54 protein-coding genes, 6 tRNA genes and 1 other RNA gene (1 of these 61 cut by a window edge) are annotated in these 56508 nt (G+C 56.1%); 32 read left to right on the forward strand and 29 right to left on the reverse strand.

What is annotated here, in order from left to right:
• Positions 1 to 204 precede the first annotated feature (204 nt).
• The 3 genes from WFK59_RS09760 to WFK59_RS09770 are packed head-to-tail and all read right to left on the reverse strand — an operon-like array spanning position 205 to position 2263.
• Positions 205 to 1008: a hypothetical protein gene (locus tag WFK59_RS09760; RefSeq protein ID WP_336755692.1), complete on the reverse strand. Its 804-nt coding sequence runs from the start codon at positions 1006 to 1008 to the stop codon at positions 205 to 207.
• Positions 1009 to 1017: 9 nt separating this feature from the next.
• A complete protein-coding gene (locus WFK59_RS09765; protein ID WP_233987471.1) occupies positions 1018 to 1470 on the reverse strand; it encodes a universal stress protein in 453 nt (150 codons plus the stop codon).
• A 7-nt stretch (positions 1471 to 1477) separates the two neighbouring features.
• Positions 1478 to 2263 (reverse strand): IclR family transcriptional regulator, encoded by a 786-nt coding sequence (locus WFK59_RS09770; protein WP_233987470.1) that lies wholly within the window; start codon positions 2261 to 2263, stop codon positions 1478 to 1480.
• A gap of 152 nt (positions 2264 to 2415) precedes the next feature.
• Here WFK59_RS09770 and WFK59_RS09775 point away from each other — a divergent pair, with 152 nt between their 5' ends.
• The 3 genes from WFK59_RS09775 (at position 2416) to ypdK (ending at position 5322) form a co-directional block, all read left to right on the forward strand.
• The gene (locus WFK59_RS09775) at positions 2416 to 4014 is read left to right on the forward strand and encodes an MFS transporter (protein WP_233987469.1); all 1599 of its coding nucleotides are present in this window, start codon (positions 2416 to 2418) and stop codon (positions 4012 to 4014) included.
• 2 nt (positions 4015 to 4016) lie between these two features.
• Complete coding sequence (locus WFK59_RS09780; protein WP_336755693.1) at positions 4017 to 5045, forward strand: HlyD family secretion protein; 1029 nt, start codon at positions 4017 to 4019, stop codon at positions 5043 to 5045.
• A 202-nt stretch (positions 5046 to 5247) separates the two neighbouring features.
• Complete coding sequence (gene ypdK / locus WFK59_RS09785) at positions 5248 to 5322, forward strand: membrane protein YpdK (protein WP_099257831.1); 75 nt, start codon at positions 5248 to 5250, stop codon at positions 5320 to 5322.
• A gap of 51 nt (positions 5323 to 5373) precedes the next feature.
• Here the strand turns inward: ypdK and alaC are convergent, their stop codons facing one another.
• Together alaC and WFK59_RS09795 are read right to left on the reverse strand one after the other, a co-directional pair.
• Entirely contained in the window at positions 5374 to 6609 is a 1236-nt protein-coding gene (alaC, locus tag WFK59_RS09790) for an alanine transaminase (protein WP_233987467.1), read from the reverse strand.
• Between the two features lie 117 nt (positions 6610 to 6726).
• On the reverse strand, positions 6727 to 7251 hold the full coding sequence (locus WFK59_RS09795) for a GNAT family N-acetyltransferase (RefSeq protein ID WP_336755694.1): 525 nt from the start codon (positions 7249 to 7251) through the stop codon (positions 6727 to 6729).
• Positions 7252 to 7529: 278 nt separating this feature from the next.
• On the opposite strand from WFK59_RS09795, the gene WFK59_RS09800 reads away from it, so the two are divergent.
• On the forward strand, positions 7530 to 9200 hold the full coding sequence (locus tag WFK59_RS09800) for a sensor histidine kinase (protein WP_293003178.1): 1671 nt from the start codon (positions 7530 to 7532) through the stop codon (positions 9198 to 9200).
• Positions 9197 to 9925, forward strand: coding sequence for a LytR/AlgR family response regulator transcription factor (locus WFK59_RS09805; RefSeq protein WP_233987464.1), 729 nt, complete (start codon positions 9197 to 9199; stop codon positions 9923 to 9925). The genes WFK59_RS09800 and WFK59_RS09805 overlap by 4 nt, the downstream gene beginning before the upstream one ends.
• 74 nt (positions 9926 to 9999) lie before the next feature.
• Here the strand turns inward: WFK59_RS09805 and glk are convergent, their stop codons facing one another.
• Positions 10000 to 10965: a glucokinase gene (gene glk, locus WFK59_RS09810; RefSeq protein ID WP_336755695.1), complete on the reverse strand. Its 966-nt coding sequence runs from the start codon at positions 10963 to 10965 to the stop codon at positions 10000 to 10002.
• Positions 10966 to 11125: 160 nt separating this feature from the next.
• The gene (gene ipdC / locus WFK59_RS09815; RefSeq protein ID WP_336755696.1) at positions 11126 to 12778 is read right to left on the reverse strand and encodes an indolepyruvate decarboxylase; all 1653 of its coding nucleotides are present in this window, start codon (positions 12776 to 12778) and stop codon (positions 11126 to 11128) included.
• 219 nt (positions 12779 to 12997) lie between these two features.
• Between ipdC and mgrA the strand changes: the two genes are divergently transcribed.
• Both mgrA and WFK59_RS09825 read left to right on the forward strand, forming a co-directional pair.
• Positions 12998 to 13987, forward strand: a complete 990-nt coding sequence (gene mgrA, locus WFK59_RS09820; protein ID WP_336755697.1) for an L-glyceraldehyde 3-phosphate reductase — start codon at positions 12998 to 13000, stop codon at positions 13985 to 13987.
• A 169-nt stretch (positions 13988 to 14156) separates the two neighbouring features.
• A complete protein-coding gene (locus tag WFK59_RS09825; protein WP_233987460.1) occupies positions 14157 to 14522 on the forward strand; it encodes a DUF2502 domain-containing protein in 366 nt (121 codons plus the stop codon).
• 60 nt (positions 14523 to 14582) lie between these two features.
• Here WFK59_RS09825 and WFK59_RS09830 read toward each other — a convergent pair whose 3' ends face one another.
• Positions 14583 to 15824 carry an Nramp family divalent metal transporter gene (locus WFK59_RS09830; protein ID WP_089561698.1) on the reverse strand — a complete coding sequence of 414 codons (1242 nt, stop codon included), beginning with the start codon at positions 15822 to 15824 and terminating at the stop codon, positions 14583 to 14585.
• A gap of 370 nt (positions 15825 to 16194) precedes the next feature.
• Between WFK59_RS09830 and WFK59_RS09835 the strand changes: the two genes are divergently transcribed.
• The gene (locus WFK59_RS09835; protein ID WP_336755698.1) at positions 16195 to 17385 is read left to right on the forward strand and encodes a NupC/NupG family nucleoside CNT transporter; all 1191 of its coding nucleotides are present in this window, start codon (positions 16195 to 16197) and stop codon (positions 17383 to 17385) included.
• A 311-nt stretch (positions 17386 to 17696) separates the two neighbouring features.
• Here WFK59_RS09835 and WFK59_RS09840 read toward each other — a convergent pair.
• Both WFK59_RS09840 and WFK59_RS09845 read right to left on the reverse strand, forming a co-directional pair.
• Positions 17697 to 17772 (reverse strand) — tRNA-Ala (locus WFK59_RS09840).
• Between the two features lie 44 nt (positions 17773 to 17816).
• A tRNA-Ala gene (locus WFK59_RS09845) sits at positions 17817 to 17892 on the reverse strand.
• Between the two features lie 358 nt (positions 17893 to 18250).
• On the opposite strand from WFK59_RS09845, the gene WFK59_RS09850 reads away from it, so the two are divergent.
• From WFK59_RS09850 to WFK59_RS09860, 3 genes are all read left to right on the forward strand, one after another.
• Positions 18251 to 19039, forward strand: a complete 789-nt coding sequence (locus WFK59_RS09850; RefSeq protein ID WP_233987458.1) for a formate/nitrite transporter family protein — start codon at positions 18251 to 18253, stop codon at positions 19037 to 19039.
• A gap of 112 nt (positions 19040 to 19151) precedes the next feature.
• Positions 19152 to 19505, forward strand: a complete 354-nt coding sequence (locus WFK59_RS09855; protein WP_233987457.1) for a YfeC-like transcriptional regulator — start codon at positions 19152 to 19154, stop codon at positions 19503 to 19505.
• 24 nt (positions 19506 to 19529) lie between these two features.
• Positions 19530 to 19880 (forward strand): YfeC-like transcriptional regulator, encoded by a 351-nt coding sequence (locus tag WFK59_RS09860; RefSeq protein WP_336755699.1) that lies wholly within the window; start codon positions 19530 to 19532, stop codon positions 19878 to 19880.
• Between the two features lie 36 nt (positions 19881 to 19916).
• Here WFK59_RS09860 and gltX read toward each other — a convergent pair whose 3' ends face one another.
• Positions 19917 to 21332, reverse strand: coding sequence for a glutamate--tRNA ligase (gltX, locus tag WFK59_RS09865; protein ID WP_336755700.1), 1416 nt, complete (start codon positions 21330 to 21332; stop codon positions 19917 to 19919).
• 269 nt (positions 21333 to 21601) lie between these two features.
• On the opposite strand from gltX, the gene WFK59_RS09870 reads away from it, so the two are divergent.
• The 6 genes from WFK59_RS09870 to WFK59_RS09895 all read left to right on the forward strand — a co-directional run bounded on the left by WFK59_RS09870 (position 21602) and on the right by WFK59_RS09895 (position 22762).
• Positions 21602 to 21677: transfer RNA gene (locus WFK59_RS09870), tRNA-Val, on the forward strand.
• A gap of 40 nt (positions 21678 to 21717) precedes the next feature.
• Positions 21718 to 21793 (forward strand) — tRNA-Val (locus WFK59_RS09875).
• A gap of 39 nt (positions 21794 to 21832) precedes the next feature.
• Positions 21833 to 21908, forward strand: a tRNA-Val gene (locus WFK59_RS09880).
• 4 nt (positions 21909 to 21912) lie between these two features.
• Positions 21913 to 21988, forward strand: a tRNA-Lys gene (locus tag WFK59_RS09885).
• A gap of 43 nt (positions 21989 to 22031) precedes the next feature.
• A non-coding RNA gene (locus WFK59_RS09890) (RtT sRNA) lies at positions 22032 to 22168 on the forward strand.
• A 249-nt stretch (positions 22169 to 22417) separates the two neighbouring features.
• Positions 22418 to 22762 (forward strand): FlxA-like family protein, encoded by a 345-nt coding sequence (locus tag WFK59_RS09895; protein WP_336755701.1) that lies wholly within the window; start codon positions 22418 to 22420, stop codon positions 22760 to 22762.
• Here WFK59_RS09895 and WFK59_RS09900 read toward each other — a convergent pair.
• The gene (locus WFK59_RS09900) at positions 22759 to 23679 is read right to left on the reverse strand and encodes a LysR family transcriptional regulator (protein ID WP_336755702.1); all 921 of its coding nucleotides are present in this window, start codon (positions 23677 to 23679) and stop codon (positions 22759 to 22761) included. The two genes, WFK59_RS09895 and WFK59_RS09900, sit on opposite strands and share 4 nt — an antisense overlap.
• Before the next feature lie 96 nt (positions 23680 to 23775).
• Between WFK59_RS09900 and WFK59_RS09905 the strand changes: the two genes are divergently transcribed.
• On the forward strand, positions 23776 to 24786 hold the full coding sequence (locus WFK59_RS09905) for a bile acid:sodium symporter family protein (protein WP_233987453.1): 1011 nt from the start codon (positions 23776 to 23778) through the stop codon (positions 24784 to 24786).
• Positions 24787 to 24813: 27 nt separating this feature from the next.
• On the opposite strand, the gene WFK59_RS09910 is transcribed toward WFK59_RS09905, so the two are convergent.
• The 3 genes from WFK59_RS09910 to zipA form a co-directional block, all read right to left on the reverse strand.
• Entirely contained in the window at positions 24814 to 25032 is a 219-nt protein-coding gene (locus tag WFK59_RS09910; RefSeq protein ID WP_233987452.1) for a DUF3820 family protein, read from the reverse strand.
• Between the two features lies 1 nt (position 25033).
• Positions 25034 to 27052: an NAD-dependent DNA ligase LigA gene (ligA, locus tag WFK59_RS09915; RefSeq protein ID WP_336755703.1), complete on the reverse strand. Its 2019-nt coding sequence runs from the start codon at positions 27050 to 27052 to the stop codon at positions 25034 to 25036.
• Between the two features lie 75 nt (positions 27053 to 27127).
• Complete coding sequence (zipA, locus tag WFK59_RS09920; RefSeq protein ID WP_336755704.1) at positions 27128 to 28120, reverse strand: cell division protein ZipA; 993 nt, start codon at positions 28118 to 28120, stop codon at positions 27128 to 27130.
• Positions 28121 to 28339: 219 nt separating this feature from the next.
• Between zipA and cysZ the strand changes: the two genes are divergently transcribed.
• The 6 genes from cysZ (at position 28340) to crr (ending at position 33295) form a co-directional block, all read left to right on the forward strand.
• On the forward strand, positions 28340 to 29107 hold the full coding sequence (gene cysZ, locus WFK59_RS09925) for a sulfate transporter CysZ (protein ID WP_233987449.1): 768 nt from the start codon (positions 28340 to 28342) through the stop codon (positions 29105 to 29107).
• 141 nt (positions 29108 to 29248) lie between these two features.
• Entirely contained in the window at positions 29249 to 30220 is a 972-nt protein-coding gene (gene cysK / locus WFK59_RS09930) for a cysteine synthase A (RefSeq protein ID WP_233987448.1), read from the forward strand.
• Positions 30221 to 30237: 17 nt separating this feature from the next.
• Positions 30238 to 30432 (forward strand): hypothetical protein, encoded by a 195-nt coding sequence (locus WFK59_RS09935; protein WP_233987447.1) that lies wholly within the window; start codon positions 30238 to 30240, stop codon positions 30430 to 30432.
• Between the two features lie 173 nt (positions 30433 to 30605).
• Positions 30606 to 30863, forward strand: a complete 258-nt coding sequence (ptsH, locus tag WFK59_RS09940) for a phosphocarrier protein Hpr (RefSeq protein ID WP_003848868.1) — start codon at positions 30606 to 30608, stop codon at positions 30861 to 30863.
• 161 nt (positions 30864 to 31024) lie between these two features.
• On the forward strand, positions 31025 to 32752 hold the full coding sequence (ptsI, locus tag WFK59_RS09945) for a phosphoenolpyruvate-protein phosphotransferase PtsI (RefSeq protein WP_233987446.1): 1728 nt from the start codon (positions 31025 to 31027) through the stop codon (positions 32750 to 32752).
• Positions 32753 to 32794: 42 nt separating this feature from the next.
• Positions 32795 to 33295, forward strand: coding sequence for a PTS glucose transporter subunit IIA (crr, locus tag WFK59_RS09950; protein WP_008926530.1), 501 nt, complete (start codon positions 32795 to 32797; stop codon positions 33293 to 33295).
• Positions 33296 to 33359: 64 nt separating this feature from the next.
• Here crr and WFK59_RS09955 read toward each other — a convergent pair whose 3' ends face one another.
• From WFK59_RS09955 to WFK59_RS10000, 10 genes are all read right to left on the reverse strand, one after another.
• Positions 33360 to 34712: an ATP-binding protein gene (locus WFK59_RS09955; RefSeq protein ID WP_233987445.1), complete on the reverse strand. Its 1353-nt coding sequence runs from the start codon at positions 34710 to 34712 to the stop codon at positions 33360 to 33362.
• Positions 34709 to 35389, reverse strand: a complete 681-nt coding sequence (locus WFK59_RS09960; protein ID WP_233987444.1) for a response regulator transcription factor — start codon at positions 35387 to 35389, stop codon at positions 34709 to 34711. The genes WFK59_RS09955 and WFK59_RS09960 overlap by 4 nt, the downstream gene beginning before the upstream one ends.
• Positions 35390 to 35558: 169 nt before the next feature.
• A complete protein-coding gene (gene cysM, locus WFK59_RS09965) occupies positions 35559 to 36440 on the reverse strand; it encodes a cysteine synthase CysM (protein ID WP_233987443.1) in 882 nt (293 codons plus the stop codon).
• Between the two features lie 80 nt (positions 36441 to 36520).
• Positions 36521 to 37609 (reverse strand): sulfate/thiosulfate ABC transporter ATP-binding protein CysA, encoded by a 1089-nt coding sequence (cysA, locus tag WFK59_RS09970; protein WP_233987442.1) that lies wholly within the window; start codon positions 37607 to 37609, stop codon positions 36521 to 36523.
• On the reverse strand, positions 37599 to 38474 hold the full coding sequence (gene cysW / locus WFK59_RS09975; RefSeq protein WP_336755705.1) for a sulfate/thiosulfate ABC transporter permease CysW: 876 nt from the start codon (positions 38472 to 38474) through the stop codon (positions 37599 to 37601). The genes cysA and cysW overlap by 11 nt, the downstream gene beginning before the upstream one ends.
• Positions 38474 to 39307, reverse strand: coding sequence for a sulfate/thiosulfate ABC transporter permease CysT (gene cysT / locus WFK59_RS09980; RefSeq protein ID WP_336755706.1), 834 nt, complete (start codon positions 39305 to 39307; stop codon positions 38474 to 38476). The genes cysW and cysT overlap by 1 nt, the downstream gene beginning before the upstream one ends.
• Positions 39307 to 40323 carry a sulfate ABC transporter substrate-binding protein gene (locus WFK59_RS09985; RefSeq protein ID WP_293003029.1) on the reverse strand — a complete coding sequence of 339 codons (1017 nt, stop codon included), beginning with the start codon at positions 40321 to 40323 and terminating at the stop codon, positions 39307 to 39309. Before WFK59_RS09985 ends, cysT begins: the two co-directional genes overlap by 1 nt.
• A 246-nt stretch (positions 40324 to 40569) precedes the next feature.
• Positions 40570 to 41187 (reverse strand): RpoE-regulated lipoprotein, encoded by a 618-nt coding sequence (locus WFK59_RS09990; RefSeq protein WP_233987438.1) that lies wholly within the window; start codon positions 41185 to 41187, stop codon positions 40570 to 40572.
• Between the two features lie 65 nt (positions 41188 to 41252).
• Positions 41253 to 41720: a DUF2919 family protein gene (locus WFK59_RS09995; protein ID WP_233987437.1), complete on the reverse strand. Its 468-nt coding sequence runs from the start codon at positions 41718 to 41720 to the stop codon at positions 41253 to 41255.
• Positions 41710 to 42135, reverse strand: coding sequence for a GNAT family acetyltransferase (locus WFK59_RS10000; RefSeq protein WP_233987436.1), 426 nt, complete (start codon positions 42133 to 42135; stop codon positions 41710 to 41712). Before WFK59_RS10000 ends, WFK59_RS09995 begins: the two co-directional genes overlap by 11 nt.
• 207 nt (positions 42136 to 42342) lie before the next feature.
• Between WFK59_RS10000 and amiA the strand changes: the two genes are divergently transcribed.
• The 5 genes from amiA to ampH all read left to right on the forward strand — a co-directional run bounded on the left by amiA (position 42343) and on the right by ampH (position 48986).
• A complete protein-coding gene (gene amiA, locus WFK59_RS10005; protein WP_233987435.1) occupies positions 42343 to 43194 on the forward strand; it encodes an N-acetylmuramoyl-L-alanine amidase AmiA in 852 nt (283 codons plus the stop codon).
• A 100-nt stretch (positions 43195 to 43294) separates the two neighbouring features.
• The gene (hemF, locus tag WFK59_RS10010; RefSeq protein ID WP_233987434.1) at positions 43295 to 44209 is read left to right on the forward strand and encodes an oxygen-dependent coproporphyrinogen oxidase; all 915 of its coding nucleotides are present in this window, start codon (positions 43295 to 43297) and stop codon (positions 44207 to 44209) included.
• 345 nt (positions 44210 to 44554) lie between these two features.
• Positions 44555 to 45505 carry a transaldolase gene (tal, locus tag WFK59_RS10015; RefSeq protein ID WP_031375846.1) on the forward strand — a complete coding sequence of 317 codons (951 nt, stop codon included), beginning with the start codon at positions 44555 to 44557 and terminating at the stop codon, positions 45503 to 45505.
• Between the two features lie 58 nt (positions 45506 to 45563).
• A complete protein-coding gene (gene tkt, locus WFK59_RS10020; protein ID WP_233987433.1) occupies positions 45564 to 47564 on the forward strand; it encodes a transketolase in 2001 nt (666 codons plus the stop codon).
• A 258-nt stretch (positions 47565 to 47822) separates the two neighbouring features.
• A complete protein-coding gene (ampH, locus tag WFK59_RS10025) occupies positions 47823 to 48986 on the forward strand; it encodes a D-alanyl-D-alanine-carboxypeptidase/endopeptidase AmpH (protein ID WP_233987432.1) in 1164 nt (387 codons plus the stop codon).
• Here the strand turns inward: ampH and WFK59_RS10030 are convergent.
• The 4 genes from WFK59_RS10030 to WFK59_RS10045 form a co-directional block, all read right to left on the reverse strand.
• A complete protein-coding gene (locus tag WFK59_RS10030) occupies positions 48983 to 50056 on the reverse strand; it encodes a DUF1176 domain-containing protein (RefSeq protein WP_336755707.1) in 1074 nt (357 codons plus the stop codon). The two genes, ampH and WFK59_RS10030, sit on opposite strands and share 4 nt — an antisense overlap.
• 187 nt (positions 50057 to 50243) lie before the next feature.
• A complete protein-coding gene (nudK, locus tag WFK59_RS10035) occupies positions 50244 to 50822 on the reverse strand; it encodes a GDP-mannose pyrophosphatase NudK (protein ID WP_233987430.1) in 579 nt (192 codons plus the stop codon).
• 144 nt (positions 50823 to 50966) lie between these two features.
• Positions 50967 to 52463 (reverse strand): L-asparagine permease, encoded by a 1497-nt coding sequence (gene ansP / locus WFK59_RS10040; RefSeq protein ID WP_233987429.1) that lies wholly within the window; start codon positions 52461 to 52463, stop codon positions 50967 to 50969.
• Positions 52464 to 52743: 280 nt separating this feature from the next.
• Positions 52744 to 53016 (reverse strand): YdgH/BhsA/McbA-like domain containing protein, encoded by a 273-nt coding sequence (locus WFK59_RS10045; RefSeq protein ID WP_233987428.1) that lies wholly within the window; start codon positions 53014 to 53016, stop codon positions 52744 to 52746.
• Positions 53017 to 53269: 253 nt separating this feature from the next.
• Here WFK59_RS10045 and narQ point away from each other — a divergent pair, with 253 nt between their 5' ends.
• The 3 genes from narQ to acrD all read left to right on the forward strand — a co-directional run.
• A complete protein-coding gene (gene narQ / locus WFK59_RS10050) occupies positions 53270 to 54958 on the forward strand; it encodes a nitrate/nitrite two-component system sensor histidine kinase NarQ (RefSeq protein WP_336755708.1) in 1689 nt (562 codons plus the stop codon).
• Positions 54959 to 55105: 147 nt separating this feature from the next.
• Positions 55106 to 55738 carry a response regulator gene (locus tag WFK59_RS10055; RefSeq protein WP_233987426.1) on the forward strand — a complete coding sequence of 211 codons (633 nt, stop codon included), beginning with the start codon at positions 55106 to 55108 and terminating at the stop codon, positions 55736 to 55738.
• Between the two features lie 173 nt (positions 55739 to 55911).
• Positions 55912 to 56508, forward strand: the 5' end (the start) of a protein-coding gene (gene acrD, locus WFK59_RS10060) for a multidrug efflux RND transporter permease AcrD (protein ID WP_233987425.1). 2520 nt of this gene lie beyond the right edge of the window; the window shows 597 of its 3117 coding nt (coding positions 1-597); the start codon lies at positions 55912 to 55914; its stop codon lies beyond the right edge, outside the window.

Consider the following 56508-nt stretch of genomic DNA (forward strand, 5'->3'; position numbering starts at 1 on the left):
CCATAGGATTAATGCGCGAAAAACGGAAACTTGATAAGTTTTAGCCGATTAATGCGATACGATTAAACGGCTATCACTATCAGAAAGGGTATGACAAGATGCCTTCAGACAAAACGAAGTCTGTACCACACCAGGTAAAAGCCAGAACAATAAAATCATCCTGACCTTTCGGCCCGCGCTAAGCGGGCTTTTTTATGCCCGTCGCTAACCGGAAACAGCAATCATTTTACGTAACAGGTTGGCCGCGCGCTTGTCAGGTAATGCGAGAATAGCGCTGTAGAGATCGATTGACATGGCACACATCGATGAACGATCCACCGCGGTGTCGGCTGGCACGTTCAGCTGTTGCAGCTTATCGCCCCAGCGCTGATAAAGCTGTGCGACCACCTGTTTCAGATCGCGTTGCGCCAGCGCGCTGTCCACCGGCTGCGGTGGAGGCGTACTATTGAGCAACAACTGCTCCATCGCCTCGGCCTCTTTCTGGTTAAGCGACGGCGTGAGCGTTTTCACTAAATTAACGCCGCCGTTGACCTGCGGATAGAGAAACCGGAAGCACAGACCGGCGTCCTGCGCATTGAGCGCCTGCATCTCCTCCACCGACACGCGTATGTAGTTCACCACCGCCGCATCCGTTCCCCGCATCAGCCGCTGATTCACCACATCAATAAGCCAGCCGCGCAGTTCTCCGGTGGCCTGTTCAACCGGTTCGCCGGCGCGAATCCGACGCGTCAGTTCCTGGGTCAGTAGCTGCCACAGCGCCGGTTCCTGACTCTGCAATACCCGGTAACCGGGCATCTGCGCCAGGTAACCGATCGCCTGCTCGCGCTGCCGGGTCTGCTCCTGCTGCGGCGCAACCCAGCTAAACCACAGCAGATTCGCCACGATCAGCGGCAGCAGAAAAATAATCAGTCCCTGCCACAGGCGCAGTCGGGTGGTTTTAATCAGCACAATAATAATCAGCGCCAGCAGCGCAAAGGCGGCCAGCGTTATAACAGACAGAGAGGTCATGCTACGGCATTAATCCTTACGCACATCAATCAGCACCGGGCAGTGAGCACGCTCAATCACCGAGGCACTGACCGATCCTTTTAACAGTCGGTTAAAAGAAGAGAGATGACGGCGGCCCATAATGATCATGCTGGCCTTGAGCTGAAGCGACTGCGCAACGATGGTATCCGCCGCTTCGCCGGCCAGGATCATACCGCGCGCATTAATGCCGGCCCGCAGTAACGGTGCCAGCGCGTGGCGCACCACCAGTTCGGCGGTATTCTGCTCATCCTGCGCCGCAACAAAATCGGCCGGATCTTCACCGGCATCAATTTCCATCGGTTGATTACAGGAGGAGTAAGCCGGATCGACGCAACACAGCACCACCACTTCGGCGCGGTGTGCCAGAGCTTCTTCAATCGTCAGGGCAACCACTTTTTCCGCAACCGGCGAATGATCAATGGCCATTAATAAGGTTTTCATCGAATGCTTATCCTTCTACAGCGGCGATTTTGCCAATTTCACGTACCAGCGCCTCTTTACACTTCAGCATTTCATCACGATAACGCGCTTCGTGTCGGTGAAAGCGTGCAGAGGGCACCAGCAAAGAGACAGAGAAGCGGCCAAACAGCGTATCAAGAGCAAACGCCATGGTTGAGATGCCTTCCAGCGTTTCCCCGCGATCCACGGCGATGCCGGTTTCACGGACTTCATTGATCAATTGCAGCAGTTGCGGCAGGGTTTTCACCGTCATCTCGGTTAATTCCCGCCAGGCTTCGCCGACAATCACCCGCACATCTTTATCGCACTCTAATGCCAGCAGCGCCCGTCCGCCGGAGGTGCTGTAAAGCGGCAGATTAAGGCCCATGTGCGGTACCACGCGCAGTTCACGCGAAGCCACCACGCAGTGAACGATAGCCAGCTGGGTACCGCTGGCGCGCGCCAGCGAGACGGTTTCATTGGTATCGGCAGAGAGTTTTTCCAGCAGCGGCCGGACCAGATCGACCACATCGGTATGCACGCTGGAGATCAGCTTCAGCAATGCCGGTCCCAGCCGCAGTCCGCCCGCACCGCTGCTGCGGACCAGTTCTGCACTGTCGAGCGCGGCAACAATCCGCTGCACGGTAGAGCGTGGCAGATCGACCGCCTGAGCAATCTCACCCAGGCTCATGCCGCCCGGCTGTTCGCCCAGCGCATTCAGAATTTTTGCCGCACGGGCGATGACCTGAATACCGCCCGTTTTTTCATCCTCACGGCTGGAGGGTTGATGTGCCATAGCGTCGTCCTTTTTAAGCTGCCTTAATGTAGCGCGATCGCCGCACTTTTTACAGCCTGTACCACATTGCAATACACCATACCGGGATGTAATATTGCAGCCTGTATCACATCGCAATACACTGCATCAAAAAAATAACGAGACAACCTGCTATGAATGCTAAGCCAGCCACCGTGCCGGCACCTCACCCCTTTACGCTGCGTCTGGCGCTGGGATTAGTCGGCGTATTGATTGCCGCACTGACTTCCGGACTGAACGATCGCGTCAGCGATCTTGCGCTGGCTGACATCCGCGCCGCGACCGGCATCAGCTACGATCAGGGTAGCTGGATTATCTCCGGTTATCAGGCGGCGGAAGTGGCGGCGATGATGATCGCGCCGTGGTTTGCCGTCACGCTATCGCTACGGCGCTTTACGCTTGGCGTTTCAGCGGGCTTTATGCTGACCGGTATAGCGCTGCCGCTGGTGCCAGATCCAACCCTGTTTATCGCGCTGCGGGTACTGCAGGGACTGTTTGGTGGTGCCCTGCCGCCGATGCTGATGACCGTCGCCCTGCGCTTTTTGCCGCCGCCGTTCAAGCTGTTTGGCCTTGCCGGCTATGCGCTGACCGCCACTTTTGGGCCGAACATGGCCGCCTCACTGGCGTCGCTGTGGACCGATCACGTCAGCTGGATGATGGTGTTCTGGCAGATCGTGCCCGGGATGCTAATCGCCATGCTGCTGACGGGCTGGGGGCTGCCGCAGGACCCGCTGCGCACCGAACGCTTTCAGCAGATCGATCTGTTCGGCATGGTGACCGGCTGCAGCGCCATCGCTTTACTGATTCTGGTGCTGACCCAGGGCGAACGCCTCGACTGGCTTAACTCGCCGCTGATCGCCGGAATGCTGCTGGCCGCGCTGCCGCTGCTGCTGGTGTTCCTGATCAATGAGTGGTTCCATCCGCTGCCGCTGTTTAAGTTGCAGATGCTGAAACGCCACAATCTGACGCACGGATTACTGGCGCTGGCCTGCGTCCTGACGCTTTCACTGTCAGGCTCGGCGCTGCCTTCCGCCTATTTTGCGCAGGTTGAAGGATTCCGTACCCTGCAATTTGCGCCGCTGGCGCTGACGGTTGGCCTGCCGCAGCTGTTGATTGCGCCGCTGATTGCGGCGTTGCTGAACATCCGCTGGATCGACTGCCGCTGGATGCTGGCGGCCGGTGCTGGCCTGCTGGTGACTTCCTGTCTGCTGGGGATGCAGGTCACCAGCGACTGGGCGCGACAAAACTTCTGGCTGCTGCAGATTCTGCAGGCGTTTGGACAGCCGATGGTGATCTTACCGATACTGATGAGCGCCACCAGCGTGGTTGCGCCACCCGAAGGCCCGTTCGCCTCGGCGATGTTTAACACCGTGCGCGGCTTCTCCAGCATTGCCGCCTCGACGCTGGTGGAAGTGTTTCTCAGCCACCGCGAGCAGTTCCACTCCAGCATTTTAATTAATCAGGCGGCCAGTCGTCCGTGGCTGATGACCGCGACCGTCAGCAGTGAGGCCAGCAGCAGTCAGCCGCTGTTGCCGGATGGCAGCATCAGCGCCAGCGAAAACATCAGCGGTTTCGCCACGCTGGTTAAGCATCAGGCGACTGTATTGAGCCTGAGTGATAGCTGGCTGATGCTGACCGGCTTTGCTGCGTGCCTGCTTTTACTGACGGCCATCCTGCCTAAACGTGTCTGGCCGCCCCAGACGCTGATCCAACCCCCATCCCGGAATAACTGAATATGCGTGCTTTAATAATGAGAAAAACGGTGCTGCTGAGTCTGCTGCTGCTGGTGTTACTGGCTATCGCCTGGTTCGTCTGGTCGCTGATGACCCCTAACGATCACCGTACCGACGATGCGTACGTCAATGCCGATTACACGCTGGTTGCACCGAAGGTGTCAGGCTATATCAACAGCGTGCGGGTCGCTGATAATCAGCAGGTTAAAGCGGGTGAACTGCTGGCCACGCTCGACGATCGTGACTATCGCGTGGCGCTGGAGAGCGCCAGAGCCGATCTGCAGGTTAGCGAGGCGAAACTGCTGAGCAGCCAGGCGCAACTGGAGCAGCAGCAGTCGGTGATTGAGCAGCAAAAAGCCAGCGTGGCCGCCAGCCAGGCGTCGGCGCAGTACGCTGGCCAGAGCGCCGATCGTTACAATCGCCTGTATAAAAGCGGCACCGTGGCCGCTGACGATCAGCAGAAAGCGAGCTCTACCCAGCGCTCGGCACTGGCGGCCGTTCGCCAGAGTCAGGCAGCGCTGGCATCGGCAATGAAACAGGTTGGCGTATTGCAGGCGGCGGTGCGCTCAGCGGAAGCTGATGTGGCGGCGGCGAAAGCCAGTGTCGATCAGGCCGTGCTGAATCTCTCCTACACGCGCATCACTGCGCCCGTTGACGGCATGGTGGGTCAGCGTTCGGTGCGTACCGGCGCCTACGTCTCAGCCGGGACGCGTCTGCTGGCCGTGGTGCCGCTGCAGCAGACCTATATCACCGCTAACTTTCTTGAGACGCAGCTCAGCGACGTGCGGCCAGGACAGCGGGTGCGTATCCATATCGACGCTTTACCCGGCGAGACCTTTACCGGTCACGTGGACAGCATCGCTCCCGCCACTGGCGCAACTTTTTCGGCGATCGCCCCCGATAACGCAACAGGCAACTACACTAAAGTCGTTCAGCGTCTGCCGGTGAAAATTGTGCTGGAAAGTGACCAACCACATCTGGCGCAATTGCGTGTAGGCATGTCGGCGATCCCGGAAATCGAAGTGCAGTAAATTTGTGAGGAATATCTCAGAACGGACCTATTTCATTTAGGCGGGATTACGCGTAAATTAGCGCTCGATCCTGTTCTGAATTATTCAGATCGACCCGGAAAAAAGCAGACCGTTAGTCCAGGCGGCGATCTTTTTTCCACATCTGTTCGCGTTGCACTGGCCTGGGATCGCCATCATCGTAACCGCTCAGAGGAGTTGCTTTGTGAAATATGCCTTGATGGGAATATCTTTTTTCGCGTTGCTTTGGTTCGGAACCTTTGTTCTGCTGCTGAAGTAATGGCGTGACAGTGCCGCCAGGGGGCGACAGCTTTGTCGCCCCAGTTGGCTGTCAGATCTCTTCTTCCAGATTTTTTACGCTGCCCGGCAACACGCCATCGGCACGGAACATCGCTTTAATCCCCCGCACCGCCTGACGAATCCGGTCACCGTTTTCAATCAGCGCAAAGCGTACATGCGTATCGCCGTAGTCACCGAATCCGATACCGGGCGAGACGCACACTTTGGCTTCCTGCAGCATATGTTTGGCAAACTCCAGCGATCCCAGATGAGCGTAATGGTCAGGGATTTTCGCCCAGACGTACATTGAGGCTTTGGGATTGTCGACCATCCAGCCCGCTTCATGCAGCCCTTTGACCAGCACATCACGGCGGCGTTTATACTGCTCAGCGATATCGCGTACGCACTGCTGATCGCCTTCCAGTGCGGCGATCGCCGCTACCTGCAACGGGGTGAAGGTACCGTAATCGTGGTAACTCTTGATCCGGGCCAGCGCAGCGACCAGCTCTTTATTACCGACCATAAAACCAATGCGCCAGCCCGCCATGTTGTAGCTTTTTGACAGGGTAAAGAATTCAACCGCGACGTCACGCGCCCCGGGCACCTGCATAATCGACGGCGCTTTCCAGCCATCGTAAACGATGTCGGCATAGGCCAGATCGTGGATAACCAGCACGTTGTACTGCTTCGCCAGCGCAATGACGCGTTCAAAGAAGTCCAGCTCTACGCACTGCGCGGTCGGGTTAGAGGGAAAGCCGAGGATCATCATTTTCGGCTTGGGATAGCTTTCGCGGATGGCGCGTTCCAGCTCATTAAAGAAGTCGACACCCGCCACCAGCGGTACCGAACGGACCTGCGCGCCAGCAATCACGGCACCGTAAATGTGGATCGGATAGCTGGGATTCGGCACCAGCACGGTATCACCGTGATCCAGCGTCGCCAGCATCAGGTGCGCCAGCCCCTCTTTTGAGCCGATGGTGACAATCGCCTCTGATTCCGGATCGATCTCCACCTGATAACGCTCGGCGTACCAGCGTGAAATCGCCCGGCGCAGGCGAGGAATGCCGCGCGAAGTCGAATAGCCGTGGGTATCGTCACGCTGTGCGACCTGGCACAACTTCTCAACGATGTGCGGCGGCGTGGCCCCATCCGGATTTCCCATTGAAAAGTCGATGATATCTTCGCCGCGCCGACGCGCAGCCATCTTCAGTTCAGCGGTGATGTTGAAAACGTAAGGGGGGAGACGTTCGATACGTGAGAAACGACGGGGTGTGCTGTTATCAGCCATGATGTCCTCTGGAGTACGTTAGCGCCCGGACCGTCCGAGCGACGCTGGTCACTGCGGTGACCTCTCAAGAACATAACGTGACAATCACAACGTTGTCGAGGGTGGCGGAAAATATTTTTATTTTTGCGGATTCAGCCGTCCCAGCAGCCAATCGTTTACCCAGCAGCCGTTCAGCAGATAATTATCCCGTAGCGTCCCTTCAAGCTGAAAGCCATTTTTTTCCAGAATGCGCCGTGACGCCTGGTTGCCTTCAATCACCATCGCTTTGAGCTTATGGAAATCGGCCTCAAATAAGAACTGACACAGCGCCGCCAGCGCCTCGCTGCCAAAACCCTGACCGCAGTGGCGATGCAGCAGCATGTAGCCCACCTCCGCCTGACGATAGGGCTCCCACTCCGGGCTGCAGCCAAACAGGCCAATCGGCTCGCCGCTGTCATTGCGGCGGGCCACCAGACAGAGCATGTGAAAACTACTGGCCTGCCAGGGGGCCAGCCGCTCATTAAAGCGCTGCCGGATATCCGCTTCGTCAGGAATTTCGCTGACCCAGGTCATGGTGTCGCGGTCCTGATGGACGGCGCGGAACAGTTGCCAGTCCTCTGGCTGGAGTTTACTCAGGGTTAATCTGGCGGTGACTAATTGCATTTTCTGCTCCCGATGGGCGCGATGTATCGACAATCTCTGCCTCGCTTCATCGCGCAACATAGCAAAACGCCCTGGCCGCGACCAGTGCGGTCAGGCGGAAAAACTGTTCCCCTTTATAGCACTCAGGCTTTCCGCTTTTTGCGATTCGCCTGCCAGAGTTGATCTGAAACATCTTCCGGCATGGCGGCGAACCGGGATGCTAGCGCATCACGATCACATTTTTTATCATAGGTTCACTTTCCTTTGCCGATGAGTCGCCTGTGTCCTCCCACTTTACGATGTTACTGGCCGTATTTGACCGCGCTGCACTGATGCTGATCTGCCTGTTCTTCCTGACGCGCACCCGGCTGTTTCGCCAGCTGCTGCAAAAAGATGAACACACCGGCTATGAAAAGGCGGTCGTCACCGTCATCTTTTCGCTGTTTGCCTTATTCAGTACCTGGTCCGGGGTGGATGTCGATGGCTCGCTGCTGAATGTGCGGGTGATCGCCGTGATGGCGGGCGGCATTCTGTTTGGGCCGTGGGTCGGTATCGCGACCGGCGTGATTGCCGGCCTGCACCGCTTTTTAATTGATATCCACGGCGTAACCTCAGTGCCCTGTCTGATCACCAGCATCATTGCCGGTTTTGTGGCGGGCGGGATTAACCGGCGAGTGGTGAAAGAGCAGCGCTGGCGAGTCGGTATCCTCGGCGGGATGCTGTGCGAGAGCCTGACCATGCTGCTGATTATCCTCTGGGCGCGCCCGACCTCACTCGGGCTGGCTATCGTGTCGGAGATTGCGCTGCCGATGATTCTCGGCGCTTCCAGCATTGGCCTGATTGTGCTGCTGGTGCAGAGCGTTGAGGGCGAAAAAGAGGCCATCGCTGCCCGCCAGGCCAAGCTGGCGCTGGAGATCGCCAATAAAACCCTGCCGTTGTTTCGTCAGGTTAACAGCGAGTCGCTGCGCAATATCTGTGACATTATCCGCCGCGATATCAACGCTGACGCGGTGGCGATGACCAACAAAAAACAGATTCTGGCCTATGTGGGCTACGGTGAGCAGAACTATCAGCAGGGGGATGAAGACATCAGCCCGACCACCGCTCAGGCGATCGCCAGCGGTAAAATCATCATCAGAAACAATGACGAAGCGTACCGCACCAAAGATATTCACTCCATGATCGTTATCCCGCTGTGGGAAAAAGGCAAAGTGACCGGCACGCTGAAAATTTATTACCGCCGGGCCCACCGTATAACCGGTTCGCTGAAGGAGATGGCGATTGGGCTTTCACAGATTATCTCAACCCAGCTTGAAGTTTCACGCGCTGAGCAGCTGCGTGAGATGGCCAATAAAGCGGAACTGCGCGCTCTGCAAAGTAAAATAAATCCTCATTTTCTGTTTAATGCCCTGAACGCTATCTCCTCTTCCATCCGCCTTAATCCCGATACCGCCCGCCAGCTGGTGATCAATCTGTCGCGCTATCTGCGCTATAACCTCGAACTGAATGACGATGAGCTGATCGACATCCGTAAAGAGCTGTGGCAGGTGAAGGATTATATCGCCATTGAACAGGCACGCTTTGGCGACAAGCTGACGATGATTTATGACGTTGATGAAGATCTGCATTTCCTGCTGCCCAGCCTGCTGATTCAGCCGCTGGTGGAGAATGCTATCGTGCACGGCATCCAGCCCTGTAAAGGTAAAGGCGTGGTGACGCTGAGCGTTCGGGACCTGGGCGATCGGGTGCGGATCGCGGTACGCGATACCGGCCAGGGAATCAGCGATGAGGTGATGGCACGGGTGGCCCGTAATGAGATGCCCGGCAATAAAATCGGCCTGTTGAATGTTCATCATCGGGTCAAGCTGTTATCGGGTCAGGGATTGTCTATCGTACGGCATCAGCCCGGTACCGAAATCGCCTTTATGCTGAGTAAAAACGGCCAGCGGCTGGCGGAGAATCTGTTATGAAAGCGATCATTGTCGAAGACGAGTTTTTAGCCCAGCAGGAGTTGAGCTGGATGATCCAGCAGCACAGCAAAATCCGGATCGAAGCCTGCTTTGATGACGGTCTCGACGTGCTGAAGTATCTGCAGCAGCATCGGGTCGACGTGATTTTTCTCGATATCAATATTCCGTCGCTTGACGGGATGCTGCTGGCGCAGAATATCAGTCAGTTTGCCCACAAGCCGTTGATTGTGTTTATCACCGCCTGGAAAGAACATGCGGTCGAGGCGTTTGAGCTGGAAGCGTTCGACTACATCCTCAAGCCCTATCATGAGTCACGCATTGTCACCATGCTTAATAAACTTGAAGCTGCCGGGCAGACTCAGCAGGCGGTCAGCAATGCCGCCGTTGCCGCCGTGCCGCAGACGGTGAACCTGCTGAAAGATGAGCGCATTATCGTCACCGACGTGAATGATATTTACTATGTGGAAGCACATGAGAAGCTGACGTTTGTTTATACCCGGCGCGAATCCTATGTGATGTCGATGAATATTACCGAGTTCTGTTCACGTCTGCCGGAGCAGCAGTTTTTCCGCTGCCACCGCTCTTACTGCGTAAACCTGAATAAAATTCGCGAGATCGAGCCGTGGTTTAACAACACCTATCTGCTGAAGCTGCGTGACCTGGAGTTTCAGGTACCGGTCAGCCGCAGCAAAGTGAAGCTGTTTCGTCAGTTAATGCGGTTGTAACAGGGGAATGGCGTTAGCGCACTTCCCGACCCGGCAGGCCAGGTCGGAAAGCGGTATCGCGGACTAACGGCAGATCAGAGTTCGCGGCCCAGCGTCTGACGCAGGTGCGCACCGGCACCCAGCAGACCCGGCTGATCGTGGGTGATCATGTAAACCGGAATGCTGGCAACGTAGTCACGGAAACGGCCTTTGTCTTCAAACGCCGCCCGGAAACCTGACGCTTTAAAGAACTCAAGGAAGCGCGGCACGATACCGCCGGCGATATAGACGCCGCCAAAGGTGCCGAGATTCAGCGCCAGGTTGCCGCCGAAGCGTCCCATGATGACGCAGAACAGCGAGAGCGCGCGACGACAGTCGGTGCAGCTATAATCCAGCGCACGTTCACTGACATCTTTCGGCTTCAGGTTTTCCGGTACGCGATTGTCGACTTTAACGATAGCGCGATAGAGGTTAACCAGGCCGGCACCCGAGAGCACGCGTTCCGCTGAAACATGGCCCAGTTCTTCACGCAGCACTTCCAGGATCTGGTCTTCTTCTTCGCTGTTGGCGGCGAAATCGACATGACCGCCTTCGCCCGGCAGGCTCACCCAGCGCTTGTCGACATGAACCAGATGGCTGACGCCAAGGCCGGTACCGGCGCCATAGATAGCGATAGGCTTATCTTTCACTGCCTCACCGCCACCGAACTGAATCACGTTTTCGGCAGTCAGCATCGGGATCGCCATGGATACCGCAGTGAAGTCGTTAATGATTTCCAGGTGTTCAAAACCGATGTTCTCTTTCAGCTGGCGCGTCGAAAATGCCCAGTCGTGGTTGGTCATTTCAACCCAGTCATCGGTAATCGGGCAGGCGATGGCAATACAACCATCTTTAACATCCTGCTGTTGTTCATCAAGATAATGGCGGATGACGGCTTCGAGGCTGTCGTACTCTGATGTTGAGAATGTTTTGGCCTGGGAGATGCTGCCGCTTTCCACCTCACACAGGGCGAGACGGGCGTTGGTGCCGCCGACATCGCCGACCAAGGCATAGGTTGTCATTCTTCTGTTGCTCCGCTTGGGGTCTTAAAGAGTTGGAGGACACTATAAAATCCTGCCCATAAAACAACAACGCTCACCGGTGCGATTGGTGAGCGTCTTACTCAGGTGCGCTACAGCCTAACCGCGATAGCCTGACCTGCACAGCGGCAACTATCTGAATCTATCCGCCGTTACGTTGATTCAGGCAGGCGGTCACTTTTCTCAGCAGCGGCGGTAAATCCTCTTTCTGCATCACCACCTCAACCAGCGTGAGATATTGTGGTCGTGCCAGCCGCGCCATCACCTCCTGTAACTGGACCGTTTCACTGATCCGCCAGCTCTGTGCCTGGCCGTGCAGGCTAAGGGCTTGCGGCAGCGCCGTCCAGTTCCACTGGGCGATATCATTGTAACGTTGTGTTGCGCCATGAATGGCTCGCTCAACGGTATATCCTTCATTATTCAGCAGAAAAATGATGGGATGCTGCTGGTCGCGCAGCATTGAGCCTAATTCCTGAATGGTCAGCTGGGCCGAACCGTCGCCGATAATCAGGATCACCCGACGATCGGGATCGGCGGTCTGCGCGCCAAACGCTGCCGGTAGAGTATAGCCGATTGATCCCCATAATGGCTGAACCAGTAACTGTGCCTGCGTTGGCAAACGCAACGCGGCAGCACCAAACGCCGCCGTGCCCTGTTCAGCCAGAATCACATCGCCCGGCTGCAGAAAATCCTGCATCTTCTGCCAGAAAGCCTGCTGGCTGATGATTGCCGCCTCCTCAACCGGCGCGGCGGCGGGCGCTTCCGGTCCGGTCTGCCACTGCTGACCATAACGCGCGAACAGGCCATTCAGTTCGCTGAGCGCGTCGGCCATTGATAGCGGTGAAAACGTTTTCCCGCCGACGCTGGCACTGTGCGGCTGCAGATCGATCAGTTGCTCAGCGGCAAACTGCTGGGTAAAGCCAGCGGTGATGGTGTCGGTAAAGCGCACGCCAACACAGATCGTCACATCAACCTGCTCAATCTGTTGCCGAACCTGACCCGCGCTGCCCTCGCCCGCATAGGTGCCGACAAAGCCTGGCTGCTGCTCATCCAGCACGCCTTTTCCCATCAGTAAGCTGGCGCAGGGGATGGCGCGCTGCTGTCGCAGTGCGGCCAGCGCTGACTGCTGCTGCCAGCGCAACGCCAGAAAGTCCGCCAGTAACGAAACCCGCTGTGCCGGTGCCAGCAACTGCTCTGCGGCCTGCCGGAAGGCCTTCCGCGCCGAATCTGATGAGGCGTTAGTCAGGTTTAATGGCTGCGTTGGCGGCTCAGCCTCGCAGGCCGCCACGTCCACCGCCAGCGACAGATAGCCGGGCTGGCGCATCTGAAGCGCGCTGACAATCACCCGATCGATCTCTGTCGTGGCATTTTCCGCCGTCAACAGGGCCGTTGCGGCACTCACCTCTTCCGCCATTCGGATAAAATGACGGAAGTCACCGTCACCCAGCGAATGGTGCACACAATCGCCCTGCTGCTGCGCCCGGGTCGCGGGCGCGCCAACAATATGGATCACCGGCAGATGTTCGGCGTAACTGCCGGCAATGCCGTTGATGGCACTCAGTTCACCCACGCCAAAGGTCGTCAGCAGTGCCGCTGCGCCGCGGCAACGGGCATAACCGTCTGCGGCGTAGGCGGCGTTGAGCTCATTAGCACAACCTACCCAGTGGATAACCGGATGATCGATGACCCGATCCAGAAATTGCAGATTGTAGTCACCCGGCACGCCAAACAGATGCTGCACGCCAATCTCCTGCAGACGAGCCAGCAGGTAATCACCAACAGTAAAAACGGACATAGCGCATTCCTTTTCAGGGAGAGTCCGGTTAAGTATCTGACAAGCTGCAAAATTGGCGAGAAAAGTCGCGACAAGGCCAGCCACAACGCCTGGCAAGCCGCCGTTACGGTGGCGGATTACTCTGTAATTATGCGATCTGCGGCGCGTTGTCACTGAGTGTAACCGTATACACTGCTATCCTTTTGGCACAAATCCCCGTTTTTGACCCAGGAGCGTTGAATGTCGTTTTTCCCTCGTCCCGACCGATATCAGCAGATGGAATACCGCCGTAGCGGCCGCAGTGGCATTAAACTTCCCGCTATCTCACTTGGGCTGTGGCATAACTTCGGCGACAGCACCCGGGTAGACAACAGCCGCACATTGCTGCGTCATGCCTTTGATCACGGCATCACTCACTTTGACTTAGCCAATAACTACGGTCCACCGCCGGGTTCTGCGGAAGAGAATTTTGGCCGCATTCTGCGGGAAGATTTTCGCGCCCATCGCGACGAGCTGATTATCTCGACCAAAGCGGGCTATACCATGTGGGACGGTCCCTATGGTGACTGGGGATCGCGTAAATACCTGATTTCCAGCCTCGACCAGAGCCTGAAACGCATGGGGCTGGAGTACGTCGATATTTTTTATCATCATCGCCCGGACCCGGAAACGCCGCTGGAAGAGACCATGCGCGCGCTGGATCAGGTGGTGCGACAGGGCAAAGCGTTATACGCCGCCATCTCGAACTATCCGGCCGATCGCGCCGCAGAGGCGATTGCCATTCTGCGCGATCTCGGTACGCCATGCCTGATCCACCAGCCGCGCTATTCGATGTTCGAACGCACGCCGGAGCAGGGTCTGATTCAGACGCTGGGTGAAGCGGGCGTCGGCTGCATCGCGTTTTCACCACTGGCGGGCGGTGTGCTGACCGATCGCTACCTGCAGGGCATTCCCGAAGATTCGCGGGTGGCAAGCGGCAGTAAATTCCTCAGCGAGAATCAGCTGACCGATGAGAAGATGGAAAAAGTCCGCAAGCTGAACGAGATTGCCCTGCAGCGTGGTCAGAAGCTGGCGCAGATGGCGCTGGCCTGGGTATTGCGCGATGAGCGGGTGACCTCGGTGTTGATTGGAGCCAGTAAAACCGCCCAGATTGATGATGCGGTAACCATGCTCGCCAATCGTCAGTTTGATGAGGCGGAATTAGCCGCGATTGAGTCAGCTCTGCTTTAATGTTATTCGCCCGGCGCAGGCCGGGCTTTTCTGCGCCAGAATTGTCTCAATCCCCCTTTTCTCCCCAATTTCCTCACAATCTTCCGACACAATGAAGCGGTAACAACAGCAATACGCAGGCATCATCGCTGCGCCGCAACAGCATCAGACTGTTGATGAGGAGATAAAAATGAAAAGAGCTCTTTTGTTTGCCGCCTTGCTGACCATGCTGTCACCGCTGGCAATGCACACGGCACAGGCTTCCAGCGCCTCTATTACTCTGGCCCCCGGTGTGACCTTACATCTCGGCGATCGCGATCGCCGTGGTTATTACTGGGATGGCGGCCGCTGGCGTGAACCGCGCTGGTGGAACGACCGTTACTCATGGAATGACCGCCGCTGGTGGCGTCATGAAGAGTGGCGTCGTCATCAGGAGTGGGAGCGTGAACGTCGCTGGCATCAGCGTGACCGGGATCGCCGCTGGGACCATCAGTATCGCCGCGATCATCATGACCGCCATGATCATCACGATCACCGTGGCCGTGACCATCATTAAGCAGTCCGAATTAATGCAAAACGCCCGGCATAACCGGGCGTTTTTGTTTGCCTGACACCGCTACAGCCCCAGCGCCTGGCCCACCAGCAGATAGATGTTCAGCGTAATCACCAGCGCGACAATCACCCAGCCGGTCAGCTGCATCAGACGCGAGTTAACCATCTCATCGCCCATCAGTTCGCGGTTGCCGGTGAACGCCAGCAGCGGAATTAATGCCAGCGCAATACCAAAGCTGAGCAGCACCTGACTCATCACCAGAATGCGCGTGGGGTCCCAGCCCGCCCAGATAACAATAAAGGAGGGCAGCATGGTCACCGTGCGGCGCACCCAGAGCGGAATATGGAAACGAATAAAGCCCTGCATCACTACCTGTCCCGCCAGCGTTCCCACCACCGTAGAGGATAAACCGGCGGCCACCAAGCTGAGGCCAAACACGATCGCCGCGGCCTCACCCAGTAACGGCTGTAGCGTCAGATAAGCCTGGTCGAGTTCGGCGATTTTACTGTGGCCGCTAAAGTGGAAAGCGGCCGCCGCGGTAGCCATCATCGCCAGGTTAACGAATCCGGCAATGGTCATGGCAATCGCCACGTCCAGTTTGGTCGATGAGTAACGCTGTCCTTTGCTGTCACTGCTTTTCCCCTGCGTCAGCGCAGAGTGCAGATAGATGACGTGCGGCATGATGGTTGCGCCCAGCACGCCAGCCGCAAGGAACACCGCATCGGAAGTCGGTAACGACGGCAGCGCCATACCGATCACCAGTTCGCTCACTTTTGGCTGTGAGAAGAACAGCTCAACGATATAGGCGGCGGCGACAAACAGCAGCAGCCCGCCAATCACCAGTTCCAGCGGCTTCTGCCCGCGACTCTGCAACATCAGGATCAGGAAGGTGGCGATACCGGTCAGCACCGCGCCCTGCATTAATGAGATGCCCAGCAGCAGCTTGAACCCCAGTGCCGCGCCGATAAATTCCGCCAGATCGGTTGCCATGGCGATAATTTCCGCCTGCACCCAGTAGAACCAGACCGCCGGCCGGGGAAAGCGGTCACGAATATGTTCAGCGAGGTTTTTACCGGTGGCGATGCCCAGTTTGGCGGACATCAGCTGGATCAGCATCGCCATGATGTTGGCCCATACCACCACCCACAGCAGTTTATAGCCGTACGCCGCACCAGCCTGAATATTGGTCGCAAAGTTGCCCGGATCGATATAGCCGATAGCGGCAATAAACGCGGGTCCCAACAGTGCGAGTTTGACTTTTCTTACTCCGCGAGCGGCGCGCTCGGCGGTACGACTTTCAAACATATCTGGTACCCTGTCTGAACATTTGCCTACCCCGGCAAGCTTAGGAGGAAGCAAGAGCAAGTGAAATTCGGTTTTAGTTATTGGTGAAATAGATGCTGCTATAAAGTATAGCCATTGCTATATCTTACAGTAAAGGAAGTGAGTGCTAAAAATGTGAGCAACGATGTCACTCTACGCCCGGTGCAAAATATAGACAATAAATTTGTGGTTATCTACTGTGAAGGTTTTGTAAACGAGACGTGATCGCTAAGAGTTTTCTGCAAGATAAGGTGATAGCGAATACTTATATTGTGGTTCAGATCTCGTTTTTAAGTAACGCGTTACATAGAATACGCAGCAAAATACAACCCTCCTCAAATTTGGAGCAACCATGTCCCATATTTTGCAGTTTCTTTTAGCACTGGTGGTGGTCGGTGTGCTGGCGTTACTGGTCAGCCACGATCGTAAAAGTATTCGCATTCGCTACATTATACAGCTTCTGGTGATTGAAATTGTGCTCGCCTGGTTCTTCCTGAACTCAGAAGCGGGACTGGGATTCGTCAAAGGCTTTGCCGGTGTGTTCGACCATCTGCTGAAATATGCGGCGGAAGGAACCAACTTTGTCTTCGGCAACATGAATGATAAAGGCCTGGCCTTCTTCTTCCTTAACGTGCTGTGCCCAATCGTCTTTATCTCTGCGCTGATCGGTATTCTGCAGCACTTCCGCATCCTGCCGTGGGTGATCCGTGGCATCGGTACCGTGCTGTCGAAAGTCAACGGCATGGGCAAACTGGAGTCCTTTAACGCCGTGAGTTCTCTGATACTGGGACAGTCAGAAAACTTCATCGCCTATAAAGATATCCTCGGCCAGATGTCACAGCGCCGGATGTACACCATGGCAGCCACCGCGATGTCGACCGTCTCTATGTCGATTGTCGGCGCTTACATGACCATGCTGCAGCCTAAATATGTGGTCGCGGCGCTGGTACTGAACATGTTCAGTACCTTTATTGTGCTGTCACTGATCAACCCTTACCGCGTCGACAGTGAAGAAGATCTGCAACTGCAGGATCTGCATAAAGGTCAGAGCTTCTTTGAAATGCTGGGCGAATACATTCTGGCCGGTTTCCGCGTTGCCATCATTGTGGCCGCGATGCTGATCGGTTTTATCGCGCTGATTTCGGGTCTGAATGCGCTGTTTGACGTGATCTTCGGTATCACCTTCCAGGGCGTGCTGGGCTATGTCTTCTATCCGTTTGCCTGGGTGATGGGCGTGCCGGCAGGTGAAGCGTTGCAGGTTGGCAGTATTATGGCGACCAAGCTGGTGTCGAATGAGTTCGTGGCGATGATGGATCTGCAGAAAATCGCCGGTCAGCTCTCACCGCACGCCGAAGGCATCCTGTCGGTGTTCCTGGTGTCGTTCGCTAACTTCTCCTCTATCGGCATCGTCGCGGGCGCGATCAAAGGCCTGAACGAAGAGCAAGGTAATGTGGTTTCCCGCTTTGGTCTGAAACTGCTGTACGGCTCGACGCTGGTCAGCGTGCTTTCTGCCGCGATTGCCGGTCTGGTGCTGGCGTTCTGATCCAAAAGGGCGAGCCCGTCTCGCCCTTCTCTTCCCTCTGCTTTTCTGCTTCTTCTTTTCTCATCCTGCAACCTTTTCTGCGACTCGTAAATCTGGGCTGACGCCGTGCGGGAAGCTCTGTGCTGAACGTCCTCTGAAGCAACGGATGAGCATACCGGAAGGTAGCGCGAGGCTACGCACAGGCCATGCGCCTGATCCGCGAGGTTTAGCCTGCAGCAAAAAATCCAGCGGAAGAATGTCAGACAGGGAAAGATTACGCCGTTAAGCGAAAAGTCAGATTCGGAAATGTTGACAGCGACGTGTCAGAAAAATGGTGGAGATAAGCGGGATCGAACCGCTGACCTCTTGCATGCCATGCAAGCGCTCTCCCAGCTGAGCTATACCCCCACATCTGGAATCGTTTTTCAGTGCCAAACTTTTGGGAAGAAGTTTGGTGGAGCTAAGCGGGATCGAACCGCTGACCTCCTGCATGCCATGCAGGCGCTCTCCCAGCTGAGCTATAGCCCCGAACCGAAAAACTGTCGCGTTAAGCGACGGACGGCATAATATGAAACCCCCTCCAGGGTGTCAACGGCAAAATCACATTCTGTGTCTGATCGCTGAAAAAGGCGGCAACCTTAGCGGTTTCAGCAGCATGGCAACGGCCCAAACGTGACCTGTCGGCTCTGATCGCTTTTTTTATGTTATTCAGACGGCCGCCAGGTTAAATCAGGGTTAAATATGTTATAGGAATTTTCTTGTCTTCAGCTTTTCCCCATGCAAAACTTAGCGCGCTAATTAAGCGGCCACCGGGACCCTCTCCCGCCAGCCGCGCGTCCACCAGGCGTTTACCGTCCCATTAATCAAAAAAAACTATAGAGATAATATGTCGCTGCATACACCAAAAGAAATCGCACAACTGGCGATCCAGGCCGGCGTGGCTAAAAGCCGTGCGCCTGTCAGCATCCTTCTGATCCTCGGCTTTATGGCGGGTGCCTTTATTGCTACCGGCTTCCTGCTGGATCTGCATGTAATTAACTCTCTGCCTGCTGACTGGGGTTCATTCGGCGGCCTGCTGGGCGCAGCGGTCTTCCCGGTCGGTTTGATTCTGACAGTACTGGCCGGCGGCGAGCTGCTGACCGGCAATATGATGACCTTACCGGTTGCCTGGTTTGCCCGTCGTATTTCGTTTTTCAGCGTGGCGCGTAACTGGTTTTGGGTGACGCTGGCCAACTTCCTCGGCAGCGTGGCTGTGGCCTGGTTCTTTGGTCACATGCTGGGCATGACCGAAGGAGATTACCTGAAGAAGACGGTGGCGATCGCGTCAGCAAAAGTCCACGCCGACTTCCTGCACGCCTTTATATCGGGCATCGGCTGTAACTGGCTGGTCTGTCTGGCGGTCTGGCTGGCATTCGCCAGTAAAGATGTGGTCGGGAAAATCTTTGGCATGTGGTTCCCGGTGATGGCCTTTGTTGCCATCGGCTTTCAGCACGTTGTCGCGAATATGTTTATCATTCCGGCCGCCATCTTCGCCGGCCAGATGAGCTGGGCAGAATATTTCCCCAACTTCGTGGCGGTGTTTTTAGGTAATGGCGTCGGCGGTGCAGTTTTCGTCGGTCTGGCCTACTTCCTCGCGTTCCGTCCGGCGGTTGAACCGGCCAGCAGCGTGCAATAAATCAACGCTTGCCTTTTGTCGAGTGGCAAAAGGCAATTTCACCTTCAGTTACTTTCACCCGTTACGTTTTGCTGTAATATGTACTGCTAATGTATTTAACAGGGACAGCATCGTGAAAAAGGAATGGCTCACTCCCGAAGAGCTGGCGGCGGAAACGGGTTACAGTCGGCAAACGGTGAACAAATGGATCAAGCGGGAAAACTGGACCACCACGCCGAAGCCCGGTGTACAAGGCGGTAAGGCTCGCCTGATCCATATTGATGAGCGTGTAAAAAATTTCATCCAGTCAACGCGCAATCTGAACGAACCCTCAGCAACCTATGGTACAGCGCCTCAATCATTGCCTGCGTTATTAATAAGTTCCGTCCAGCAAATGAGTCAGGCAGAGCAGGATCAGTTCACCGCATTAATATTACGTGAAGGGATCAAGGGTGTTTTGCTGCGGCTGGGGATTAGCGAAGAGTAAAAGATCATTATCAGGGAAAGTGATGTGAAAAAGGAATGGCTCACACCTGCCGAGCTCGCCATGGAGACAGGCGTCAGCCGACAGACAGTGAACAAGTGGATTAAGCGCGAAAACTGGACCACCCAGCTCAGGCCTGGGGTTCAGGGCGGCAAAGCGCGACTCATTCATATTGATGAACGCGTGGAAAAGTTCATTCAGTCGACGCGGAATCTGCATGAGCCAGTCGCCAGATATCATGTCCCGGCCGATTCAACAACACTATTACTGCGTACCCTCCAGCAAATGAGTCCGGCTGAACAGCAAAAGCTTTCAGCACTCATCCTACGGATTGGAATAAAAGGGATACTGCAGCGGCTGGATATCAGTGAAGAGTAAAAGAAACCGGAAGCAGACTGCTTCCGGCTGGTTTGTTTAGGCCTGCGCTTCACGCTCACTGATGAAAGCCAGCGCCTGCTCAATACGCGCGACGCTGCGGTTCCGACCAATCGCTTCAACGGTGACATCCAGACCGGGTGACTGACCCGCTCCCGTTACCGCCACACGCAGCGGCATACCTACTTTCCCCATCCCGACTTCCAGCTCATCTGCGGTGCTCTGAATCGCCTGATGAACGTTTTCGGCTGTCCAGTCGCTGATGGCTGCCAGCTTGTCACGCACCACTTCCAGCGGCTGACGCGCTACCGGACGCAGATGTTTTTTCGCGGCATCGGCGTCAAACTCTGCAAAATCTTCGTAGAAATAGCGGCAGGAAGCGGCCATCTCTTTCAGCGTTTTGCAACGTTCACCCAGCAGGCCAACCAGCTTCGCCAGTTCCGGACCGGTGCGGGTATCAATTTTTTGTTCTTCAATATGCCACTGCAGATGGGTCGCGACATATTCTGGCGGCAGCGCATTAATGTAATGGTGATTCAGCCACTGCAGTTTTTCTGTATTAAAGGCACTGGCCGATTTGCTGACCGCATCCAGCGTAAACAGCTCGGTCATCTCGGCAACGCTGAAGATCTCCTGATCGCCGTGGGACCAGCCGAGGCGGACCAGGTAGTTCAGCAGCGCTTCCGGCAGGTAACCATCATCGCGGTACTGCATCACGCCAACGGCGCCATGACGTTTGGAGAGCTTCTTGCCGTCATCACCGAGGATCATCGATACGTGTGCATAAACCGGCACCTGCGCGCCAATCGCTTTCAGGATGTTGATTTGACGCGGGGTGTTATTGATATGGTCTTCGCCACGGATAACGTGGGTAATTCCCATATCCCAGTCATCCACCACCACGCAGAAGTTATAGGTCGGTGAACCGTCGGTGCGGCGGATGATCAGATCATCCAGCTCCTGGTTGCTGAATTCAATCGGACCGCGGATCTGGTCGTCAAAAATCACCGAACCCTCTTGCGGGTTGCGGAAACGCACCACGCACGGCTCATCGGCGGCGTGATGCTCGTGACTGTCACGGCAGCGGCCGTCATAACGCGGTTTTTCGCCATCTGCCATCTGCTGTTCACGCAGGGCTTCGAGGCGCTCTTTCGAGCAGTAGCATTTATACGCGGTGCCCGCTGCCAGCATCTCATCAATCACCGCGTTGTAGCGATCGAAGCGTTTGGTCTGGTAATACGGGCCTTCGTTCCAGTCGAGGCTCAGCCAGTTCATGCCATCCATGATGGCTTCAATGGCTTCCGGTGTGGAGCGCTCCAGATCGGTATCTTCAATACGCAGCACAAACTCGCCCTGGTTGTGGCGGGCGAAGAGCCAGGAGTAAAGTGCGGTACGAGCGCCGCCCACATGTAAATAGCCGGTAGGGCTGGGCGCGAAGCGAGTTTTGATTTTCATTGAGTATTGCCTTAAATGCGCGGGTTCTCTGTCTGGATGACAAAAAACAGGTTAGACGCGAAATAGTGGGCACATTCTAGCATCTGGCGGTGAATCCTCAATGCGTGCCCGCCGCCTGCGCCCCAGGAAAAGGGCCTTTTCTGCCAGTAAAACCAGCACATTGACTAAAAGCGCGACAGGATGTTTAAAAATAAACCGAACGCACATTTATGTTTTAAAAAGCGTTGACTCAAAATCTACTATCCCTATAATGCGACTCCACACAGCGGGGGTGATTAGCTCAGTTGGTAGAGCATCTCCCTTACAAGGAGGGGGTCGGCGGTTCGAGCCCGTCATCACCCACCACTCTAAACCAGTGGCCCGCAGTGAACAGGATATAAGATATGGGTGATTAGCTCAGTTGGTAGAGCATCTCCCTTACAAGGAGGGGGTCGGCGGTTCGAACCCGTCATCACCCACCATATCTTAGTGTGATACACGCCTGTTAAGCAGTACGAAGTGGGTGATTAGCTCAGTTGGTAGAGCATCTCCCTTACAAGGAGGGGGTCGGCGGTTCGAGCCCGTCATCACCCACCACTTCGGGTCGTTAGCTCAGTTGGTAGAGCAGTTGACTTTTAATCAATTGGTCGCAGGTTCGAATCCTGCACGACCCACCAATTCAGAATAAAGCGCCTTTATGGCGCTTTTTTCGTTTCTGTGGCACAGCGCTGAACGTGCCGGATGAGAAACTGCCGCAGGTTCGACTGAATCGCCGGGAGCGATTCAGGCTGATGCGACAGCATCACCCGCAGGGCGAGGCCCCGGACGGGCCGAGGCTTATCCTGCACGACCCACCAATTCAGAATAAAGCGCCTTTATGGCGCTTTTTTCGTTTTCAGGGCACAGCGCTGAACGTGCGGGATGAGAAACTGCCGCAGGTTCGACTGAATCGCCGGCAGCGATTCAGGCTGATGCGACAGCATCACCCGCACTCATCTCACCCTACTCTGCCCGTGCCGCTCTTTTCCCCCCACCCTGACACTTTTCTTCTCAAGTCATTTTCCTGCACGCCGATAACGTTATTGACTAATTGCAGGGAGAAAATGATGTCATCAATATCCGGGATTTTAAGCAGTGCAGTCAGTGGCGGTGACAGCGGCGGCGGCAGTGTAGCGTCGCAGGTGGCCGCGCTGAGTAAACAGATTCAGAACATCACTAAACAACTCAAAGATCTCTCCGGCAACGCCGATCTGACGGACAAACAGAAAGCTGAAATGCAGCAGATGTATGAATCGCAGATCACCATGCTGGAGGCGCAGATTGCGCAGTTGCAACAGAAGCAAGCTGAACAGGCTGAGCAGAAAAGTGACAGCAGCAGCCAGACCGGTGAAATCAAAGCGGACGGGGTTAATCGTCCCACTGACGCTAACCAGCTGGACGTCTATATCTAAAACGCCGGTCTGACCGCGCGTTGTTGCGCCAGCAGCGCTGCCTGCTGGCGCACCTCTTGCCAGATCGCTTCAGCGGCAGGCGTCAGCGAGCGATTTTTGCGTTTAATCAGCATCAGGCTGCGATTGATCTCCGGATACAAACGCCTCACCGTCAACGCTCGCCCGGCCGGCAGCGGCAAAGCCAGCGCCGGTAAAATGCTGATGCCGATCCCTGCCTCAACCATTGGGAATAGCGTGGCGGGATGCCCAATATCCTGCACCACCTCGACATGAATCTGCTGCTGCTGCATCGCTGCATCAATCAATACCCGACTCCCTGACGCGTAATCCTGTAGCACCATCGTGCGGCCCTCCAGCATGGACCATTGCGGCTGTTCAACCTGCGCCAGCGGATCGTCATCGCGGCAGAGCAGCAGAAAGGGCTCGTCGAGAATGGCGAGGTAATCGAAATCGGCATCGCTGAGCGGACCAATGATGATGCCAAAATCGACCTCGGCGTTGCGCACGCTTTGCAATACCCACTGCTGGGCGCGATCGTGGAGTATCACTTTGATATCGGGAAAATGTTGCTGACTGGCCGCCAGGCATTGCGGCACCAGATGGGCTGAAATGGTCTGGCTGGCCGCCAGCCGTACCGTGCCGCTGCGCTGCTCGCCGTAACTGCGGATATCCAGCAGCGTGGTATTGATCTCCTCCAGCAATCGCTCCATCCGTGTCGCCAGCTGCTGTCCGGCTTCGGTCAGCATCACTTCCCGGGTGGTGCGGTCCAGCAGGCGTACGCCAATCTCCGCTTCCAGCTCTTTGATACTGTGACTGACCGCCGACTGGCTCAGGCCGATCGCCTGTCCGGCCTGACTGAAACCGCCGTGATGGGCGACCGCAATAAAGGTTCGCAGCTGGCGCAGGGTGTAATTCATCGATTTAGCTCATAGATTAATTCAATAAATCAATTTTATTTCTAAACCCGCTTCGCGCACAATCATTACCATTCAATATTTAACCGGACTTTAACAATGGGATTTTTAAAGCTCGATCCGATGATGGTGAAACTCATCATCACCGTATTGCTGGCCACGTTCCTGCCCGCGAAAGGCATCTATGTCGATATCTTCGACTATCTCGCCACTGCCGCTATTGCGCTGCTGTTCTTCATGCACGGTGCCAAACTTTCGCGTGAAAAAATCATTGCGGGCAGCAGCCACTGGCAGCTGCATCTGTGGATTATGTTCAGCACCTTTGTGCTGTTCCCGGCGCTGGGCTTGCTGCTGGTCTGGTGGCATCCGGTTAACGTTGGCCCGGAAATCTACACCGGCTTTATTTATCTCTGCATTTTGCCTGCTACCGTGCAGTCAGCCATCGCCTTTACCTCTATCGCGGGCGGCAACGTGGCAGCGGCAGTGTGCAGCGCTTCCGCCTCCAGTCTGCTGGGCGTCTTCATCTCTCCGCTGCTGGTTAATCTGGTGATGGATGTGCATAGCAGCGCTCCGACCGATGGTCTTGAACAGATCGGGAAGATCATGCTGCAGTTAATGGTGCCCTTTATCCTCGGACACCTTTCCCGCCGCTGGATTGGCGGCTGGATTGAGAAACACCGCAGCCTGATTGGTAAAACCGATCAGACATCGATTCTGCTGGTGGTCTACTCAGCCTTCAGTGAAGCGGTCGTGAATGGCATCTGGCATCGAGTTGGGGTGGTTACGCTGCTGTGGATTCTGGCGGGATCGGTGCTGTTGCTGGTCGCGGTGCTGCTGATCAACCTGCTGGCATCTCGTCTGTTCCGCTTTAAGCGCGCCGACGAAATTGTGGTGCTGTTTTGTGGCTCGAAGAAGAGCCTGGCGAACGGCGTCCCGATGGCGAATATTCTGTTTCCGGCCAGCACGGTAGGGATCATTGTCCTGCCGCTGATGATTTTCCATCAGGTTCAGTTGATGGTCTGTTCGTTTATCGCCGGACGCTATAAGAAGAGTGGTGAGAAGCAACAGGCTCAGCAGGTTAAAGCCTCGGTGATGGAGTCACAGAAGTAAAAAACAGCCCGCCGGCGCGGGCTGGTTTCAGTCAGCGGCCTTGAGCGGTTTCACTAACCCTTCAAGGCCTTCGATTTTGATCGCCAGCGTCAGTTGCATCAGTTCACCGAGCGGGCCTGACGGAAAATCTCCGCTGCGGGCAAACCACAGCAGATAAGGCTCAGGCAGATCGATCAGCATCCGCCCTTTGTACTTGCCAAAAGGCATCGCGGTATTGGCAATAGCCACCAGCTGGTGCTTATCCATTTCAGGCACCCAGCAGGCGGATCATTTCCGCTTCATCGATCACTTCAATCCCCAGTTCCTGCGCTTTTGCCAGCTTAGAACCGGCCGCTTCACCGGCAATCAGCAGATCGGTTTTCTTTGACACGCTTCCGCTCACCTTCGCACCCAGCGCCGTCAACTGCGCTTTAGCGTCATCACGGTTCATCTGCGACAGCGAGCCAGTCAGCACCACGGTTTTACCGGCAAACGGGCTGTTGATCTCTTCCGCTCTCACCACCACCACCGGCGGCCAGTGAATGCCAATCTCGTCGACCAGCTGGCGGATCACCTCGCGGTTGCTCTCCTCTTCCATAAAGTTTCGCACGTGGGACGCGACCACCTTGCCGACATCCTGTACCGCGATCAGCGCGTCCAGATCGGCATCCATCACTTTTTCCAGTTCACCAAAATGGTTCGCCAGATTAGCGGCGGTGGCTTCACCCACTTCGCGGATACCGAGCGCATACAGGAACCGCGCCAGCGTGGTCGACTTCGCTTTCTCCAGCGCATCCACCACGTTCTGCGCCGACTTCGGGCCCATCCGGTCAAGGCCCGTCAGCAGACCGGCGGTCAGACGGAACAGGTCGGCCGGGGTTTTGACATACTCTTTTTCTACCAGCTGGTCGATAATCTTATCGCCCATGCCGTCAACGTCCATCGCCCGGCGCGAAACGAAGTGCTTCAGCGCCTCTTTACGCTGGGCGCCGCAGATCAGTCCACCGGTACAGCGCGTAACGGATTCACCTTCTACCCGCTCAACATCCGAACCACAGACCGGGCAATGCGCCGGAAACACCACTTCGCGCGCATCATCGGGACGTTCCGTCACCACCACATTGACCACCTGCGGGATCACATCGCCCGCCCGGCGAATCACCACCCGGTCGCCAATGCGTAAGCCCAGTCGCTCAATTTCATCGGCGTTATGCAGCGTGGCATTACTGACGATGACACCCGCCACCTGAACCGGCTCCAGTCGCGCCACCGGAGTAATCGCGCCGGTACGCCCGACCTGAAACTCAACGTCACGGACCCAGGTCATCTGCTCCTGAGCCGGAAACTTAAAGGCGATGGCCCAGCGTGGCGCGCGCGCAACAAAGCCCAGCTGCTCCTGCAACGCCTGTGAATCGACTTTGATGACCACGCCATCGATATCAAAACCGAGCGCGGGACGCTGTTGCTCAATCTCACGATAAAAAGCCAGTGCCTCTTCCGCGTTGTGCGCCAGACGAATCCGGTCGCTGACCGGCAATCCCCAGGCTTTAAACTGTTGCAGCCGCGCCATGTGGCTATGCGGGATCTCGCCGCCTTCCAGCAGGCCAAAGCCGTAGCAGAAGAAGGTGAGCGGACGCTTAGCGGTGATGCGGGGATCAAGCTGGCGCAGCGATCCGGCTGCCGCATTACGCGGGTTGGCAAAGACTTTGCCATCGGTGCGACGCGCTTCCTCATTCAGCTTTTCAAAGCCGCGCTGGGTCATAAACACTTCACCGCGCACTTCCAGTCGCGCCGGGATGTTGTCACCTTTCAGCCGCAGCGGGATGGCGCGAATGGTGCGCACGTTGGCGGTAATATTCTCGCCAGTCGTACCATCACCGCGCGTTGCGGCCCGAACCAGCAAACCGTTTTCATACAGCAGGCTGACCGCCAGTCCATCCAGCTTGAGTTCGCAGCAGTAGGTGATGTCGTCACTGTTTTTCAGTCGATCCTGCACCCGTTTGTTGAAGGCCAGAAAGGTTGCTTCATCAAAGGCGTTATCCAGTGACAGCATCGGAACTTCGTGTCGCACCTGCTCGAACACCGTCAGCGGCGCGGCCCCGACCCGCTGAGTGGGTGAGTCAGGGGTAATCAGTTCGGGATGCGCCTCTTCCATCTGGCGCAGTTCGCGCATCAGACGATCGTACTCGGCGTCCGGGATTTCCGGGGCATCCATAACGTGATAGAGGTATTCATGATGGCGCAACGTAGTGCGCAGTTCGGTGATTTGATCCTGGACGGATTTCATAAAGCCCCATCAGATAAAAAACCCCCGACAGGCGGGGGTTTGTTTTAACAATTCAGATAACCGTTAGCGCAGGTCTCAGACGCCGACCACATCGCGAATACGCGCTTTGTAGGTTTCCAGCTTCTGTGGTGTCATCATCCGGCGCTCATCATCCAGCACCACACCGCCAACATCATCTGCGATACGCTGCGCCGACTGTAACATCAGCTTGAAGTTCTGATTCGCATCACCGTACGACGGCACCATCATAAAGATAGAGATGCCAGGCGTGCTGAAGTCGGTCATCAGGTCAGGATTGAACGAACCTGGCTTAACCATGTTGGCCAGGCTAAACAGCACCGGGCCGCTGCCTGCCGGGCTGAGATGACGATGGAAAATGTTCATTTCGCCAAACTGGAAGCCCGCCTGCAGAATGCCCTGCAGCAGCGCTTCACCGTTCAGTTCGCCACCGGAGTGTGCGGCCACATGCAGTACCAGTACTGCCTCTTTCGGCTTCTCGGCTGGCGCTTTGGTTTCAGGCGCTGGCGCGGCAATGATTTCAGACTGTGGCTCTGGCTCAGCCTGATACAGCGGTTCCGGCTGCACCGATTCCAGTGGGTCTGAATCCAGCAGCGGGTCAGCCTGTACCGGCGGTGCGACAAAGGTCGGCGCGGGCTGCGGCTGACGAACCGGCTCCGGGCGCGGCTGTGGTTTAGGCTGTGGCGCCGTATCGAACAGCGGATCGCTCTCAGGTTCAGACTGCGGTGCAGGTCGCGGTGCGGGTTGACGCACAGGCTCAGCAGGCGCGGCTTTACGCGGCGCTTGTGGCTGTGAATCGCGAACTTCATCAAAACGCGGTTCCTGATGAGCCGAACGCTCAGGGCGTACACGGACCTCACCGACGCCGTCGTCCTCGTCGTCAATCAGATCCTGCTCATCATGTTCATCACGTTGTTTAAGACGTTTGTGCGGGCGATCGCGGAACATTGACGAGCGCTCTTTTCGGCTGGTCCACAGCCCGTGAAGAAGGAGCGCTATAATGGCGATCGCACCAACAACGATTAATATCAGACGCAAATCCTGCATCATTGTATTCTCTGTTGTTCCAATACCTTGCCACCGCGGCAAACTTTATCCTCTAACTGTATTTGCCCTGCCAGACAAGTGCAAGTCTGTACAGGATTTTTCTGACAAATAAGATAGCCTATCGATGCTTTCTCGCTGCTTTTTTACCCAAACGGCAGATTGTCAGCAGAAAAAGCCAGGTTATAGTAGGCGCGCCTTAACATCTTCAGGAGAGTTGGCTTTATGGCCCTTGAGAATCCCGTCTCAAATTTTAACGGTGTGCACTACTTTAGTCAGGGCTGGAAACTGGTGCGTTTACCTGGCATCCGGCGTTTTGTGGTGATGCCATTGCTGATTAACATCGTTATGCTGGGCGGCGCGTTTATCTGGCTGTTTTATCGCCTCGGCGACTGGATCCCACGACTGATGGCGTCGATCCCGGAGTGGTTACAGTGGCTGAGCTATCTGTTGTGGCCGCTGTCAGTGATTGCGATTGTGCTGGTATTCAGCTACTTCTTCTCGACGCTGGCGAACCTGATCGCGGCCCCATTCTGCGGCCTGCTGGCTGAGCAGCTCGAAGGGCGTCTCACCGGTAAGCCCCTTCCCGACAGCGGCTGGATCGGTCTGATTAAGGATGTGCCGCGCATTATGAAGCGTGAGCTGCAAAAGCTGGGCTACTACCTGCCGCGCGCCGTCGGTCTGCTGCTGCTCTATTTTATTCCCGGCTTCGGCCAGACCGTTGCGCCGGTACTGTGGTTCCTGTTCAGCGCCTGGATGCTGTCAGTGCAATATTGCGACTATCCGTTCGATAACCATAAAGTGCCTTTCCAGCAGATGCGCAACGCTTTGCGGCAGCACAAAACCGCTAACATGCAGTTTGGCGCCCTGATTAGTCTGTTCACGATGATTCCGATTCTTAACCTCGCCATCATGCCGGTGGCTGTGTGCGGCGCTACGGCAATGTGGGTTGATCGCTATCGGCTGCAGCTGGCCCGCACTGGCCAGCGCTGACAGCGTCAGCTGGCCTTATGCTCTTTTTTGCAGGGCTTATTGCCGGCTGAAATATAGATATGCGATTTCTTTCCTTCCGCACCCAGGCAGAACAGGTATGCTCAGAGGGTTCCCAATAATTCATACAGTTAAGGGCAGGCTATGAGTAAGATCTATGAAGACAACTCTTTGACAATTGGTCATACGCCGCTGGTTCGCCTGAACCGCATCGGTAACGGCCGCATCCTTGCGAAAGTTGAATCCCGTAACCCGAGCTTCAGCGTAAAATGCCGTATCGGTGCCAATATGATTTGGGACGCAGAGAAACGTGGCATTCTGAAACCGGGCGTTGAGCTGGTTGAACCGACCAGCGGTAACACCGGTATCGCGCTGGCCTATGTGGCGGCCGCGCGCGGTTACAAACTGACGCTGACCATGCCGGAAACCATGTCAGTCGAGCGCCGTAAATTGCTGAAAGCGCTGGGCGCACAGCTGGTGCTGACCGAAGGCGCCAAGGGCATGAAAGGCGCTATCGGCAAAGCCGAAGAGATTGTTGCCAGTAATCCGGATAAATATGTGCTGCTGCAGCAGTTCAGCAACCCGGCGAACCCCGAAATTCATGAAAAAACCACCGGACCCGAAATCTGGGAAGACACCGATGGCGAAGTCGATGTGTTCATTGCCGGCGTTGGCACCGGCGGTACGCTGACCGGCGTGAGCCGCTACATCAAGAACACCAAAGGCAAGAAGGATTTGATTTCAGTGGCGGTTGAACCCACTGATTCCCCTGTAATTGCCCAGGCGCTGGCCGGTGATGAAATCAAGCCCGGCCCGCATAAAATTCAGGGCATCGGTGCCGGTTTCATTCCGGGTAACCTTGACCTGAACCTGATCGATCGGGTGATTGCCATCAGCAACGAAGAGGCTATCAGTACCGCGCGTCAGCTGATGGAAGAAGAAGGTATCCTGGCCGGTATCTCATCCGGCGCTGCGGTAGCTGCGGCACTGAAGCTGCAGGAAGATGAAGCCTTCGCCAATAAGAACATCGTGGTGATTCTCCCCTCTTCCGGCGAACGCTACCTGAGTACCGCCCTATTTGCCGATCTCTTTACCGAAAAAGAGCTGCAGCAGTAACGGACGGAAGTCTGAAAATGGAGAAAAAAGCACCCGAATGGGTGCTTTTTTGTGGTGCAGATCTCACTTTCACCACCAGACAGATTGATTTCAGTGACGTGGCTCTGGTATTTAGACTGCCAATTATTTCGATGCCTGAAATTAATCCCTCTTTGAAGTGGATCAAGCTGAATCGATTTACGGATTTGGCGAAACGGCGATTAACGGCATAATTACCCGGTGACGTGTAGAATCGTTTTTGACACGCAACGGAATTGAAAAATTCATTCATGCGCGTCGTTGGTCAGCATGACGCTATACCCGCGCACCTACACAGGCTAAAGTGACGGCTCCAGGCTAGACTTTAGATCCAAAACACTCATCCTGATAACGTTGGGGAAATAGAATGTTCCAGCAAGAAGTTACCATTACCGCACCAAACGGTCTGCACACTCGCCCAGCTGCGCAATTCGTAAAAGAAGCCAAAGCTTTCCAGTCAGAAATTACCGTGACCTCTAACGGTAAATCAGCGAGCGCAAAAAGCCTGTTCAAACTGCAGACGCTGGGTTTAACTCAGGGTACTGTCGTGACCCTTTCCGCGGAAGGTGAAGACGAGCAAAAAGCAGTTGAGCATCTGGTTAAACTGATGGCTGAACTGGAGTAACTTCCGCTCAGCTTTCCAGCAAATCGACTCCTCTGCGCCATTGAGTGCAAACATCTTGATCGCGGACAATCTGTCCGCGTTATTGCTTTCGTAGAGTACGTGTCCCGCGACAATGGCACCGCATAGAGTCCAATCAGCCATCGTGATTAAAAGGTAAGGTTATGATTTCAGGCATTTTAGCATCACCAGGTATCGCTTTCGGCAAAGCACTGCTGCTGAAAGAAGACGAGATCGTCATCAACCGCAAGAAAATTTCTGATGACCAGGTTGAGCAGGAAGTTCAGCGCTTCCTCGATGGCCGCAGCAAGGCGGCAGTACAACTGGAAGCGATTCGCGTCAAAGCGGGTGAAACCCTCGGTGAAGAGAAAGCCGCCATCTTCGAAGGCCACATCATGTTGCTGGAAGATGAAGAGCTGGAGCAGGAAATCATCGACCTGATCAAAAAAGATCACGCCTCTGCTGACGCCGCTGCCTACTCTGTGATTGATGGCCAGGCGAAAGCGCTGGAAGAGTTAGATGACGAATACCTGAAAGAGCGTGCGGCTGACGTGCGTGACATCGGTAAACGTCTGCTGCAGAACATCCTTGGTCTGCATATCGTTGACCTGAGCGCTATTCAGGACGAATCCATTCTGGTGGCCAAAGATTTAACGCCGTCAGAAACCGCTCAGCTGAACCTGAAAAAGGTGCTGGGCTTTATTACTGATTTGGGTGGCCGTACCTCGCACACCTCAATCATGGCGCGTTCACTGGAGATCCCGGCGATTGTCGGTACCGGTAACGTCACCGCCAACATCAAAAACGGCGACTTCCTGATTCTGGATGGCGTTAATAATGCTATTCACGTCAATCCTTCTGAAGCCCTTCAGGAAGAGCTGAAAGCAGTACAGACCCAGTATCTGTCTGAAAAACATGAATTAGCCAAACTGAAAGATCTGCCCGCGGTCACGCTGGACGGTCATCAGGTAGAAGTATGCGCGAACATCGGTACCGTACGCGATATCGCTGGTGCTGAGCGTAACGGCGCAGAAGGCGTCGGCCTCTACCGCACCGAGTTCCTGTTCATGGACCGTGACTCGCTGCCAAGCGAAGAAGAGCAGTTCCAGGCTTACAAGGCCGTGGCTGAAGCGATGGGTTCGCAGGCGGTTATCGTGCGTACCATGGACATCGGCGGCGACAAAGATCTGCCGTACATGAACCTGCCGAAAGAAGAGAACCCGTTCCTCGGCTGGCGCGCGATTCGTATCGCCATGGATCGCAAAGAGATTCTGCATGCTCAGCTGCGTGCTATCCTGCGTGCCTCATCCTTCGGCAAACTGCGCATTATGTTCCCGATGATCATTTCGGTTGAAGAAGTGCGCAGCCTGAAAGCGGAACTGGAGTTGCTGAAAGCCCAGCTGCGTGAAGAAGGCAAAGCGTTTGATGAGAGCATCGAAGTCGGCATCATGGTGGAAACCCCCGCTTCGGCCGTGATTGCTCACCATCTGGCGAAGGAAGTCGACTTCTTCAGTATTGGGACCAACGACCTGACGCAGTATACTCTGGCGGTCGATCGTGGTAATGATTTGATCTCGCACCTGTACAACCCAATGACGCCGTCAGTGCTTAACTTAATCAAGCAAGTCATTGATGCATCTCACGCTGAAGGCAAATGGACTGGCATGTGTGGTGAGCTGGCAGGTGATGAACGTGCTACACTACTGTTACTGGGAATGGGGCTGGACGAGTTCAGCATGAGTGCCATTTCTATCCCTGGCATCAAGAAAATCATTCGTAATACTAATTTCGAAGATGCGAAGGCATTGGCGGAGCAGGCACTGGCTCAACCGACAGCGGATGATTTGATGAACCTGGTTAACAAGTTCATCAAAGAAAAAACGCTCTGCTAATCTGCGAGATGCTGGCCCCAAATTACTGCTTAGGAGAAGATCATGGGTTTGTTTTCTAAACTTTTTGGCGAAAAAACAGATAGCGCTGGGACAATTGATATCGTAGCGCCTCTGTCAGGCGAAATCGTGAATATTGAAGACGTACCAGATGTGGTGTTTGCAGAAAAAATCGTGGGCGACGGTATTGCGATCAAACCGAGCGGCAACAAGATGGTTGCGCCTGTTGATGGCACTATTGGCAAGATTTTTGAAACCAACCACGCTTTTTCAATCGAATCGGATAACGGCATTGAGCTGTTCGTCCACTTCGGTATCGATACGGTTGAACTGAAAGGTGAAGGCTTCAAACGCATCGCTGAAGAAGGCCAGAAGGTCAAAAAAGGCGATGTGGTCATCGAGTTCGATTTACCGCTGCTGGAAGAGAAAGCAAAATCAACCCTGACGCCGGTTGTCATCTCCAACATGGATGAAATCAAGGAATTGATTAAGCTGTCTGGCCAGGTCACCGTCGGCGAAACGCCGGTGATTCGCATCAGGAAGTAAGCATCATTGATTAAACATAACGGCACCTTCGGGTGCCGTTATTGTTTCTGACAGACGGGAAAACTCAGGGCTGCTGCCAGCGCGGTAAACGCAGCGTCAGTTCCAGGCCACCATCAGGTCGGTTCATCGCTTTAACGTCGCCATGATGCGCCAGCACCACTTTACGCACGATTGCCAGCCCCAGACCATAGCCTTTGCCCATCAGCGGAGAGTTAACCCGTACAAACGGGTCGAAGATGCTGGATAACTTCTCTTCATCCACGCCCGGTCCCTGATCCCGCACCCGAATCGCCAGCCACTGTTGCTCCGCACTTAAACGAACGTCAATCAGCTGACCGGGAAGGGAAAAGCGCAGCGCATTACGCAGCACATTCTCAACGCCGCGTCGTATCAACTCGGCATTGCCGCGCACGGTATAATCCGCCGCTTTATCCACCTGAAACTCGACCCTGACACCCGGGATCTGCGCCTCGTAACGGACATCGGTCACTACCGCATCGAGTAAACCGGTCAGGTCAAAGTATTGCTCGTCGGGAATGCTTTCATGTTCAGCGCGCGACAGGGTTAACAACTCGCCGATCATCTTATCCAGCCGACGCGCCTCCTCATCAATCCGATCGAGCGAACTGCCGACGCTTTCCGGCGTCTGCCGTGCCAGGCCGGTGGCCAGCTGCAGCCGCGCCAGCGGTGAGCGCAGTTCATGGGAGATATCGTGCAGCAACTCTTCACGCGCCCGCACCAGCGTCTCCAGCCGTTCCACCATCGCATCGAAGGCTTCCGCCACGTTGGAAATCTCGTCGTGCCGTTTACGCATCATGGGAAACAGCCGCACGCTTAGATCGCCTTCTGCGACCCGGGAAAAACCTTCGCGCAGTTGACGCATTGGTCGGGTCAGGTTCCAGGCCAGCAGCAGGCTGAACAGCAGCCCGACCGAACCGGCAAAGACAAACATCGGCTCAGGAATATTGAGGAACTTGCGCGGCATCATATTCATGCTGCTGTCTTCGCGCATACCCTTGATGTTGTAACGCAGCTCATACTCTTTGCCATCCGCGCCGTGCACCCAGCGTACCACCTGGTCAGGTATCGGTCCCTGAAACGGTAAATTCAGCCGCTCGGGCAGGTTGGGCTGAAGTGCGGGTCGGGAATGCTGGGTAACGGTAAAAAACTGGCGATCGTTAGGCTCCCAGCCCGCCATCATATCTTCCAGTGCGTCAGGCCCGCCCCGCTCCAGCACCGACACCGCCGAGGCCATTTGCAGATCGACGGTACGACGGATGGCGACGATTTCAGGCGGCTCATGGCGTTTACCGGAGAGGGAAAAGCCCAGCCAGATTAACTGGCTCATGATAACGAACACCACCCAGAAGCCGATCAGGATCTTCCAGAACATCCGTCCACGGTAGCTTTGCTTCATCGAATACGGTAACCAATACTGCGTACGGTCTCAATATTGATGCTGTCCGCGGTTAAGGCGCTTAACTTCTGACGGATGTTGCTGATATGAACATCGACGCTGCGGTCATAGGCTTCACGCGGACGACCCAGCCCCTTCTCTGACAGCTCATCTTTCGATACCACCCGATCCGGCGCACGCAGCAGCAAATCCAGCAGGTTAAATTCTGACGCCGTTAAATCAAACGCTTTACCCTGCCATTCGGTGATGCGGGTAGCGGGATTCAGCGTCAGCTCGCGCCAGCGCAGCGGCTCTTTGGTGTCAGGCTGCGGCGCCTGCTCTTCGAAACGACGCAGCACCGCACGCAGACGGGCCACCAGTTCTCGCGGATAGCAGGGTTTTGGCATGTAATCATCCGCGCCCATCTCCAGGCCAATCACCCGATCGATGTTGTCGCCTTTGGCGGTCAGCATGATGACCGGCAAGCGGCTGTTCTGTCGCACCTGGCGCAGCACATCGATACCGCTCATATCGGGCAGCATGATATCCAGAATCATGGCGGTATAGTGTCCGGACAGCGCGCCCTGAACACCGGCGCTGCCGGTTAACACCAGCTGCGCATCGAACCCTTCGGCAATCAGGTACTGGCTTAACATGGTGCCTAATTCAACGTCATCATCTACAAGCAGGATTTTCATTTTTATCTCTCGTACAAAATTGCCGCTATTTTGTCCTGTGCCGGGAAAAGGCGCAGCCTGATTTACGTGATCCTTACAGATTTAGCACCACAGCCAGCTTCAGGCCACGTAAAAAAAAGCCTGCGGGCAGCGATAACGCGCGCGCAGGCCGGTTCAGGCGGAGAGAGCGTTACTGATAGAGACCGGTGGAGAGATAGCGATCGCCACGATCGCAGGCGATCGCCACCACCACGCTGCCGGGATGCGCAGCGGCGATACGCAGTGCGCCCGCAACCGCGCCGCCAGAGCTGACGCCGCAGAAGATCCCTTCCCGTCTTGCCAGTGCGCGCATCGTCTCTTCCGCTTCCTGCTGCGACATGTCAATCACATCATCCACCAGATTAGGCCGGTAAATGCCCGGCAGATAGGCCAGCGGCCAGCGGCGAATACCCGGAATACTGCTGCCTTCGCTGGGCTGCAAACCGATTACCTGCACGCCGGTATTGTGCTCTTTCAGGTAACGCCCGACGCCGGTAATGGTGCCGGTGGTGCCCATGCTGGAGACAAAGTGGGTCATCCGCTGGTTTGACTGTTGCCACAGCTCGGGGCCGGTGGTCTGATAATGGCCCAGCGGATTGTCGGGGTTGTTGAACTGGTCAAGTACCCGACCTTCACCGCGTGCCGCCATCGCCTGCGCCAGGTCGCGCGCGCCCTCCATTCCCTGCTCGCGCGACACCAGCACCAGTTCGGCACCGTAGGCACGCATTGCATCCTGCCGTTCCTGGCTCATGTTGTCCGGCATCAGCAGGCGCATCCGATAGCCTTTCATCGCGGCGATCATCGCCAGCGCAATGCCGGTGTTGCCGCTGGTGGCTTCAATTAACTGATCGCCTGGCGTGATTTCGCCGCGCAGCTCTGCCTGATGGATCATCGACCAAGCCGCGCGATCCTTGACCGATCCCGCCGGATTATTGCCTTCCAGCTTGAGCCACACCTCACTGCCGTTAGCGGGCGTCAGGCGCTGCAACTTAATCAGCGGCGTATTGCCGATGGTATCTTCGAGAGTCGTCACGGTGTTGTTCCTGGCGTATTACAAAAAAATGGCAAAAAAAAGGCGGGAGTCACACTCCCGCCGGTGTTGATGAGAAAATATCAGGCGCTCTGAGCAAAGGCAACTGCGCGCAGCGGGGTGTCGCCCTGATAAAGACGCGCCTGCTGCAGGCCAACGAACAGGCGTTCGCCACGGATCGGCGCGGTCTGCTCGCCTTCAAAGACCAGCGAGAACGGCTCGCTCTGCCAGCCAGTGGGTTGCACCACCAGTTGCCAGAAATGGCCGCGCGGGCTGATCTCCAGTACCTGCACCGGCAGCGGCGTTTCCAGGCTGCTACGGCGTGAGACATCAATTTCCCACGGACGCAGGAACAGTTCGACCGCTCCCTGATGCGCTGAGGTATAACCCAGCGGCCAGTGATGGGCGCCGACGTGGAATTGTGAGCCCTGGATCTCGCCGTCAAAGCGATTTACTTCACCGAGGAACTCCAGCACAAAGCGGGTCGCCGGATCGCGCCACACATCGTCTGGGGTACCCACCTGTTCGATATTGCCCTGGCTCATCACCACCACGCGATCCGCCACTTCCATCGCCTCTTCCTGGTCATGGGTGACGAACACGCTGGTAAATTTAATCTCTTCATGCAGCTGACGCAGCCAGCGGCGCAGCTCTTTACGCACCTGTGCATCCAGCGCACCAAATGGCTCATCCAGCAGCAGGATTTGCGGTTCGACGGCTAAGGCACGCGCCAGCGCCACACGCTGCTTCTGACCGCCTGACAGCTGCGCCGGGAAGCGATTCGCCAGGTGCGCCAGTTGTACCATCTCCAGCAGGCGGGTGACGCGCTGCTTAATCTCCGCAGAGGACGGACGTTCCCGGCGCGGCAGCACGGTCAGGCCAAAGGCGATGTTGTCGAATACCGTCATATGACGGAACAGCGCATAGTGCTGAAAGACAAATCCGACCTGACGATCGCGCGCATGGAGGCGGCTGACATCGTTACCGTGAAAACGGATCTGACCGCTGTTCTGATGTTCCAGCCCGGCAATAATGCGCAACAGCGTAGTTTTCCCCGAACCTGACGGGCCCAGTAACGCCACCATCTCGCCCGAGGCAATATCAAGAGAGATATCGTTCAGCACCGACGTGCGACCAAAGGATTTGTTGATCTTGTTAATCTCAATGCTCATGATTTCCCTCCTGTTGCAAGCGAGCGTGCTGTTGCGCTAAGCGCCATTGCACAATGCTTTTCAGAAACAGCGTAACAATTGCCATCAGCGTCAACAGCGCGGCGGCGGTGAACGCGCCAACGGTGTTGTAATCCTGATGCAGTAATTCAATCTGAAGCGGTAAGGTATAGGTCTCACCGCGAATCGATCCCGATACCACCGAGACCGCACCAAATTCACCAATCGCGCGGGCGTTGGTCAGCACGATGCCATACAGCAGCGCCCAGCGGATATTCGGCAGCGTGACGCGACGGAACATCTGCCAGCCGGAAGCGCCTAACAATACTGCTGCCTCATCTTCATGACTGCCCTGGCTCAGCATCACCGGCACCAGTTCACGCACCACAAACGGACAGGTGACAAATACCGTTGCCAGCACCATGCCAGGCCAGGCAAACATAATCTGAATGTTATGGGCATCCAGCCAGCCGCCCGCCGGACCGTTCACGCCCCAGAACAGCAGATACATCAGACCGGCGACCACCGGTGAGACGGCAAACGGAATATCAAACAGCGTCAGCAGCAGTTGCCGTCCGGGAAAGGTAAAGCGCGTCACCAGCCAGGCGAGCAGCGTGCCAAACACCAGGTTAACCGGCACGGTAATCAGCGCCACCATCACGGTCAGCCAGATAGCGTGCAGCATGTCAGGGTCCGCCAGGTTGCTAAGGGCGACAATCAGCCCCTGATTCAGTGCTTCCCAGAAGATCGAAGCCATCGGCACCACCAGCAGCAGTATCGACACCAGCGCGCCAATACCGATCAGCAGCCATTTGCCCCAGTTGACCGGCTGGCGGGCAGCATGATTAAGTTGCGAAACCTCTGCCATTAGTGGCCTCCCAGACGACGGCCAAAGCGGCTCTGTAATGTGTTAATCGCGAACAACAGAATCAGCGAGGCGGCCAGAATCACCGAGGCGATAGCGCTGGCTGCCGGATAATCGAACTCCTGCAGCCGGACAAAAATCATCAGCGAGGTCACTTCGGTTTTCCAGGCGATGTTGCCGGCAATGAAAATCACCGCGCCAAACTCACCCAAGCTGCGGGTAAAGGAGAGCGCCGTGCCGGCCAGCAGCGCGGGTGCGACTTCCGGCAGCACCACGCGGCGAAAGCTCTGCCACGGCGTTGCGCCGAGCGTTTCCGCGGCCTCTTCATATTCCGCGCCTAACTCCTCCAGCACCGGCTGCACGGTACGCACCACAAACGGGATGCTGGTGAACGCCATCGCAATCGCAATGCCGATCCAGGTGTAGGAAATTTTGATATCAAAATGTGCGAACCACTGTCCGTACCAGCCGTTAACTGAAAACAGTCCGGCCAGCGTCAGACCCGCCACGGCGGTCGGCAGCGCGAACGGCAGATCCATCAGGCCATCCAGCAGCGTCCGGCCAGGAAAGCGATAACGGGTCAGGATCCACGCCATCAGCATGCCGAACACGGCGTTGAACAGTGATGCGACACCCGCAGAGAGCAGCGTCACTTTATAGGCGGCAATCAGCTGTGGATTGGTGACCACGTCCCAGTACTGTTGCAGCGTCATTTGCGACAGCTGCATAATCACGGCACTGACCGGCAACAGCAGAATCAGACAGGTAAACAGCAGGCTGGTGCCGAGGCTGATACCAAAGCCGGGCAATACACGTTTCTGGCTGGCTGCAAACATTATCCGCGCCCCGCCGCTAACAATTTGTCGAGCTCACCGCCGCTGACGAAGTGGGTCTGCATGACCTTATCCCAGCCGCCAAACGCCTCTTCAACCCGGAACAGCTCGGTTTGCGGGAAGCGATCCTTCTGCTCCGCCATCAGTTGCGGGTTGTTCACCCGATAGTAATAGCGGGTAATGATCGCCTGCGCGGCGGGTGTATAGAGATAGTTCAGGTAAGCGCTGGCCGCGTCGGCCGTGTTGTTATGGGCGACATTTTTATCCACCCACGCCACCGGAAACTCCGCCAGGATGTCGGTTTTCGGCACCACCACTTCATACTGATCTTTACCGTACTGATTACGGATATTGTTCACTTCCGACTCAAAGCTGATCAGCACATCGCCCAGCCCACGTTCGGCAAAGGTCGTGGTTGCGCCGCGACCGCCGGTATCGAACACTTCCACATTTTTCAGGAACTGGGTCATAAAGGCGCGGGTTTTGGCCTGATCGCCGCCATCAGCCTTGTCCGCTGCGCCCCAGGCCGCCAGATAGGTATAGCGACCGTTGCCGGACGTTTTTGGATTGGGGAAGATCAGCTTCACGTCGCTGCGGGCCAAATCAGACCAGTCATGGATCTGCTTTGGATTGCCCTTGCGCACCAGGAACGCCATGGTGGAGTAGAACGGCGAGCTGTTGTTAGGCAGGCGGCTTTTCCAGTCCGCCGCAATCAGGTTGCCTTTATCATGCAGCACCTGCACGTCAGTGACCTGATTGTAAGTCACGACATCGGCGCGCAGCCCCTGCAGGATCGCCAGTGCCTGTTTCGAGGAACCGGCATGTGACATCTTGATGGTCAGCGGATCGGCAGGATGGCTGGCATCCCACTGCTTGATGAAGGGCGCATTCAGGGCAACAAACAGCTCACGCGATACGTCGTAGGAGCTGTTAAGTAATTCAGTGGCATGAGCTGCGCCGGCCAGGCTCAGCGACAACGCGAGACCGCTCACGATTTTTTTCATCGCTTGTAATGTCATTTGGCACCCTGAAAAAGTTTGATGCGGATCTCACCCGCTGAGGCACCAGTTTATTTATAACTCTGTGAAAACCAGTAACGGTTTTATATATCGTTTGATGATTTCAAAGTCGAAAAAAGCATAAGACGGCGGCGAAGTTTATGCCGTTTTCAGCAAAAGCGGAGGCGGACGTCGCGTGACGTCCGCCAGAGGATTCAGGAGTGAGAGGGGATGACCGGCCCGCCGCCGCTAACAGCGCTGGCGCGCTTAACGTTGCCAGACGATCTTGCTGAGCTTCCAGTTTTTCAGCGTATCGTCTGACGGCATCAAACCTTCCGGTCCATGCCAGTCGCCATGATAGACATAGGTCAGATGCTGGCTGCCGGGCGCACGGCACGCCACGTCACGCGCATCGGTGCCGCTGGCTAAGGTGCAGTTGTCGAAGGCTTTACTGAATTTATTGCTGAACAGATCGCCGATTTTGCTGCCATCAGCGCTGGCAATATTGCCGTCCATCACCTCAATCCGTTCTGGCTGTGTCTGACCGTAGACCACCAGTTTAACCTCGCCCTCTTTCAGCGCCTGCCAGAAGGAAACCACTTCGCCATTGTGGCTGCGCATCCCCTGACGCAGGGTGTAATCCCCGTTCAGTCCGTCATTGATGGCGCTTTCATTCATGGCGGTCGAGGCGGTCACGCCACCCACACCCTGCTCGGTCACGGTCAGTGAGGAACCAAACCAGTTCCACGGCAGCGCCGAAGACCAGTGATAACTCAGCGGATTCCACCAGCTTACCTGCTGGCTACGGTCAGCGCCGGAACCCGAACTGGCACAGCCGCTCAACACAACGGTGGCCATCAGTAGCGTGGTACGAACAGCTTTCATGAAAACTCCTGTTAATGCGATGCCGGAAAGGCGGAACTGATTGGAGTCGCAAAGCGGCAAAAAGTTTATTTAAGATGGTGTTCAGGCAAAAAGCAGTCGCGCAGGCGACGGTTGCTTTGCAGCCAGATCAACGCCAGCAGATCAAACAGCGTCAGCAGCAGCGGCAGTGGTGAACTGAGCAGATCGCCCTGGGCAAACTGCGCGCCCTGCCACAGTAAATTCACCAGCAGCGACAGCGCCAGCACGCTACGCCAGTGTTGCCATAGCCGCGGCCAGCGCGACCGGTAACCGGTCAGCAGCAGACCCGCCAGCGCCGGTAAGCCCAGTGCGAGGCCAGTCCAGAACGCCTGCGAGTCAGGATAAAACAGTGCCAGCAGATCGTTGCCCTGCTGACGTGAGGCCCCCGCCATCACCAGCAGCAGCCAGGTACGCGCCTGCAGCAACAGGATCAGCCAAAAAAGAAACGGCAGCCGCAGCTGCCCTTTGCCGTCATATTCATCCGGCAGATAGTCGGGTGAAGGATTAATATTCACGATCTTCAATCAGACGCTTGCCGTAGAGCAGCACATCGACCGGCTCATAATCGAGCTTCTCGTAAAACGCCACCACCTGATCGTTCTCTTCACGGATCATCAGATGCAGTTTCGGACAGCCGCGGGCAATCAGTTTCTTCTCCAGCCGGTTCATCAGCGCGTTGGCAAAACCACGGCCCTGATAATCGGGATGGACCGCCAGATAGTATGCCGCGCCGCGATGACCATCGTAACCGCCCATCAGCGTACCGACAACCACGCCGCCCACTTCAGCGACCAGGAAAAGATCGGGGTCGTGATGCATTTTACGTTCGATGTCCAGCTCCGGATCGTTCCATGGCCGTAACAAATCGCAACGTTCCCATAAGGTGATCACTTCTTCAAAATCTTCCTGCCGGAAGGCGCGGATTTCCATCTTCTTTACCTGCAACTAAGCACAATTTGCTGATTATCACGCATTCTTCGGCGCACGCAACCCTCGCCTCGCTGGCAGCAAATAAAAAACGCAATTTTTCTGTTCGCGGACTGAAATACAAAGTAATGCCCTGAAATGTTTCAGAGATCGCAGCCAGCATAGCGTTACGCTATAACATCGGCAGGATTTTTCTTAGCGGGCCTGTCCATGCAATTGCTTAAACGTTTGATTCACCGTCGTCAGTTACTGCTTTCCGGGCTGGCGCTGGCCATTTTATCGCCGCGTGCCGTTCAGGCCAAAGAGGCGTCTGCCGCGCTGCAGAACAGTACGCGTCATCCGCGCCCGGCTCCGCCAGCAAAAGGAGGTAAACGCATCGTGATGCTCGACCCTGGCCACGGCGGCATCGACTCCGGCGCGGTGGGCGAAGAGGGATCGGAAGAGAAACATATCGTGCTGGAAATTGCTGGCAATGTGCAGCGTGAGTTACAGAATCATCCGCACATTGAAGTCCGGCTGACGCGCGACAGCGACCATTTTATTCCGCTCTACCAGCGGGTTGAGATTGCCCATCAGCACGGCGCGCATCTGTTTATGTCGATCCATGCCGATGGTTTCACCAGTCCGGACGCCAATGGCGCCTCGGTCTTTGCTCTCTCTAATCGCGGCGCCAGCAGTTCGATGGCGCGTTATCTGTCGCAGCGCGAGAATGATGCCGACAAGCTGGGCGGCGAAAAGGTCCAGCAGCAGGATCACTATCTGCAGCAAATCCTGTTCGATCTGGTTCAGACCGATACCATCAAAAACAGCCTGACGCTGGGCAAGCATGTGCTGGATCAGATTCGGCCAGTGCATCATCTGCACAGTCAGCACACGGAACAGGCGGCGTTTGCGGTACTGAAGTCTCCGTCGATTCCTTCAGTGCTGGTCGAAACCTCCTTTATTACTAATCCGCGTGAAGAACAGTTGCTCGGGACTCATGCGTTTCGTCAGAAAATTGCCGCCGCCATCGCCGGTGGCATCGTTAATTACTTTGACGAATTTGATCGCCGCAATGCCTGATCCCGGCTAACCGTTCATGGCGCTGTGCCTGCCGCAGCCATGCAAGCCGCCAGATTTTGCGTATAATCGCGGCAGACTAACACTTACGATAAGCGAAGAGATGGCTGATATTTCCCGCGTAAAAGCGTTCCTGCTGGCGTTGCAGGATGAGATTTGTACCCGACTGGCGGCTGAAGATGGCGGCGCAGCCTTTGCTGAAGATAGCTGGCAGCGCCCAGGCGGCGGCGGCGGACAAAGCCGCGTGCTGCGCAACGGCGCGGTGTTTGAACAGGCGGGCGTCAACTTTTCGCACGTGCATGGCGACCAGATGCCGGCCTCAGCCACCGCGCACCGGCCAGAGCTGGCCGGCCGCAGTTTTGAAGCGATGGGCGTGTCGCTGGTGATCCATCCGCATAATCCCTACGTGCCCACCAGCCATGCCAACGTGCGTTTCTTTATTGCGGAGAAACCGGGTGCCGATCCGGTATGGTGGTTTGGCGGCGGCTTTGACCTGACGCCGTTCTACGGCTTCGAAGAGGATGCGCTGCACTGGCATCAGACCGCGTTCGATCTCTGTCAGCCGTTCGGCGACGATATCTATCCACGCTATAAAAAGTGGTGCGACGACTACTTTTACCTGAAGCATCGTGATGAGCAGCGCGGCATTGGCGGCCTGTTTTTTGACGACCTGAATACGCCCGACTTTGAACAGTGCTTCCGTTTTATGCAGGCGGTGGGCCGCGGCTTTATCGACGCCTATCAGCCGATTGTGGCACGGCGTAAAGATCATCCGTGGGGCGATCGGGAACGGCAGTTCCAGCTCTATCGTCGCGGCCGCTACGTGGAGTTCAATCTGGTGTGGGATCGCGGCACGCTGTTTGGCCTGCAGACCGGTGGCCGGACCGAATCGATCCTGATGTCGATGCCGCCGCTGGTGCGCTGGGAATATGCTTATCAGCCCGCGGAAGACTCCCCTGAAGCGGCGCTCTACCGTGATTTCCTGCCGGTGAAGAACTGGCTGAACCTGCCCTCATAATCCCCGCTTCCGCCGCGTGGCTCTGCGCCCGCGCGGCGGTTTCACCGCCCTTCTCCGCCTCTACCCCTTCTGATACGGCACGGATTGCTACAGTGTGGCCTGCGTCATTTATCCTGGCTGCTATGCTTAAGGGTGGAATATGGCGCACCCCACGGTTAACACCGCATGACGGCTCCTTCGCACCGCCTCGCAGCGCAACAATCAGAGAAACCGCATTTTCATCCGAAAGTGTCTGTTGCAATGTTATGGGTTCGCGTTCCCGGTAGCAAAGCACGCCATAGATTGGCTCCGAGGCCTGAGGTGCTCCCTTTTCGCTTTCATGTTTTCTTTTCAAGGAGTGTAGAAATGAACCAGCTAGAAGCCCTGAAACAGTTCACCACCGTGGTGGCGGACAGTGGTGATATTGAATCGATTCGTAATTACCACCCGGAAGACGCCACCACCAACCCGTCGCTGATCCTCAAAGCCTCCAGTCTTGATGCCTATAAACACCTGATCGATGATGCGATTGACTACGCCAAAAAACAGGGCGGCAGCAAAGAGACGCAGATCATCAACGCCAGTGACAAAGTGGCGATTAACCTCGGTATGGAGATTCTGAAAAGCGTACCGGGCCGTGTTTCGACCGAAGTGGATGCGCGCCTCTCTTTCGATCGTGGCATGTGTGTGACCAAAGCAGAGAAACTGGTTCGCCTGTATGAAGAGCACGGTATCGATCGCTCACGTATTCTGATCAAACTGGCCTCCACCTGGGAAGGCATCCGCGCGGCGGAAGAGCTGGAGAAGAATGGCATCAACTGTAACCTGACGCTGCTGTTCTCCTTTGCCCAGGCGCGGGCCTGTGCCGAGGCGGGCGTGTTCCTGATCTCGCCGTTTGTTGGCCGCATTTATGACTGGTACAACAGCCGCAAACCGATGGACCCCTATGTGGTCGATGAAGATCCGGGCGTGAAATCCGTTCGTCGCATCTACGACTACTACAAAAAGCATCGCTATAGCACCATCATCATGGGCGCCAGCTTCCGTAAAGTGGAGCAGATTGTGGCGCTGGCCGGCTGCGACCGCCTGACCATTTCGCCTAACCTGCTGGAAGAGTTGCAGAACAGCGATGCGCCGCTGGAGCGTAAACTGGAGCCGTCAACCGAAGGCTTCCATCAGCCGTCGCCGCTCTCTGAGGCTGAATTCCGCTGGGAACATAATCAGGACCCGATGGCGGTGGAAAAACTTTCTGACGGTATCCGTCAGTTCGCGGTTGACCAGCAGAAGCTGGAAGATGTGCTGGCCGCACGCCTGTAGTGTTCAATTTTAGTCGGGCGGGAATTTCCCGCCCTGATTCTTAACAAGGGAGAACTTTATGTCCTCACGCAGAGAGTTGGCAAACGCGATTCGTGCACTGAGTATGGATGCGGTACAGAAAGCAAACTCAGGTCACCCCGGTGCGCCTATGGGCATGGCAGATATCGCAGAAGTGCTCTGGCGCGACTTCCTCAAGCACAATCCGACCAACCCCGCCTGGCTTGACCGCGACCGCTTTATCCTCTCCAACGGCCACGGTTCGATGCTGCTTTACAGCCTGCTGCACCTGACCGGTTATGACCTGCCGATTGAAGAGCTGAAAAACTTCCGTCAGCTGCATTCAAAAACGCCGGGCCACCCGGAGATCGGCTACACCCCTGGCGTTGAAACCACCACTGGCCCGCTGGGTCAGGGACTGGCAAACGCGGTTGGCTTAGCGATTGCTGAACGCACGCTGGCGGCGCAGTTTAACCGTCCGGATCACGACATCGTTGACCACTTCACCTATGTCTTCATGGGCGATGGCTGTCTGATGGAAGGGATTTCGCACGAAGTCTGTTCGCTGGCCGGTACCCTTGGCCTCGGCAAACTGATCGGCTTCTACGATCACAATGGCATTTCCATTGATGGCGAAACCGAAGGCTGGTTTACCGACGACACCCATAAACGCTTTGAATCTTACAACTGGCATGTGATTGGCGACATCGACGGACACGATCCGGAAGCCGTCAGCCAGGCGATTAAAGAGGCACAGAGCGTCACAGATAAGCCGTCACTGATTATCTGCCGCACCATTATCGGTTTCGGTTCGCCGAACAAAGCCGGTAAAGAGGAGTCGCACGGCGCGGCGCTGGGTGAGGAAGAAGTGGCGCTGACGCGTAAGCAGCTCGGCTGGAACTATCCGCCGTTTGAAATTCCGGCCGATATTTATCAGCAGTGGGATGCGAAAGCAGCCGGTGCGGAGCGCGAAAAAGCCTGGGATGCGAAATTTGCCGCCTATAAGCAGGCCCATCCTGAGCTGGCGCTGGAGTATGAGCGCCGGATGAATGGCGAAATGCCGTCGACCTGGGAAGCAGAAGCCACCAAATTCATCAATGACCTGCAGGCTAATCCACAGAAAATTGCCAGCCGTAAAGCATCGCAAAATTCGCTGGAAGCCTACGGCAAGTTACTGCCTGAGTTCCTCGGCGGCTCCGCTGATTTGGCGCCGAGTAACCTGACCATCTGGTCCGGCTCGAAGTCGATTAAAGACGATCCGGCCGGTAACTACATTCACTACGGCGTGCGTGAGTTCGGTATGACGGCGATTGGTAACGGGATCGCGCACCACGGCGGTTTTGTCCCTTACACCGCAACCTTCCTGATGTTTGTTGAGTACGCACGTAACGCGGCGCGTATGGCGGCCCTGATGAAGGCGCGGCAGATTCTGGTCTACACCCATGACTCTATTGGTCTGGGCGAAGATGGCCCGACGCACCAGCCGGTTGAGCAGATCGCCAGCCTGCGCCTGACGCCGAACATGAGCGTCTGGCGTCCGTGCGATCAGGTTGAGACGGCGGTGGCATGGAAAGCGGCGGTAGAGCGCCATCACGGCCCGACGGCGCTGATCCTGTCACGTCAGAACCTGCTGCAACCAGAGCGCACGCCAGAGCAGATTGAGAACATCAAGCGCGGCGGTTATGTGCTGAAAGATTGTGACGGTACGCCAGAGGTGATTCTGATTGCTACCGGTTCGGAGATTGAGATCACCCTGGGCGCCGCGGAGAAGCTGACCACCGGCGGCCATAAAGTGCGGGTTGTCTCACTGCCGTCGACCGATCTGTTCGATGCGCAGGATGCTGCCTACCGTGAATCGGTGCTGCCGAGCGGCGTGAAAGCGCGCGTGGCGGTTGAAGCCGGTATCGCCGATTACTGGTTCAAGTATGTCGGCCTGGATGGTGCGATTGTCGGAATGACCACCTTCGGTGAATCAGCACCGGCCGGTAAGTTGTTCCCTGAGTTTGGCTTCACGATTGAAAACATCGTCAGCCACGCTGAAGCATTACTCAAGCCAGTTTAATGCTTTTGCCCTTCCCGCGCTTGCGGGAAGGGCCATTTCTGCTCATAGCCTGAAACAGAAAAAAATCTCTTTTCCCCTCTTCACGCCTCGCGCAAACTGATTACTATAGACCCGTCATACTTTACGCTGCCTGTACGCTGGCCGCCCGCCTCTTCCTGTCTGTGGTCTGACGGAAAGATGCGGTTCGCTGCCTGCCAAAGGTTGAAGATTAAGGCAGCATTTTTCTCCGTTTCTATAGCGAAGCCCTCTCCGTTGAACATGCGCACATCTTATTTACTGGCCTTGATGGTTTCTCTGCTTCCATTAAAAAGCATGGCGCAGGTCGCGCCCGATCCGCTGCTGGCATCACAGATTGTCGATCGCTACGCAGAACATATCTTCTACGGCAGCGGCGCGACCGGTATGGCACTGGTGGCGATTGATGGTAATCAGCGCGTTTTCGCCAGCTTTGGTGAAACCCGGCCAGGCAACAATGTGCGACCGCAGAAGGATTCGCTGATTCGTATTGCTTCACTCAGTAAGCTGATGACCAGCGAGGTGATGGTGAAGCTGGCGGAGCGCGGGCAGATTCGCCTTGACGATCCGCTGAGTAAATATGCGCCACCGGGCGCCCGGGTGCCGAGCTTCAACGGCCAGCCGATTCGGCTGATTAACCTCTCGACCCACACCAGCGGTCTGCCGCGTGAGCAGCCGGGCGGTAAACCGCATCGTCCGGTGTTTGTCTGGCCAACACGCGGCGAGCGCTGGGACTGGCTGTCGCGCGCCCAGCTTAAAGCCGCGCCGGGCAGCAATGCCGCCTATTCCAACCTGGGTTACGATCTGCTGAGCGATGCCTTAGCGCGGGCAGCCGGCACGCCTTATCCGGCGCTGTTCCAGCAGCTGATTACCCGGCCGCTCGGCATGAAAGATACCACTTTTACCCCGTCGCCCGAGCAGTGCGGCCGCCTGATGGTCGCCGAGAAAGGGGCCAGCCCTTGCAACAATACCCTGGCGGCGATTGGCAGCGGTGGCGTCTACTCCACGCCAGATGACATGGGCCGCTGGATGCAGCAGTTCCTTAACTCATCCGTGAACCATCGCACGCCTCAGATCGATCGTCTGCAGACGCTGATTTATCGTCGTGACCAGTTACACAAAGTCGAAGGCATGGATGTGCCGGGCAAAGCCGACGCGCTGGGAATGGGCTGGGTCTATATGGGACCCAAAGAGGGACGTCCCGGCATTATTCAGAAAACAGGCGGCGGTGGCGGCTTCATTACCTATATGGCGATGGTGCCGCAGCATAACGTCGGGGTTTTTGTGGTGGTTACCCGTTCACCGCTCACCCGCTTCACGCCGATGAGCGATGGCGTTAACAATATGCTGGCCGAACTGGTGGGGAATCAGCTCGGATCACCGATGATGGTGCAGGCGATTCGTTAACGCTGTTGTACTGCTGCCGCGGACTGGCTTACCCACAGGGTGGGCCAGTCATCGCTGCTGTGCCAGGCATCACAGGTCGATTCTTCAGCATACTCCGCCAGTACAAACCGCGTCCCGTCGAACTGCCAGCGTGTCGCTCTGCCGCAATCTCCCAGTCCGCGCCCTTTGCCGAAAGTATAGAGCTGTCCGGTGGCCGCATCATACTCGGCATTAATCAGATCAAGCTGCCGTTCGCTGCCGCCAGGTGGAGTAAACGGCAGGGTCAGCGTCACGCCGCGCGCCACATAGGGCTGGCTGCGTGTCACCTCAAATGCCAGATCGATGACGTTATACGCACCCATTTCACAACTCACCAGCAGCAGCGCTTTCTGATCGGTCAGTGGCGCGACGCTCACTTCGCGCCGCATCGGGTCCAGCGAGCAGGAGTCGGTATTGATTCGCCAGGTGCCGTAGTCGATCAGGCCGCTGGTCTCTTCGCGGGTCAGGGCTGCGGGCGGTGGCGGCGCTGGCGGTAACTGCGGCAGGGATGGCGACGGCGGGACATCCCAGCTGGCACGATCGCCGCGCTTAACCCAGGCGCTCATGCCGTTTACCCTGCCCTGCACGTCATCCATCAGCAGCAGGGCCGCTTTCATGCCGCGAAGTGAGATCAGCGCATTGGGATCGTAAGTGAGCTGCACGGTTTTGGCGTCCAGCACCAGATCAAGAAACTCATCGATGGCGATGGCGTTGCTGGTGGCGAGATGATGGGGTTCCACCGTCCAGTGTTTCAGATCGGGCTTCAGGCGGCGCTGATCGAGTAACAGATTATCCTGCAGCGGCCCGCCCGGCAGATCGCCGCTGTAGGCGCTGCCATAGTCAATACGCAACAGCGGACGGTCATTGACGCCCGCATGGCGCGAAATCGTCATTACCAGTCCTTTGTCACCCGGAATATTGCGTGCCACGCAGAATGCCGCGTTGTTGCAGGTCATTTGCCAGTCGTTAAATGACTTCTGCAACGGATCGGCCTGCACAGAGGCAACCCATAGCAAAGACGACAGCCACAGCGATTTCATCCAATACGACATTAAGAAAATCGATCCCCGAATACTCAGAGTGGAGATGATAGCGCATCAACGGGCCCGTTGATGGCCGCATTCTGTGAACCCGTCCAGAAAGCGCGGTTAACTGCTTAAAAAGCGTGCATGATTGGTTCGAAAGCCACGCATCGGCTGTTGGCACTCAGGATAAAACTGGATCGATGACCGGCGTGCGTCAGGGTGTTAACCAGCCCGCTAACTGTGCATGCTGTAACAGCATCACGGTTTTGCCATCGCAGATGCGGCCATCTTTAATCATCGCCAGCGCCTCCGGGAATCCGATCTCCAGCACCTCGATCGACTCATCTTCAATGCCACCGCCCGCATTGTCACGCAACGATTCATTATATTCGGCGGCGAAGAAATGGATCAGCTCGGTAACGCCGCCCGGCGACATATAGCAGGTATAGAGTTTTTCTACCTCACCGACCGCGTAGCCGGTCTCTTCAATCGCCTCTTTGCGAATACAATCTTCCGGGGAATCGTCGTCGAGTAACCCGGCACAGGCTTCGATTAACATGCCGTCCTGATTACCGTTGACCCAGGTGGCGATGCGGAACTGACGCGTCAGCACCACACTGTTCTTTTCGCGGTTATAGAGCAGGATAGTCGCCCCGTTTCCGCGATCGTAGACTTCGCGTTTATGGCGAATCACCCGCTCACGCTGGTCGGTGATGTCATAGGTGACGTTGCGTAGCACAAACCAGTTTTCAGACAGCAACTTATCTTTGATGATATTGATCTTAAACGACATGCTTGCTCCGCTACGGCATAAAGGGAGTCTGCCATCATAGGATGAAGCTGGCGGGAAAACTATCTGAATTCGCCCGTCGGGGTGGCTGGCGAACGGCAATAAAAAAGCCAGCACGCAGGCTGGCTTCTTTATAACAGGCAGAGATTAACGCGGGCTTTCGTCAGCCAGCCGGACTGGCTTCGCCTCTTCTTCATGGTGATCGTGTTCGGTTTCGGCGATAGCGCTGACGCGCTTACGGACGCCAAACCAGCCCAGCACCAGAATCACCGCGATCAGCGGAATAGAAGCGATGGTGTAGGTGCCGTTCGGGTAATCAAACGCCATCAGCACCAGCACGCTGAACAGGAACAGCAGCGTCAGCCATGAGGTAAACGGCGCGCCTGGCAGCTTAAAGCTGACGTCATCCGCTTTGCCTTCTTTGATTGCTTTACGCAGGCGCAGCTGGCAGACCACGATAAAGGCCCAGGAGGAGATAATCCCCAGCGACGCAACGTTCAGCACAATCTCAAACACCTGAGACGGCACATAGTAGTTCAGCACCACGCCAATCACATAAACGCCGATGGTGACCAGAATGCCGGCATAAGGCACCTGCTGACCGTTCATCTTAGACATGAATTTCGGCGCCGATCCGCCCATCGACATGGAGCGCAGAATACGTCCCGTCGAGTAGAGGCCGGAGTTGAGGCTGGAGAGCGCCGCGCTCAGCACCACGATATTCATGATGCTGCCAATATAGGGCACGCCCAGTTTCGAGAAGAAGGTCACAAACGGACTCTGACCCGCCTGATAGGCGTTCCACGGCAACAGCAATACCAGCAGCACGACTGAGCCGACATAGAACAGGCCAATACGCCAGATCACACTGTTGATCGCTTTTGGCAGCATGGTTTTCGGGTCTTTACACTCGCCTGCCGCCGTACCGACTAATTCAATCGAGGCGAAGGCAAAGACCACACCCTGAATCAGCACCAGCGCGGGCAGTAAGCCATGCGGGAACAGGCCGCCATTATCGCTGATCAGATGGAAACCGGTGCTGTTGCCATCCAGCGGTTTGCCGGTGCCAAGAAACACCACGCCCACCACCAGAAACAGCACAATCGCCAGCACTTTGACCAGCGCGAACCAGAACTCCATTTCGGCGAACCACTTCACGCCGATCATGTTCATGGTACCCACAATCGCCAGCGCGCCCAGTGCAAAGACCCACTGCGGGACATCGCCAAACGCGCCCCAGTAGTGCATGTAGAGCGCAACGGCGGTGATGTCGACGATACCGGTCATCGCCCAGTTGACGAAATACATCCAGCCGGCGACGTAGGAGGCTTTTTCACCGAGGAACTCACGGGCATAAGAGACGAAGCTGCCGCTGCTGGGGCGATGTAACACCAGTTCGCCCAATGCGCGCAGGATAAAGAATGAGAAGATGCCACACACCAGGTAGATAATGGCCAGTGCCGGGCCAGCGGCCTGCAGGCGGCCACCGGCACCAAGGAACAGGCCGGTACCAATGGCGCCGCCGATAGCGATCATCTGAACGTGACGGTTGCCCATCGCCTTCTGGTAGCCGCTGTCGTGCGAATTCAGCCAGCGTCTTTTTGCAGCGCGCATCTCGGCCGCAGATTTTTTATTCGATTTCATAGCTTTCCTGTTTGTCCTGACCATCATTCGCAGTACATCCAAACGATTGCGTTATGCCATGCGAAATGGGGTATTTTCCTCTGTGCGTCTGCCTGTGAGTTAGCGAAAGCAGCGCGGGAATTAACGGCGATGAATCCTACCCGTTCTGCAAGAACGAAGCAAAATATAGTGGGTAACTGCACAGGTTGATTTGTAAGAATCGGTACTGATGCACAAAAACAAAAAAACCGGCCTCAAACGGGCCGGTAAAAGCTACAGGGATGGAAACAGGAGGGTCGGGTTAGCGGTAGATCTCAGCGGTGCCGGTCCAGAGACTGGAGTCGCCTGGGTTATCAACACCGATTACGCGATAGTGGCTGGCACCCATCTCTTCAGCCTTTTGCGACAGCTGGCGACTGGCATCATCCAGCGAGCCACGTACATTCGATACCGAAACGCTACCGATGCTCTGCATACTTTGCGCCTGTTCACGATCAACCGGCTGCGCGGCGAAGGTCGAAAATGAGGCGGTGGCTAACAGGGCACCAGCCAGAACTGCATTCAGTTTTTTCATCGGATGCTCCATAAATGTGATCTGCAACGTCGTTAATGACTGGATGAATTATTAACGCTGCAATGAAAGGCAACATAGGATCAATGTAAAGGTGATTATTTTTTAACCCGGGTTGTGCGCGTTATCCTGGGAAGGGTCAGCTGCGGTGATTTTATGTACTTTATGTAACGGGTTGTGCAACAAACAGTGTATTGGGACTTTGCGTGGCGTCACCGCTCTCTTATAATCCCGCACTCCTTACAGGGCTATTCATGTGATTGTTAAACGTTCCGTTACCCGCAGCATTGCACAGGCGCTCAGCGCCATCGTCCTGCTGTCACTGCTCACCACCGGTCTGGCGCTGGTCACGCTTTTCAGCAGTCAGCGCGATGCCGAGGCGATCAATCTGGCTGGCTCACTGCGAATGCAGAGCTACCGTATGGCCTGGGATGCCAGCCGTCAGCCGCAGCAGCTGGCTGAGCACCTGGTGCTGTTCCAGCAAACGCTTGATGCACCGGTACTGCAAAAGCTGGATCGTCCCTGGGTACCGCGCGAGGTGAAAATTCTCTACCAGCGGTTGCGTGCGGTCTGGCCGTCACTGCAGCAGCGGCTGGAACAGGGTGATACCCTGGCTTATCAGCAACAGGTGCCGCTCTATGTCGGCGAGATCGATCGCTTCGTGCTGGGGCTGCAGCGCTACACCGAACTGAAAATGCATCTGGTGGCGGCGAGTAGCCTGGCGGGCGTGATTGCGATTGTCGCGCTGGCGCTGATGACGATTCGTTTCACCCGACAGCAGGTGGTGCGCCCGCTTAACGCGCTGGTCACCGCCAGTCGCTATGTTGAGAGCGGCAATTTTAATTTTCCGCCGCTGCACGTAGCGCAGCAGAACGAGCTCAAGGTGCTGTCGCACACCTTCAGCGGCATGGCGACACGTCTGCATTCGCAATATCAGTTACTGGAAAGTACGGTGCGTGCCAAAACCGAAGATCTCACCCAGGCGAACCGCACGCTGTCGCTGCTGTATGACAGCTCGCAAATGCTGACCGCCAGCCCGCTGCATCCGGCGCTGTTTGAAGCGGTGCTGGATAACGTTCTGACCCGCGAGAAACTCACGGCGATTCGGCTCGACAGCGACCGGTTTCAGTTTCGCGCCGGTGAAGAGGATGCGGCAGCGGACTGGCGACGGTTACCGCTGCATCAGGACGACCAGCAGCCAGGTGAATTGCGCTGGCAGACGCACGCCTCTTCGCCGCCGGAGGAGTTGATGCGCAGCCTGGCAGCGATGCTGGGACGCGCCATCTGGATCTGGCAGGCGCAGAAGCAGTATCAGCAGATGCTGCTAATTGAGGAGCGCACCACTATCGCTCGCGAACTGCACGATTCGCTGGCGCAGTCGCTCTCATTTTTACGCATACAGCTCACGCTGCTGCGGCGCACCGTCGATAAATCTGACCAGGCCGCACACGGTATCATTGCTGACTTTGATCAGGCGCTGGCGGATGCCTATCGCCAGTTACGCGAACTGCTGACCACCTTCCGCCTGACCATTGAACAGGCGGATCTGGTGGCGGCGATGCAGGCGATGATCGCCTCGCTGCAGGAACAGGTCGGGGCGAAAATTGACTTTAACTATCAGCCGGGGCTGGAGAGCCTGGAAGCCCAGCAGCAGGTGCATGTGTTACAGATCGCGCGGGAAGCGTTGCTGAACGCGATTCGTCACGCCAGCGCACAGCGCATTACTATTGATTATCAGCGCACCGAACAAGGTGAGCACTTACTGACTATCACCGATGATGGCGTCGGCATCAGCAGCACCGACGAGCCGCCTGGCCACTATGGACTGACCATTATGGCGGAACGCGCGCAGCGATTAAGCGGCAATCTGAGCATCAGCGTTCTGCCTCGCGGCACCCAGGTGGCGCTGCGTTTTCCACCACGTCCGACGCGTCAGTTCGAATAACGTTCTGAAACGGATTAACTCTGTAGATGTGCCATCGCCAGACACCTTCTGGCCACTGACGAACGGCAAAGCCACTGCGGTGCAGCCTTCCGCGTCAGCCGCAGCACGCATAACCGCCTGATACCGATCGGGGAAAAGGAAAAGAACATGCAACAGCCCGTATTAACGTTGATGATTGTTGATGACCATCCACTGATGCGCCGGGGTATCCGGCAGCTGCTGGCGCTGGACCCCCGACTGGTGGTGATCGCCGAAGCCAACAACGGTACTGAAGCGCTGGCAGAAGCGCGCCGGCAGGAACCCGACGTGATTTTGCTCGACCTGAATATGAAAGGCATGTCGGGACTGGATACGCTTAAAGCGCTGCGTCATGAAGGCATCGGATCGCGCATTCTGGTGCTGACCGTCTCCGACGCCCACAGCGATATTTTCACCATGGTCGATGCCGGTGCCGATGGCTATCTGCTGAAAGATAGCGAGCCGGAGATCCTGCTGGCGCAGATTCTGCAGGCCTCGCAGGGCGAAAAAGTTTTCAGCGAAGGCGTCGCCCGTTATCTGGCTAACCGCCAGCACAGCGCCGATCCGTTACGTCAGCTGACTGAACGTGAGCGTGACGTGCTACAGGAGGTTGCGCGCGGTCTGTCGAACAAAGAGATTGCCGCCATTCTGCATATTTCGGAAGAGACGGTAAAAGTGCATATCCGCAATCTGTTGCGTAAACTGGATGTGCGCTCACGCGTTGCCGCTACGGTACTCTGGCTTGAAAGCCGCCATCGTTAAATAATCGGGGAATTTACACTTTCTCCACAATTTCTCCACGATTTCCTAATTGACCGCACGTAGAGTAAGTGACGGCGGGAAATCGTGGCGAAGATCATCCGGTTGCTCTGCTGGTGCACCCTTTCCTGGGGTCTCGTTCCTGATAAAAAAAAGCACTGAGGAGTGTCGATTTAATGTCGAATTTCTTTATCGACCGACCCATCTTTGCCTGGGTTCTGGCGATTTTGTTGTGTCTTTGCGGCACCCTTTCCATCATTTCGCTGCCTATTGAACAGTATCCCGATCTGGCACCGCCAAACGTTCGCATTACGGCTAACTACCCTGGCGCCTCGGCGGAGACGCTGGAGAACACCGTGACCCAGGTGATCGAGCAGAACATGACCGGCATCGATAACCTGATGTACATGTCATCCAACAGCAGTAATACCGGCCAGGCGCAGATCACGCTCACCTTTACCGCCGGAACCGATCCGGATGAAGCGCGCCAGCAGGTGCAGAATCAGTTGCAGTCCGCGCTGCGCAAATTACCGCAGGCGGTGCAGTCGCAGGGCGTGACGGTCAATAAAACCGGTGACAGCAACATCCTGATGGTGGCGTTTGTTTCCACCGACGGCAGCATGGATAAGCAGGATATTGCAGATTATGTCGCCAGTAACATTCAGGACCCGCTGAGCCGCATCGATGGCGTCGGCCAGGTTGACGCTTACGGCTCGCAGTATGCGATGCGTATCTGGCTCGATCCCAACAAACTGATCGCCTACGCCCTGACC

This window comes from Pantoea sp. USHLN298 (genome assembly GCF_037149395.1).
In the GTDB taxonomy this organism is placed as follows: Bacteria; Pseudomonadota; Gammaproteobacteria; order Enterobacterales; family Enterobacteriaceae; genus Pantoea; species Pantoea astica.

What these genes read in the sequence shown, in the direction of transcription:
- WFK59_RS09760 (WP_336755692.1), bottom strand. Translation starts at nt 1,008, where the DNA reads ATGACCTCTCTGTCTGTTATAACGCTGGCCGCCTTTGCGCTGCTGGCG.
- WFK59_RS09765 (WP_233987471.1), bottom strand. Translation starts at nt 1,470, where the DNA reads ATGAAAACCTTATTAATGGCCATTGATCATTCGCCGGTTGCGGAAAAA.
- WFK59_RS09770 (WP_233987470.1), bottom strand. Translation starts at nt 2,263, where the DNA reads ATGGCACATCAACCCTCCAGCCGTGAGGATGAAAAAACGGGCGGTATT.
- WFK59_RS09775 (WP_233987469.1), top strand. Translation starts at nt 2,416, where the DNA reads ATGAATGCTAAGCCAGCCACCGTGCCGGCACCTCACCCCTTTACGCTG.
- WFK59_RS09780 (WP_336755693.1), top strand. Translation starts at nt 4,017, where the DNA reads ATGCGTGCTTTAATAATGAGAAAAACGGTGCTGCTGAGTCTGCTGCTG.
- alaC (WP_233987467.1), bottom strand. Translation starts at nt 6,609, where the DNA reads ATGGCTGATAACAGCACACCCCGTCGTTTCTCACGTATCGAACGTCTC.
- WFK59_RS09795 (WP_336755694.1), bottom strand. Translation starts at nt 7,251, where the DNA reads ATGCAATTAGTCACCGCCAGATTAACCCTGAGTAAACTCCAGCCAGAG.
- WFK59_RS09800 (WP_293003178.1), top strand. Translation starts at nt 7,530, where the DNA reads ATGTTACTGGCCGTATTTGACCGCGCTGCACTGATGCTGATCTGCCTG.
- WFK59_RS09805 (WP_233987464.1), top strand. Translation starts at nt 9,197, where the DNA reads ATGAAAGCGATCATTGTCGAAGACGAGTTTTTAGCCCAGCAGGAGTTG.
- glk (WP_336755695.1), bottom strand. Translation starts at nt 10,965, where the DNA reads ATGACAACCTATGCCTTGGTCGGCGATGTCGGCGGCACCAACGCCCGT.
- ipdC (WP_336755696.1), bottom strand. Translation starts at nt 12,778, where the DNA reads ATGTCCGTTTTTACTGTTGGTGATTACCTGCTGGCTCGTCTGCAGGAG.
- mgrA (WP_336755697.1), top strand. Translation starts at nt 12,998, where the DNA reads ATGTCGTTTTTCCCTCGTCCCGACCGATATCAGCAGATGGAATACCGC.
- WFK59_RS09825 (WP_233987460.1), top strand. Translation starts at nt 14,157, where the DNA reads ATGAAAAGAGCTCTTTTGTTTGCCGCCTTGCTGACCATGCTGTCACCG.
- WFK59_RS09830 (WP_089561698.1), bottom strand. Translation starts at nt 15,824, where the DNA reads ATGTTTGAAAGTCGTACCGCCGAGCGCGCCGCTCGCGGAGTAAGAAAA.
- WFK59_RS09835 (WP_336755698.1), top strand. Translation starts at nt 16,195, where the DNA reads ATGTCCCATATTTTGCAGTTTCTTTTAGCACTGGTGGTGGTCGGTGTG.
- WFK59_RS09850 (WP_233987458.1), top strand. Translation starts at nt 18,251, where the DNA reads ATGTCGCTGCATACACCAAAAGAAATCGCACAACTGGCGATCCAGGCC.
- gltX (WP_336755700.1), bottom strand. Translation starts at nt 21,332, where the DNA reads ATGAAAATCAAAACTCGCTTCGCGCCCAGCCCTACCGGCTATTTACAT.
- WFK59_RS09895 (WP_336755701.1), top strand. Translation starts at nt 22,418, where the DNA reads ATGTCATCAATATCCGGGATTTTAAGCAGTGCAGTCAGTGGCGGTGAC.
- WFK59_RS09900 (WP_336755702.1), bottom strand. Translation starts at nt 23,679, where the DNA reads ATGAATTACACCCTGCGCCAGCTGCGAACCTTTATTGCGGTCGCCCAT.
- WFK59_RS09905 (WP_233987453.1), top strand. Translation starts at nt 23,776, where the DNA reads ATGGGATTTTTAAAGCTCGATCCGATGATGGTGAAACTCATCATCACC.
- WFK59_RS09910 (WP_233987452.1), bottom strand. Translation starts at nt 25,032, where the DNA reads ATGGATAAGCACCAGCTGGTGGCTATTGCCAATACCGCGATGCCTTTT.
- ligA (WP_336755703.1), bottom strand. Translation starts at nt 27,052, where the DNA reads ATGAAATCCGTCCAGGATCAAATCACCGAACTGCGCACTACGTTGCGC.
- zipA (WP_336755704.1), bottom strand. Translation starts at nt 28,120, where the DNA reads ATGATGCAGGATTTGCGTCTGATATTAATCGTTGTTGGTGCGATCGCC.
- cysZ (WP_233987449.1), top strand. Translation starts at nt 28,340, where the DNA reads ATGGCCCTTGAGAATCCCGTCTCAAATTTTAACGGTGTGCACTACTTT.
- cysK (WP_233987448.1), top strand. Translation starts at nt 29,249, where the DNA reads ATGAGTAAGATCTATGAAGACAACTCTTTGACAATTGGTCATACGCCG.
- WFK59_RS09935 (WP_233987447.1), top strand. Translation starts at nt 30,238, where the DNA reads ATGGAGAAAAAAGCACCCGAATGGGTGCTTTTTTGTGGTGCAGATCTC.
- ptsH (WP_003848868.1), top strand. Translation starts at nt 30,606, where the DNA reads ATGTTCCAGCAAGAAGTTACCATTACCGCACCAAACGGTCTGCACACT.
- ptsI (WP_233987446.1), top strand. Translation starts at nt 31,025, where the DNA reads ATGATTTCAGGCATTTTAGCATCACCAGGTATCGCTTTCGGCAAAGCA.
- crr (WP_008926530.1), top strand. Translation starts at nt 32,795, where the DNA reads ATGGGTTTGTTTTCTAAACTTTTTGGCGAAAAAACAGATAGCGCTGGG.
- WFK59_RS09955 (WP_233987445.1), bottom strand. Translation starts at nt 34,712, where the DNA reads ATGAAGCAAAGCTACCGTGGACGGATGTTCTGGAAGATCCTGATCGGC.
- WFK59_RS09960 (WP_233987444.1), bottom strand. Translation starts at nt 35,389, where the DNA reads ATGAAAATCCTGCTTGTAGATGATGACGTTGAATTAGGCACCATGTTA.
- cysA (WP_233987442.1), bottom strand. Translation starts at nt 37,609, where the DNA reads ATGAGCATTGAGATTAACAAGATCAACAAATCCTTTGGTCGCACGTCG.
- cysW (WP_336755705.1), bottom strand. Translation starts at nt 38,474, where the DNA reads ATGGCAGAGGTTTCGCAACTTAATCATGCTGCCCGCCAGCCGGTCAAC.
- cysT (WP_336755706.1), bottom strand. Translation starts at nt 39,307, where the DNA reads ATGTTTGCAGCCAGCCAGAAACGTGTATTGCCCGGCTTTGGTATCAGC.
- WFK59_RS09985 (WP_293003029.1), bottom strand. Translation starts at nt 40,323, where the DNA reads ATGACATTACAAGCGATGAAAAAAATCGTGAGCGGTCTCGCGTTGTCG.
- WFK59_RS09990 (WP_233987438.1), bottom strand. Translation starts at nt 41,187, where the DNA reads ATGAAAGCTGTTCGTACCACGCTACTGATGGCCACCGTTGTGTTGAGC.
- WFK59_RS10000 (WP_233987436.1), bottom strand. Translation starts at nt 42,135, where the DNA reads ATGGAAATCCGCGCCTTCCGGCAGGAAGATTTTGAAGAAGTGATCACC.
- amiA (WP_233987435.1), top strand. Translation starts at nt 42,343, where the DNA reads ATGCAATTGCTTAAACGTTTGATTCACCGTCGTCAGTTACTGCTTTCC.
- hemF (WP_233987434.1), top strand. Translation starts at nt 43,295, where the DNA reads ATGGCTGATATTTCCCGCGTAAAAGCGTTCCTGCTGGCGTTGCAGGAT.
- tal (WP_031375846.1), top strand. Translation starts at nt 44,555, where the DNA reads ATGAACCAGCTAGAAGCCCTGAAACAGTTCACCACCGTGGTGGCGGAC.
- tkt (WP_233987433.1), top strand. Translation starts at nt 45,564, where the DNA reads ATGTCCTCACGCAGAGAGTTGGCAAACGCGATTCGTGCACTGAGTATG.
- ampH (WP_233987432.1), top strand. Translation starts at nt 47,823, where the DNA reads ATGCGCACATCTTATTTACTGGCCTTGATGGTTTCTCTGCTTCCATTA.
- WFK59_RS10030 (WP_336755707.1), bottom strand. Translation starts at nt 50,056, where the DNA reads ATGTCGTATTGGATGAAATCGCTGTGGCTGTCGTCTTTGCTATGGGTT.
- nudK (WP_233987430.1), bottom strand. Translation starts at nt 50,822, where the DNA reads ATGTCGTTTAAGATCAATATCATCAAAGATAAGTTGCTGTCTGAAAAC.
- ansP (WP_233987429.1), bottom strand. Translation starts at nt 52,463, where the DNA reads ATGAAATCGAATAAAAAATCTGCGGCCGAGATGCGCGCTGCAAAAAGA.
- WFK59_RS10045 (WP_233987428.1), bottom strand. Translation starts at nt 53,016, where the DNA reads ATGAAAAAACTGAATGCAGTTCTGGCTGGTGCCCTGTTAGCCACCGCC.
- WFK59_RS10055 (WP_233987426.1), top strand. Translation starts at nt 55,106, where the DNA reads ATGCAACAGCCCGTATTAACGTTGATGATTGTTGATGACCATCCACTG.